This window comes from Paraburkholderia sp. J76 (assembly GCF_905220295.1).
Classification (GTDB): domain Bacteria; phylum Pseudomonadota; class Gammaproteobacteria; order Burkholderiales; family Burkholderiaceae; genus Paraburkholderia.
The window spans coordinates 114,427-171,328 of record NZ_CAJMZJ010000007.1 but is presented as its reverse complement, the minus strand read 5'-3'; the positions used below and the strand labels follow the sequence as shown (position 1 = coordinate 171,328).

Genomic DNA, 56,902 nt, shown 5'->3' with positions numbered 1-56,902 from the left:
TGCGCTCGTGCGCGTCGCCGCGCGCGAAGAGCGGCCGGACCTGCTGCTGATCGAGGCGAGCGGCGTGTCGGACCCGGCGAAGATCGCGCAGATCGGCTTGCTCAACGGCGCGTTCCGGCTCACGGCAGTGCTCGTGGTCGTGGACGCGCCGGAACTCGTGCGCACGCTCGTCGATCCGCTGGTTGGCGCGATGGCGCAACAGCAGATCGACAGCGCGAGCGCGGTGATCGTCGCGAAGCTCGACCTGATCGCGCCGGGGTCGCGCGAGCGCGCGATTTCGGACGTGCGCGCGCTGGCGGCGACCGATATCGTCGTGGCCGCGGATCACGGGCGCGTGCCGCTCGCGCTGCTGTTCGACGCGAGCGTGCCGCCCGCGCGCGCGCTTGCCGATGTGGAGCGGTGGAAACACCGGCCTATCGGAATGCACACGGGGACGAACGCGAATGCGGGTGAGAGCGTATTTCCCGCGTTCGAAAGCGTGGCGCTGGCCGCGCCCGGCGTGCTGGACAAGGCGCGTCTACGCGCCTGGCTCAAGGCGCTGCCGCGCACGATCCTGCGCGCGAAAGGCTTCGTGCGCGTCGTGGATGCCGAGGGCAACGTCAGCACGCGCCTCTGCCAGGTCGCGGCCCGGCGGCTGCGCATGACGCCGCCCGCGCACGGCGAGCATGCGGCGCAGGGCACGGAGGGCGTGATCGTCTTCATCGGTTTCATCGATACGCAGACCGAAGCCATGCTGCGCGACGGGCTGCGTGCGTGCTGCCGCGTCGCGCCTTAGCGCCGTTGTCCATGGCCTGAAAACCCCCGCGCTTCAGTGCGCCCCGCTCATCGCGAGACGCCGCGAATGCTGCCGGCGGCCCACCCACAGCGCCGAGAGCGCGCTCAGGAGACCCGCGAACATCGTGTAGAGGCAGATGAGCCACGGATCGCCGCCGTTGCGCTGCAACAGCCACGTGGCGATGATCGGGCTGATGCCGCTCGCGAAGATGCCCGAGAACTGATAGACGAACGAGATGCCGGAGTAGCGTACGTTGGCGTCGAACAGTTCCGCGAACAGCGACGCTTCGGGGCCGTAGATGGACGCGTAGACAATGCCGAGCGGAACGATCACGGCGATCCACACGAGCACCGGCGAGCCGCCGCTGTGCTTCATGAGCCAGAAGCCGAAGAACGACGACAATCCCGTGAAGAGCGATCCCCAGAAGTAGATGCGCGCGCGGCCGACACGGTCCGAAAGGCGGCCGAAGAACGGAATCGTGAAGATCATCGTGAAGGCGGCGGCCATGACGGCGAGCAGGGCGTCGGTGCGCGAAATCTTGAGCGTCTGCGTGAGGTAGGCGATCGTGAAGACGGCGAAGACGTTGAAGAACACGCCGTCGATGAAGCGCGCGCCCATGCCCGCGAGCACGTTGCCGGGATAGCGGCCGAGCACTTCGGCGATCGGAACGCGCACTTCGGCGCCTTGTTGCTTCACGCGCTCGAACTCGGGCGTTTCCAGCACGCGCAGGCGGATATACAGGCCGATCGCCACGAGCGCGAAGGAGAGGAAGAACGCCACGCGCCAGCCCCAGGCGAGAAACTGCGCATTGCTGAGCACCGACGACAGAAGCGCGACCACGCCCGACGCGAGGCACAGCCCGATTGCGAGACCGATCTGCGGAATGCTCGCATAGAGGCCGCGCTTGCCCTCGGGCGCGTATTCGAACGCCATCAGCACGGCGCCGCCCCATTCGCCGCCAAGGCCGAGCCCTTGCGCGACGCGCAGGACGAGCAGCAGCGCGGGCGCCCACAGGCCGATCTGCGCATAGGTCGGCACGGTGCCGATCAGCACGGTGGCCACGCCCATGATCGAAAGCGTCATGATCAGCATGCTCTTGCGGCCGAGCCGGTCGCCGAAGTGGCCGAACACGATGCCGCCGAGCGGACGGCTCAGGAAGCCCACGGCGAACGTGCCGTAAGCCAGCATCGTCGAAATGAGGGGATCGCCGCTCGGGAAATAGAGCTTGTTGAAGACGATGCCGGCGACGACGCCGTAGAGGAAGAAGTCGTACCACTCGATGGTCGCGCCGATCAGACTCGCGACGACCACGCGCCTGATCTGCCGGGCGTCGGTGCGGGGTGATGCGTTCATGGCTGTCTCCTTTAAGGGTGCGCCTGGCATGGCGCGGTCCCCTGGAAAGCGGATGTTTTCGTAAGGTATCCTTTGTTTACCGGGTGTTGCCCTGCGTTCATCGTGTGCTGCATTGACCCCCGCATCTGCCTGCGTCACAGATGGACTTCGGCGTACTGATGTTGTGGCGCGGCGAGCGCCGCGTGGTCTTCGAGAATCATGTCGGCGGCCTTTTCCGCGATCATGATCACGGGGGCGTTGGTGTTGCCGGAAACCAGTTCGGGCATGATCGACGCATCGACCACGCGCAGCCCGGCGAGGCCATGCACGCGCAGCCGTTCGTCGACAACCGCCATGGCGTCGCGGCCCATCTTGCAGGTTCCCGCCGGGTGATAAATGGACTGGCTGAACTGGCGGGCCGCGTCCAGCAATTCGGCGTCGCTCTGATACTGCTCGCCGGGCACGAACTCGGACACGATGTGGGGCGCCAGCGACGGCGCGGCGGCGATGCGCCGCGCCACGCGAATGCCGCCGATCACGACGGGATGGTCGCGCGGATCGGACAGATAGTTGGCGCGAATGGCGGGGTACGCGCGCGGGTCGGCGCCGCGTATTTCGACGCTGCCCCGGCTATGGGGCCGCAACTGGCAGACCGATGCCGTGAACGCCGAGAACGGATGCGCGCCCTGGCCGGGTTTGTCGGCGCTCAGCGGCTGCATGTGAAACTGGATGTCGGGGCGTTCGACCGCCGGGTTCGAGCGCGTGAAGATCGCCACCTGGCTCGCGGCCAGCGTGAGCGGCCCGGTGCGCCAGAACGCGTATTGCAGGCCGATCCACGCCTTGCGCAACGGATGGTTGACCTCGTCGTTGAGCGTGCGCTCGCGCGTGCGGAATACGAGCCGCACCTGGAGATGGTCCTGCAGGTTGCGGCCCACGCCGGGCAGGTCGTGCAGCACGGCAACGCCCGCGCTGCGCAACACTTGCGCGGGGCCAATTCCGGAGTGCTGAAGAATCTGCGGCGAGCCGATGGCGCCCGAAGCGAGTATGACCTCGACGCGCGCCCGCGCGCGCTTGCACACGCCGCCTTGCCAATATTCCACGCCCACCGCGCGCCGTCCTTCGAACAGGATGCGGCTCGTCTGCGCCCGCGTCTCCACGATGAGATTGCTGCGTTTGCGCGCGGGCTTGAGAAAGCCCTTTGCGGTGCTCCATCGAAAGCCTTTGTACGCCGTCTGCTGGAAGTAGCCGACGCCTTCCTGAACCGCACCGTTGTAGTCGTCGTTGCGCGGGATGCCGGTTTCCTGGGCCGCGGCGATGAAGTGGTCGGCGATGGGCCGGCGCAAGCGCAGATCGGACACCTTGAGCGGCCCGCCCACGCCGTGCCAGGCGTTGGCGCCGCGTTCCTGATCTTCGGACTTCCTGAAATAAGGGAGAATGTCGGCGTAGCTCCAGCCGCGATTGCCTAGCGCCGCCCATCGATCGTAGTCCTCACGTTGTCCGCGCACGTAGAGCAGGCCATTGAGCGAACTCGATCCGCCGAGCACCTTGCCGCGCGGCCAGTCGATCTGCCGGCCCGCCACGCCCTCGTCCGGCTCCGTGCGATAGCACCAGTCGAGCGCGGGATTGTGCATCGTCTTGAAGTAGCCGACCGGGACGTGGATCCACGGATTGTTGTCCTCACCGCCCGCTTCGAGCAGCAGCACCGTATTGCGCGCATCGGCGCTCAGCCGGTTGGCAAGCACGCACCCGGCCGATCCGGCGCCGACGATCAGATAATCGACCTCATGGTCCATGAATCCCGTCTCCTCGACATCCTGGAGCGGCAGGACATGCCGCGTTTTTCGGATCAATGTCGGGGATGGGAGGAGCGACCGCAAGCGCCGATCGTGCGCACAGGCCGAAAGTGAAACGGAAACTGCGCAAACGGAATCAGAAGTCCGCGATGCGGGCGCTTTACGGCAGCAGGGGCGGCCTTCGCCCGCTCAAGCGAGCGACAGCCCCTGAAGCAGTGGCGCGAGCCTGGCCGCCGTTTGCTTCATGCGGCCCACGGACTCGAGCAGTTCCTCGAGCGTGGCGCGCGCGGTGGGGGCATGCACGGCGAGCGCGGCGAGCACGTTTTTGCTGGCGGGGTCGCGAACCGGCACGGCAATCGCGACCATACCCCGCACGAATTCCTCGTTGTCGATGCCGATGCCGCGTACCGCAAGCTGTTCGAGTTCGGCCGCGAGCGACCTGGGAGCGGTGAGGGTGCGTGGCGTCATTTTTGTCAGCACGAGGCGTTCGAGCAGCGCGTTGCGTTCCAGCATCGTCATCTGCGAAAGAAAGAGCTTGCCGCTCGCGGTGCAGTGCAGCGGAACGTGCATGCCCGGACGCATCTCCATGCGCAGCGGCTCCGTGGTCTCGACACGCTCGATGTAGAGCACGCGGTCGCCATCGAGCGCGGTGAGATTGCAGGTCTCGCCGAGCGATTCGGCCAGCGTGCGCAGCAGCACGCGGCACGAACGCGTGAAGGTGTTGTTGGCGAGCGTGGCGAGCGCGAGTTGCGCCGCGCGCGGGCCCAGCGCGATGCCGCGGTCGTGCCCGCGCGAATCGGGCATGTGAATCACGTAGCCGCGCGTTTCCAGCGAATCGATGAGCCGTAGCAGCGTCGCCTTGGGAATGTGCAGGCGCGCGGACAACTGCGAAAGCGTGTACGGCTGGCCCGCGGACGCCAGTTGCTCCAGCACGATGAGCGCGCGCAACACGCGGGCGTCGTCGGCCGACGATTCTTCGCGCAGGGCCGGGGCACTGTCTTGCGCGCCTGTTCGCGCGGTGTCTGGCATCGGTGTGCTCCGGCAAGTTCGCCTGGGGAAATGAAACAGTTTGTTCGAGTTTCAGGTTTCAGTATGAGCGCAAAGCGCGCGCGCTTACGTAGCGGATTACCCCGATATGTCATGCAAATGCGCGGGAGCGTCGCGTTGTATTCGCGCTGTGCCGGTCCGCTGTACCAGTCCGCTGTACCAGTCGATACCAGGCCACTGGCTCTACCTGCGCCATGCGGGTCTGCTTAAAATTTTTCCCGATAGAGCGCCAAAGCGACTCGACAGGAGACAGGCATGACCAACAGGCAGTCGGCAGAAACCGCCTTCGTGGCGTTCCGCGCAAGCGTCTTCATGAAGCGCGCGGGGCATTGATCATGGGATACAGCACCGTCGATCCCGCCGCCGCCGACTTTGCCGCGAGCGGCGCCGGTTCCACAAGGTACGACCCCACCTACGATCCGCTCGTCTCGCCGGGCCCCGGCGTCGGCAAGGACTACGCGCCGACTTACTGGGTCGCGACGGCGGGCAGCCCGCCGCCCGACGACGGTCCCGTTACGAAAGACCTCGACGTGGATGTCGCGATCATCGGCGCGGGTTATACGGGGCTTGCCACGGCGTTGTGCCTCGCGCGCGAACATGGCATCAAGGCGGTGGTGCTGGAGGCGAACCGCACGAGTTGGGGCTGCAGCAGCCGCAACGGCGGACAGGGGCAGAATGCCTCGGGGCGCCTCTCGCGCTCGCAGTGGATCGAGCGCTGGGGCAAGGACGTCGCCCTGCAAATGCACGACGAGATCCAGCAGGGTTTCGACCACTTCAAGGCGCTCGTTGCCGAAATCGACTGCGAGCCGCAGCCGGGCGGCCACTTTCTGATTGCGCACCGGCCGCGCATCATGGCGAAGCTGGCCGCCGAGGCGAAGGTATGGAAGGACGTATTCGGCTATCCGTCGGAACTCCTGAGCGCGCAGACGTTCCGCCGCGAATTCATCGACGACCATGAGGCAGCCGGCGCGCTGCACGAGCCAGAAGGCATCGGCGTACATGCGTTGAAGCTTGCGTTCGGTTATCTGCGCCTCGCGCGCGCGGCAGGAGCCAAGGTTCATACGAGCAGCCCCGTGACGGGTTGGGAAACCATCAACGGCGTGCATCATCTGCGTACGCCGGGCGGCGTCGTGCGGGCGCGCGCGGTGGGCGTGGCGACTGGTGCGTACACGGCGCAGACGCTGCATCCCACGCTGCGCAGCAAGATCATGCCGATTCTGTCGAACTCGATGGTCACGCGCGTGCTCACCGAAGCCGAGATCGCCGCTTGCGGTTTTCGCACGACCCAGGTGCTTACGGATACGCGCACGCTGCGCTTTTACTATCGTTTCCTGCCCGATGGGCGATTGCAGATTGGTAGCCGCAGCGCGATTACCGGTGCGGATGCGCCTAATCCGCGACATCTCGATCTGCTCAAGGAGGGCATGGCGCGTAAGTTTCCTGCGTTGCGGGGCGTGCAGATCGATTATTCCTGGTGGGGGTGGGTCGACGTGAGCCACGACATGATGCCGCGCGTGTGTCAGCCCGATCCGCGGCAATCGGTGTTTTATGCGCTCGGGTATGGCGGGAATGGCGTGTCGTATTCGCAGCAGGCGGGGCGCAGGCTTGCCGAACGGATCGCCGGGAAGGGGGGACAGCTTACGCTGCCGATTTTTACTACGCCGTTGCCTGGGCATCTGTTTGCGCCGTTCAGGCGGATTGGGCAGAGGGTGCTTTATTTGCAGTATTTCAGGAGGGATGAGAGGGGGTGAGGGTTTGGGGGTTTGAGGGGCTTTTCTTGTTTTCGCGGTGGTATGCAAGCGTTGCCCCTGTGCGGGGCGGCACCTACTTTCTTTGCAGCGGCAAAGAAAGTAGGCAAAGAAAGCCGCTCAAACCGCCAGCGCCCGCCACCATTCACCTCGCGCCGTTACAGCCAGTGGCTCCGGAGCGTCTGTCACCTCGCACCATTCCAGTTAGTGACTAAGGGCTCATCCGTTCCCGCTGCTCGCTACGCGCGCAGCGGCCGGGTCTGCATGGGAAACCATGTCGGCGGGGCAATCTTCGCAGAAACTTTGGCCTACTGATGTTTCTCGGTTATGCCCTTCGGGGCGCGTAGCGCCGCCGGAAGGATGAGTGCTTTGTCACTCCGGTTGTGGGCGAGTGGCGACAGACGCTCCGGAGCCACTATCTGTCAATGCGCGAGGTGAATGGTGGCAGGCATTGGCGGTTTGAGCGGCTTTCTTTGCCTACTTTCTTTGCCGCCGCAAAGAAAGTAGGTGCCGCCCCGCACAGGGGCAACGCTTGCATACCACCGCGAAAACAAGCAAGCCCCCCAAAAACCCCCAAAAAAAACCAGCAACAAAAAGGCCCCCCAATGACCCCAGACTACCCGATAGAAAACCCGAACCGCACGGTACCAGTCCGCGAACACTTCGGCTTCGATTCGAACCTGATGGTGCCGGCCTTCAGCGAGCGCGACGCACATGTACCAGACGTGGACGAGGCATACCGCTTCAACCCCGAAGTAACACTCGCGATACTCGCGGGCTTCACGCGCAACCGGCGCGTCATGGTGCAAGGCCTGCACGGCACGGGCAAGTCCACGCATATCGAACAGGTCGCGGCGCGCCTGAACTGGCCCTGCGTGCGCGTGAATCTCGACGGCCATATCAGCCGGCTCGATCTCGTCGGCAAGGATGCCATCGTCGTGCGCGACGGCCGTCAGGTCACCGAGTTTCAGGAGGGCATCGTGCCCTGGGCGCTCCAGCGTCCCGTCGCGCTGATCTTCGACGAATACGATGCGGGCCGCCCCGACGTCATGTTCGTGATCCAGCGCATTCTCGAGCGCGACGGCAGTTTCACGCTGCTCGACCAGAACCGCGTGATCCGCCCGCATGCATACTTCCGTCTCTTCGCGACCACCAACACGATCGGCCTCGGCAACCTCAACGGCCTGTATCACGGCACGCAAATGCTCAACCACGCGCAGATGGATCGCTGGAACGTCGTCGCCACGCTCAACTACCTGCCGCGCGAGGAGGAGGCCGGAATCGTGCTCGCACGCGTGCCCGAGATGGCCGACCCCGCCGGACGGCAACTCGTCGATTCGATGATCAGCATGGCCGCGCTCACGCGCAAAGGGTTCGCGAGCGGCGATCTCTCCACGCTCATGTCGCCGCGCACGGTCATCGACTGGGCCGAGAACTGCCAGATTTTTCGCGATCCCGCGCTGGCGTTCCGCCTCACCTTCCTGAACAAGTGCGACGAGGCGGAACGGCCGGTCGTCGCCGAGTATTACCAGCGCTGCTTTGGCGTCGAACTGGGTGGGGAAAAGCGGGAGCCGCGCGCGTGACGGCCGCGCCCACCCCCGAGGCCGTGCGCAACGCGCTGCGTCGCGAGGCGCTCTGCGCGGCCGCCGTGCGCGCGCTCACCGGCGACGCCGCGCTGCATTATCGCGGCGGTCGGCTTTGCCGCGAGTCGAGGGCGGTGCCGCTTCATGCGCCGCACTTGCGCGGCAACGTGTACGAGGACGATTTCGCCTCGCTGCGCGGCGCCGCCGATGCCGCCGCGCAGCGCCTGCTCCATTCCGATGCCGCGTTGCACCGGCTGCTGTGTCCCGATGCGCCGATCGAGCGTCTTCTCTTCGAGCTGTTCGAGCAGGTGCGTTGCGAAGCGTGCTTGCCGCCCGGCATGCCGGGCCTCGCGCACAACCTGCGGCACCGGTTCGAAACGTGGTCGCGCGCGTATTGCCGCGCGGGCCTGAGCGAAGGCCACCTCGGCATCCTGCTCTATACGGTCGCGCAGATCGTATGGTCGCGCGTGACCGGCTGGCCCGTGCCCGACGACACTGGCGATCTGATCGAGGCGACGCGCGCCGGCATCGTGCCGGCGATCGGCGTGCAGCTTGCCGGGCTGCGCGCGCATCGCGCGGATCAGCGCGCCTACGCGGAGCACGCGCGCGAACTGGCGCGCCGCGTCGCAACGATGATCGAGAATGCCCGCGCGGCACACGCACGTGGCGACGAGGACGAAGCGCGCGCACCCGACGACGCGTTGACGTCGTTCTCGCTGTGGGCCGACTTCGACGAGACGAGCGCCGAGCTACCCGCGCTCGCCGCGACGGGCGATAGCCGCGTGCTGGCCGAGGCGGCGGACGGTTATCGCGCGTACACGACGCAGTACGACCGCGAGATCCGGCCCGCGGCGCGCGTGCGCGAGGCGCTGCTGCGCGAGTACCGGGAGCGGCTCGACGAACGCATCGCCGCGTGCGGCATCAACGTCGCGCGACTTGCGCGCATGCTGCGGACGGCGATTGCGCTGCCGCAGCGCGACGGCTGGCGCTTTGGCGAAGAGGACGGACGCATCGACGGCGCACGCCTCGCGCAAATCGTCAGCTCGCCCGCCGAGCGGCGCGTGTTCCGGCGCGAGCGGTTCGATCCGCGCAGCGATTGCGTGGTCGGCTTCCTGATCGATTGCTCGGGGTCGATGAAGGCGCATATCGAGCCCGTCGCAATGATAGTCGATCTGTTCGCGCGCGCGTCCGAGGACGCGGGAATCGCAACCGAGGTGCTCGGCTTCACGACGCTCGCGTGGAACGGCGGCCGCGCGCGCACGGACTGGCTCGCGGGCGGCCGGCCGCCGCATCCGGGGCGTCTGAACGAGACCTGCCACATGGTGTTCAAGTCGGCCGACGAGAGCTGGCGGCGCGCTCGCCCGGCCATCGCCGCGCTGCTCAAGGCGGACCTGTTTCGCGAGGGCGTGGACGGGGAGGCCGTCGAATGGGCCTGCGCGCGGCTCGCGGCGCGCGCCGAGGCGAGACGCATTCTCGTGACGATCTCGGACGGCAGCCCCATGGACACCGCAACGGCGCAGACGAACGACGCCTTTTATCTCGACAATCACCTGAAGGAGGTGGTGTCGAAGCACGAGGCGATGCTCGACGTCGATGTGATCGGGCTGGGCGTGGGGCTCGACCTCAGTCCGTACTACCGGCATTGCGTCGCAATCGACGCCGGCGAGCCGCTGGATATGGCGCGGTTATTGAATATCGCGCGGTGGATCGGGGCGCGCCGGTAGGGGGCGGCCCGCTCATAGCAGCTTCCTGCGTAGCCCGGCAGACGATATGTCGTCGATATGCCTGCCGTATTACGCGAGAGCCCGGCGCGCACGGCTGCGTCGCGTTGCTCCGCAAGTTGCCCGGCAGACCGGCCGCCCCTCACCGCACCAATCCCTCCACCGCACACAGCACCAGCGACGCGCCGATCACCACCAGCACGCCGAACGCGAGCCTGCGCATCGCCAGGGAAGAAAGCGGCGGCGGGTAGTGGCGCGCTGCGAGCGTCATCAGCATCACGACCGGCGCGGCCAGCGCGGCCTCGATGCAGATCGAAGCGGGCAGTTCGCCCTCCCATGCGCTGAACAGTACGCGTGTGAGCGACGTGACCGCGAAAAGAAGGATCAGCGCGCAGCGAATTTCGATCAGCTTGAGCGGCTGTCGATAGAACTGGAAAACGAGCGGCGGCCCCGACACGCCGAACATGCCGCTCAAAAGACCGCCGCACACGCCGCTCACGAAAAAGCTGCGGTCGCCCGAGCGTTGCGCGAGCGGCGCGGGCCGCAGTGCGGCGCTCAGGCCGCCGTACAGCACCACGGCGCCGAGCAGCAATTGCAGCATGCCGGACGCCGATGCACTCAGGTAGTCGAGCACCATGGCGCCCGCCACGACCGAAGGCAGCACGCCCAGCGTCGCCGCGCCCACCGCGCGCCAGTCGATATGGTGGAGCTTGCCGGGCAGCGCGGCCGCGCTGTTCGCCAGCGTGACGAGACTCAGCAATGTGGCAATGCTTGCAAGCGGCGCGAGGCCGAAGCCGCTCGTGGCGCCCATCACGATCATGCCGAGGCCGAAGCCCGTGATCGTCTGAAAATAACTGGCCGCGCCGATCACGGCGATCAGCACCAGGACCTTCTCGTGCGTCATGCCGCGTGGGGTTCCTTCGAGTGGGTGACGTCGCGTTGGCGGGCCGTCTGCGCCTGCACCGCCGTCGCGGCGATCACGTAGTAGATGTCTTCGGGGCAGCAGCCGCGCGAGAGATCGTTGGCGGGGCGGTTGAGCCCCTGCATCAACGGGCCGATGGCCTTCGCGCCGCCCAGGCGCTCCGCAAGCTTGTAGCCGATGTTGCCCGCGTCGAGATTCGGAAAGACCAGCACGTTCGCGTGTCCGCCGCACTGCGAATGCTCGATCTTGCGCTCGGCGATCTCCGCGACGAGCGCCGCGTCTAGTTGCACGTCGCCGTCCACGCAAAGGGTGGGGCGCTGCTCGTGCACGCGCCGCGTCGCCTCGATCACCTTGTCCACGCTCGCATGATGGGCGCTGCCGCTCGTCGAGAACGACAGCATCGCGACGCGCGGCTCCTCCATCAGCAGGCTGCGCGCGCTGTCGGCGGCGGCCATGGCGATTTCGGCAAGCTGCGCGGCGTCGGGGTCCACCACGAGCGCGCAGTCGGAGAAGATCAGCCCGCCTTTATAGCGATGAAACGGCTCGCACAGCATCATCAAAAAGAAACTGGATACGAGCTTGAACGACGGCTCGACGCCGATCAACTGGATGGCCGCGCGCACGACGTCGGCGCTCGTGTGAACGGCGCCCGCCACCGACCCGTCCGCATGCCCCAGACGCACCATGAGGTTGGCGAAGGTGAGCGGCTTCGCGGCCTCGTCCCACGCAAGCGCGGGCGTCATGCCCTTACTGCCGCGCAGCGCGACCAACTCGTCGGCGAAAGCGGCGCGCCAGGGGCTGGTTTGCGGGTCCATCAGCGCAATTTCGCCGAGTTCGACCGACTCGCGCGCGGCAGCGGCCCGGATGGCGCCCGGCTCGCCCACGAGCACGATGCGCGCGATGCCTTCCTGGGTCGCCCGCGCCGCGGCCGCGATCACGCGCGCGTCCTCGCCCTCGCAGAGCACGATGCGCATGGGCGCGAGGCGCGCGTTTTCGACGATACGATTCAGGGCTTTCATGGTCTCATGGGCTCGAAGATGGGACTCGCGCGCACAGCAACGCAACAGCGGGCCTGGACAGACGAAAACCGGCCACAGGCGGATGCCCCGCCTGCGGCCGGCGAATGCGCCAGCCCGCGCGCCTCAAAAGGGCGCGGGCCGCTGCTGGCGCTTCAGACGAAGTCCTTGTACTTGTCGAGCAGGCGCACGGGCTTCGAGAGCGCGTCGCGGCGGAACGGATCGCCGAGTTCGCGCGTGCACATGATCTCGACGATGGTCGTCTTGCCCTGGTTCATCTGCATGTCGATCGCGCGCTTGAGCGCCGGGCCCACGTCTTCCAGCTTGTCCACGACGATGCCTTCCGCGCCCATCGCCTTCGCGATGCCGGCGAAGCTCGGGCTTTCCAGTTCGCCCGCCACGAAGCGCCGATCGTAGAAGTCCACCTGGTTCTTCTTCTCCGCGCCCCACTGGCGGTTGTGGAACACGACGGCCGTCACCGGAATGTTGTGGCGCACGCAGGTGAGCGTTTCCATGAGGCTCATGCCCCAGGCGCCGTCGCCCGCATACGAGATCGCGGGGCGGTGAGGCGCCGCCACCTTCGCGCCGATGATAGTCGGGAACGCGTAGCCGCAATTGCCCCAGCTCATCGCGGCGAAGAGGCTGCGCGGCTTGTTAAAGCGCAGATAGCTGTTGGCGACCGAGTTGATGTTGCCGATGTCGGTCGACACCATGACGTCCTCGGGCATCGCCTTTTCCAGCTCGCGCAGCACCTGGCGCGGATGCAGATATTCGCCGCCGGTGGGCGTGCGTTCGTGCTTCTGCTCTTCGATCATGTCGAGGCTGTAGGCGTCGCGCTCGTGCGTCCATGAGTCGAGTTCCTTCTCCCACGCGGCCTTTTCGGTGGCGATCTGGTCGGCGCGTTCGGCGCGCGTGGCGTCGCTCGCGAGCGTGCGGTTCGCGAGGCGTTCGGTCAGCGCCTGTGCGGAAGCCTTCGCGTCGCCGCAAATGCCCACCGAGATTTTCTTCACGAGGCCGAGCATCTTGTGATCGGCGTCGATCTGGATGATCTTCGCGTCTTTTGGCCAGTAGTCCATACCATGTTGCGGCAGTGTGCCGAATGGCCCGAGGCGCGAGCCCAGCGCGATCACGACATCCGCGCGCGAGAGCAGCTTCATCGCGGCCTTCGATCCCTGATAGCCGAGCGGGCCGCACCAGAGCGGATGGTTCGCCGGGAACGAGTCGTTGTGCAAATAGCTGTTGACGACGGGCGCGCCCAGGCGTTCGGCGAGCGCCTTGCATTCCTCGATCGCGTCGCCCATCACGACGCCGCCGCCGGAGATGATGACGGGAAACTTCGCGGCGGCGATCAATTCGGCGGCTTCGTTCAGGCTTTCGTCGCCGCCGGGGCCGCGGTCGAGCCGGCGCGGCTGCGGAATCTCGGCCTTGATCTTGCCGTAGAAGTAGTCGCGCGGAATGTTGAGCTGGGTCGGGCCCATTTCGGACATCGCGCGCTCGAAGCAGCGCGCGGTGTACTCGGCCATGCGCGCGGGGTTTGTCACGTGGCCCTGGTACTTGGTGAACTCCTGGAACATCGGCAACTGGTTCGCTTCCTGGAAGCCGCCGAGGCCGATGCCCATCGTGCCCGCCTCGGGCGTGACGATCACGACCGGACTATGGGCCCAGTAAGCGGCCGCGATGGCGGTCACGCAGTTGCTGATGCCGGGACCGTTCTGGCCGATCACGACGCCGTGGCGGCCCGAGACGCGCGAGTAGCCGTCGGCCATGTGCGCCGCGCCCTGCTCGTGAACGACGGGGATGAGGCGAATGCCGGCGGGCGCGAAGATGTCCATCGCATCCATGAACGCGGAGCCCATGATGCCGAACATGTCGGTCACGCCATTGGCCGCGAGGGTTTCGACGAAGGCTTCCGACGGCGTCATGTCCTGCGGACCGCTGGCCGTGCGGGTGGGGGTGTTTTCGCTCATCAACTGTCTCCGGTTATCGTTTGACGGAATGCCGTGCCTTGAATGCTATTCGGCGCCCCATGCGGGTCAAGGGATTCCGTCCTTGATGGATGAATCTGAAATGGAATGGAACGTTTCGTTTCAAAACACCCGGCGCTGCAAAGCGTCAACGCGCGGGCGCCGATGCACTCGCGTCAGGCGGGCTGCTTCGGGCGTTCCTTGCGGAACGCGCGCTTCACGGCGATCAAGCCGTCGCGGAATTCGAAGAGGTCGCAGCCTTCGGCTTCGATGCGCCAGCCCTCTGCATGCGTGCCGCTGAACACCCATTCGGACACGCCACGATCGCCCGCGACGTAATGGCGTCCGTTGCCCCAGCGGGCGTCGGGGAAGGTGCGAAAGACCGCTTCGAAGGCCGCGCGTACCGCCTCGCGCCCGACGAAGCGCGTGCCGTAGACCTCGGGGCCGCCGGCCGCGTCGAACACGCAGTCTTCGGTCATGAACCCCATCAGCGCGTGGGCGTCGTGGCGGTTGAAGGCATCGGAAAAGGCGGCGAGCGTGTCGGCCGTAACGGCGGGATGGGCGCTGAGCGTGTCTGCCATACGTGTCTCCAGTGGAAAAGCGGGCGCCGCGCGGCTTGCGGGAAGCGGCGCGCGGCACGGTATGTCGACACGTTAGGGTTTGCCTTTCGAGCGCGGTAGCACCAGTGCGGAGCTTTCGCCTGGGCCAGCGTTCTGCGCAGTCGCGCAAGCGTCAGGCGGGCCGCTGCTTGCGCACGACTTGCGCGAGCGCGCGCACGCCGGGTTCGATTTTTTCGAGCTTGATGGCGGAGAAGCCCATGCGGAACCAGGGGCTGTGTTCGGCTTCGTCGGCGAAGAACACGCCGCCGGGCTCGATCAGGATGCCGGCCTCGCGCGCGTCGTCTGCGAGGCGCGCGGCGTCCAGCCACGGCGGCCCTTGAACCCAGCACGATGCGCCGCCGCCGATCGGCACGTAACGCACTTCGGGCAGATGCGTATCGAGCGCCGCCATCAACGCGCGCGCGCGTTCCTTGTACGCATGCGCGAGGCGGCGCAGGAGCGCGTCGTGATGCCCGAGCGCAAGGAACGTCGCGAACGCGCGCTGGATATACGCGACCGGATGCCGGACCATCAGGCGGCGCAGCGCGCGCAACTCGCGCACGAGCGCTTGCGGGCCGACCACGTAACCGAGACGCAGCCCCGGCGCGAACGTCTTCGAAAGGCTGCCGACGTAGACCACGCGGTCCGCGGTGTCGAGGCTTTTCAAGGCCGGATGCGGCGTGCCGGAGAAGGTGTTCTCGCTCTCGTAGTCGTCCTCGATGATGACGAAGTCATGCCGCTGGGCGAGTTCGAGCAGCGCCTGGCGGCGCGCGACGGGCATGGTAGCCGTGGTCGGGCACTGGTGGCTCGGCGTGACGAACACGTAGTCGCAGCGGGCCAGCGAGCCGGCGAGGCGCACGGGATCGATTCCTTCGTCATCGATCGGCAATTCGAGCAGCTGCGCGTTGCGATTCACGAAGATGTTGCGCGCATCGGGATAACCCGGATTTTCGAAGCCGACTGTCGTGTTTTTACCGCACAGCAGATCGGCGACGAGATAGAGCGCCTGCTGGCAGCCGTTCGTGATGATGATCTCCTCGGGCATCGCGAACACGCCGCGCCGCGGCAGCACGCGCGTGCGGATCTGCTGGATCAGCGATTCGTCGTCGCGTTCGATCAGGTCGGGCGCCCAGTTGCGGATCTCCATGATCGAGAGCGCTTTCAGGCAGCACTCGCGCCAGTCGTTGATGGGAAAGAGCGATTGATCGAATTGCCCGTAAATGAACGGATATGCGTAGTTCTGCCAATTGGCGGGTTTGACGATATTGCGTTGAGCGGAAGGCGGCCGCACGATGCGCGAATGCCACGCGGGCCGCCCGGCCCCCTCGGGCGACGGCGCGCCGTGGGGCTCGACGGGTTCGGGCTGCGGCCCGCGCGGCTGGACCCGCTGTTGAACTGTCACGCCGTGCAGTCCTTCCAGCATCGCGGGGTTCACGAAGTGGCCGCTGCGTTCGCGCGAGACCAGATAGCCTTCCTCGACGAGCATCTGGTAGGCGAGCACGACGGTGTTGCGGGCGACGCTGAGTTGCTCCGCGAGTTCCCGGCTCGAAGGCAGGGCCGAGTCGGGGGGCAATTGCCCGTCGAGGATGGAGGCCACCAGCATCGCGCGAATCTGGTGCTGCAGACTTGTCTTCGACTCCGGTGACCGTCGGAATTGCTGTGCCCAAAGGGCGGACGGGGTGCGGGTCGGCATGCTTGCTCCTGTGATGGGTGGCAACGACGAGTGGCCACGGTCAATTGACACACGATATTCAACACTGGCCGTCCGAGTCGATCAGGTGAATTTCGGAGCGACTGTTCGCGATGAGACAGTGCACACGGCGCGCCATGCGAATAATCAGAGGAAATCAACCGGATACTACCTTGGCATGCCGGCGAATGGCGGGGCAGCGCTCACGGGCACTGGCCCCATCGGAACTTCCCGCCTGGTACTACCCGCCGTTTTATTGATTGAGAATGCTTGACTAAACGGGCGAGTGCACGAGCGCGAAATAAAAGAAGCCGAAATTCGCCCGGTAGCCGCTGACTATACTTGACTTGAGATGGAACCGTAACCGGCCACGGAACGCCAGGCTATCGAAAGGTAGCGCGAAGAAAGGCGTTACCTGGTGTGCGCATTGTTTTTCAACTTGAGGAGACGGCGGTGAGAGCCTTACCCAGACTAAAGACGATGAAGCATCGCGCGGACGCTTCGGTCGAGCCAGTGATCAAGATACGCCGCGGCCACGGGAAACTGAATTCTTACTGGTTGACCACGGGCGTGCTCGTAATATGTGTCGTGCTCTGGCAGGCGGTTTCGATGGCGGGCATTTTCCCGTCGTTCGCGCTGCCTTCGCCGGTGGCGGTGTGGCAGGCCTTCGTCGAAATTGTTCATAACGGATACGGCGGCCAGTCGCTCATCGGCGACATTCTGATTAGCTGCTTTCGCATTGTCATTGGCTTTGTGGGCGCAATTGCGATTGGCGTTCCTATCGGACTGCTAATGTCCCGCAACAAGATCGTGTTCGACATTATCGATCCGTTGCTGCAGTTCGTGCGGCCGGTTCCGCCGCTTGCCTATATTCCGCTTCTGGTGGTGTGGTTCGGCATCGGCGAATTGCCCAAAGCCATTCTGATTCTGGTGGGCACCATTCCCGTCATCATCATCGGCACGATGTCGGGCGTGAAAAGCACGCCGCCGCTGCGCATCGAAGTGGCGCGCACGCTCGGCGCGACCAACGCGCAAATCTTCCGCAAGGTCGTGCTGCCTTCGGCTATGCCCGAGATTTTCACCGCGATGCGCGTGGGGATCGGCGTTGCCTGGACGTGTCTCGTTGCCGCGGAACTGATCGCGGCGAGTAGCGGCCTGGGCTGGCTCGTGCAGTTCGCGGGACAAGCGTTGCAGGTTGCCATCGTGATCGTCGGCATCGTGATCATCGGGTTGATCGGGTATGGCATGGAACTGGTGATACGCAAGATCGAGAATTGGGTCGTTCCCTGGCGCGGACATAACTGATCGGGTAATCGAGGAGACGAAAAATGAAAAAGATGCAATGGGTCTACGGCGTGAGCGCGGCCGTGCTTGCCAGCAGTTTCCTGGTTCCTGGCGCGGTTCATTCGCAAAGCAAGCCCGAAGTGATCATCGGTTACGAGGACAACGGCGCCGATCCGTATATGGTGTCGATGGCCGAGCATATGTTCGAAAAGCAGATGAACGCGGATGTCCAGTACAAGCTCTTCAGTTCGGGCCCCGCGGCGATGAGTGCTTTGGCGTCGAACAGTCTCACGTTCATGTGCGGCCTTGGCGTTCCGCCGCTCGTTACGGCCATCGCACAGGGCTTGCCGATGACCATCGTGTACAACCAGGAGCGCTATACCAATGCCGCCGGTATCGTGGTCAAGCCGGATAGCGGCATCCACGACGTTGCGGGACTGCAAGGCAAGAAGATCGCGATCGTTGCGGGCTCGCAGGCTTCTTTCGAACTCGCGACCTTCCTGGCGGCTGCGCACGTGCCGTACGCGTCGGTCACGCAGATCAACATGGCGCCTCCGCAGATGCGCACTTCCTGGGTCACGGGCGCGATCGACGCGGCAATCGTCTGGGACCCGGTGTTCAGCGCACTGCGCACGGCTGGCGGCAAGGCGATCAAGACCGACGGCGATCTGCCGCGAGAAGCGTCGAGCTACAACGTGTGCATCGCCAACGCCGATTGGGCGAAGGCGCATCCGGACCTCGTACGCGGTTTCGTCGCGGCGCTCGATCAGGGCTACCAGGTAACGATGAAGGATCGCGACAAGGCGCTCGCGGAAATGGCGAAGGCAACGGGCGTGACCGTGCCTGTCGCGACGAGCGAGCTGGCCGGTTATGAGTTGTTTTCCGGCGCCGACCAGACCACGCCGAAAGTCATGGGCCTCGATTCAGGCGTCAAGACTTCCGCGACTTACCTGACGTTGGTGAATACGGCCAAGGTGCTCAACTCGATAGGCCGCATCCCGAGTGTGCCGGCGAGTTTCGACAATAACGTCGCACCGCAATACTCGAAACATCTAGCGCATTGACCCGCGTTGATCCATCGACTGTCTGACCGTCAAGCAGGAGACGAACTTGAACATCGTCATCGATTCTCTGTACAAGACATTCGGCGCCACGTCGGCGCTGGAAAACATCAATCTGCAATTTCGGGGCGGCGAGTTCATCACGGTGCTCGGCGCCTCTGGCTGCGGAAAGACGACCTTGCTGCACCTGCTTGCCGGTTTGACGTCGCCCACGAAGGGCAACATTTATATCGATGGCGAAATCAAGGACCAGCCCGGGGCCGACCGTGTCGTAGTGTTCCAGCAGGCCGGATTGTTTCCCTGGCTGAGCGTGGAGGAAAACATCGAGTTCGGGCCTTCGCTGCATGCCGTGCCCAAGGCGCAGCGCCGCAAGGACTCGGCCGAAATTCTGCGGATCATCGGTCTCGAATCGTTCGCTCACCACAAGCCGTATGAGTTATCGGGCGGCATGCAGCAGCGCGTGGCGATTGCGCGAGCGCTCGTGATGAAGCCGAAGGTGCTGCTGATGGACGAGCCTTTCGGCGCGCTGGACGCGCAAACGCGTAGCTCCATGCAAACGTTTTTGACGGCGCTGTGGGAGCAACTCCACTGTACGGTCGTGTTCATCACCCACGATATCGACGAAGCGATCTTTCTCGGTACGCGCCTCGTTGTGCTTTCGGCGCGGCCAGGACGGGTCGCCCTCGACGTTCCCATCGAACTGGAAAGACCGCGTACGCCGCAGGTCGCATTCGAACCGCACTTCCTGGAACTGAAAAAAAGCGCGATGGGCATTCTCGCGCATTGATTTTTCTTGCTAAACGCATACGGGTTCAAGCAGCGGCTGCGCGATTCGTACGTAGTCCGATGAATCGAGGATGATCGATGTGTCGAGCCGTCCCGCGTTAAAGGCGATTTCGGGGAATCGCTCGATGAGGCCCGGGTCCACGACGAGCTTGATGCGAGGCGAAAACGTAAATGGCGGAATGGCGCCGATCACGCACCCCGTCTCGCGCTCCGCTTCTTCCGGGGTGGCGAGCGTCGCCTTTCTGAGGTTGCCCGCAGCGGCTACCTTCCTGAAGTCGAGCTTTCTGTCGCCGGGTAGAATGGCCAGCACCCATCCCTCGTTATCGGCCTTGTTTTTGCAGAGCATGGCTTTCGCGCCCTGGCCGGGGTGCGTCCCGCGAATGGCGGCAACCAGGTCGGAGCGTCCTTCGGCGGGGTGCCCGACGACGCGATATCTGGCCCGCTGGCTTTCCAGGAGGGTTATCAACTGCTCGTACACGGTGGACATCGTTCCATTTCTCCTGAAAGCGCGGTTCACGACTTTATGGCGATCTTGACGCGTCGCACAACAATCTATAACCCCGCGCGGTTTTAGACGCAACGTCGCTATACGAACTGCCGCATGCGATCTTCTCATATGACCCGAAAAAGCTGGGGGCTGAATCCCTATGCATGAATTGTGCAATGCACATAAACAATGCCTTTTCAGCAATCGACAAAGGGAATACCCTTAGGTCATTGCCGTATCGGAGGCTTGTGGTTGTGTCGACTCTTATCGAGCAGGACGGACTTGTAGCAACGTGGCGCCGGATTCACCCCAATTCCGGTGCGGGGTCATGGGAGTGCTGTGAACTGGATGGCCGCGGTAAAGCGGTGCCGCATCCTCAGCCCTCCGGAAGGCGGCAGATCGTTCTGACCGATGTGTATTGCCAGATTGCCGAACAGATTGGCCACGTGGCGGCAATGTCGGTTGCGGTGGCCACACCGTCATTCGGCATCCGCGTGCCAGACGTCGTGTGGATGCCGCCTGAAAAGTGGGAAGGGTTCGACCGCGAAGGTCCCATTCCGTTTGTACCTGATTTGTGCGTCGAAGTCCTCCTCGACCGCCAGTGTGCGCATGACATCGGCGCCCGGATCCGGGCGTATCTGGAAGGTGGCGCGCGGGAAGTCATCGTCGTCGGGCAGCGTGGAGAATTGCAATTTTGCGGCGCGAATGGGCAGCAGCAAAGTTCGCAGTTCGGAATCGCGCTCTCGCTCGAACGCATGTACTTCGACGAGCTAGCCCCGTCCTCTCACTAACACCTCTCATTCAGCCTGCGGAACCCCAGGAATGCACAACGATAGACCGTCGCCCACGCGCGCGACGTACGAGAAAGGAATGCGAATCGGCGGGACCGGATGGCTCGGCCGCTTGTCGGCCGTGGTCGTGAGCGCCATCGTGCTCGTGGTGGCCGCGATGTTGTCGGTGGTGCTGCTCGCCGTGCTGTTCGCCGTGGGCGTGGTCGTTGCGGGCTACCTCTGGTGGAAAATACGCGCGCTGCGCCGCCAGGCGCGCGAGTTCGGCGACGACGGCCGGACCATCGACGTCGAGGTCGTTCACAAGGATTCGCACGCCGACGAAATCGCCCGACGCTAATCCGGAAGGGTTCGCGACCAAAATCAGAAGCATAGGAATGCTACTGATATTTCCTCACCCGGTTCAACCAGTTCGTCCCGCGCCTCACTCAATAACGTCTTGACACGTTGCGCGCGGGACCGTAATCTAGCCCCCGCAGATCGAGATAAGAGACTATCTGTAAGATGGTCTCTTATGCGCGAAGCAATTGCATCGGCCCTCTTGCAGAAAAATACAGGAGACGGCTTGTGCAAACGCATGTACAAACGCACGTACACACTACTGCGCTCAAAATTCGTGGCGTCGACGACGTCATCGCCTTTATCGATTCGGGTTCGGGCATTGCCGGCCGCGCCGGCGTCATCTGGTGGCTCGCACTGGGTGGCCTGTTTCTCGACGCATTTTCCAATTCCGCTTTAAGCGCCGGCCTCGGGCCGATGACGCGCGATCTGCGCCTGAGCGCGGGCGACATCGCGCTCATGACATCGTTCGCCTCGTGGGTAGCCATCGCCTTCAATCCCATCGGCGGCTGGATGGCTGACCGCTGGGGCAGGGTTCGGCCGCTCGTGCTCGCCAAGGTATTCGCGCTGGCGGGCGCATTGCTGGTGATGTTCGCCCCGGGCTTCGAAGTCGTGCTTGCCGGACGCTTCTTTGTCGGCATGGCGTATGGAATCGACTTCGCCATCGCCATGGCCATGCTCGCCGAGTTCACGCCCGCGCACCTGAAAAGCCGGCTCAATGCGTGGCAGGGCATGTGGTACACCGCGGTCTGTCTCAATCTGCTGCTCGCGCTGCTGTTCCACGCATGGCAGGTGGGCGATTCGATATGGCGTTACTCCATTGCCGCCACGGCGGTATTCAGCGTGACCATTCTCGTGCTTCAGTTGTTGTTTCTCGTGGAGAGCCCCACGTGGCTCGCGCGCAAGGAACGCATCGTGGACGCGGCCGCTGCCATGACGCGCATTTACGGCCGCAACTTCGTGGCCGCGGCGCCCGAGGAGCGCGTGCCCGTGCTGAACCCGGCGAAGCGTGGCTTCGCGAACCTCACCTTGATTTTCCGTGGCGTTTATCTGCCGCGCACCATTCTTGCCGCGACCGTGCAGATCGGGCAGTCGCTCGAATACTTCGCCATCGGATGGTATTTGCCGCTCATCAGCGCGGCGTTGTTCGGCAAGGACTTCGTCTACGCAACGCTTGGCGCGCTGCTCTTCAACGTGTTCGGCATCGTCGGCGGCTTCATGTCGCCCATGGTCGGCCGCAAGATCGGCTTGCGACGCGCCTCGGCGTTCGGCTTTGCCGCCGTGTTCGCCATGCTGCTCGCGCTCGGCCTGTACGGCACGAAGCTGCCGATGTGGATGTCGGTCGTCGTGCCTTCTCTGTTCATTCTGTTTCACTCGGCAGGGCCGGGGGCCAATGGCAAGAGTTTGTCGTCGCTCTCGTTTCGCAGCGAATTGCGCGCGGGCGCCAACGGCGTGGTCGGCGCGCTCGGTTCGATTGGCGCCGCGCTCGGGCTGCTCGTCTTTCCGCTGTTTCGCGAGCGCTATGGCCTCGATCACACGTTTCTCATTCTCGCGGCCGTGCCGTGCGTGGCGAGCGTGATCTGCTTTTCGATCCGCTGGGACCCGACGCGCAGCGCCGTCACGCCCGACAACGAGCCCGACGCCCCGCATTTCGAAGACGAAAGCGAACGCGGCGCGTATCTGAATCCGGTCATGGAGGACCCCCGGCGATGAGCCAGCAGCAGCGAGTCATACTCGCTATCGACGAAGGCACGTCCGGCACGCGCGCCGCCGTGGTCGATGCGCAAGGGCATGTATCGTGCCTCGAATACCGTGCGTTGCGCGTGGAGAGTCCGCGGCCCGGCGTGGTGGAGCAGGACGCCAACGTCACGCTCGACAAGACGCTCGAGGCGTGCCGCGCGACGCTTGCGCGTGCTTCGCAGGAGAAGCGCGAGGTGGTTGCGCTCGCCATCGCCACGCAGCGCGCCACCGCCGTGCTCTGGGACACGCATACGGGCCGCGCGCTCGTGCCTGCGATGGTGTGGCAGGACACGCGCCATGCGGCTTCGCTCGCGCAGCTTGCGCCAACCTGGGATGCCGCGTTGATCGAGCGCGTAGGGCGTCCCGCGGGCGTGCGCTCGCCGTATCTCTGGGCGGCGCGGCATCTGCGCGAAACGCCTGCGGTTGCGCGGGCGTATGCCGAAGGCCGGCTCGCATTCGGCACCATCGACACGTGGCTGCTGTGGCATCTGTCGAGCGAGCGCGCATGCGTCACCACGCCGACCAACGCGACCTCGGCGAGCGCCTACGTGCTCGCTCAGCACCGCTATTACGACGAATGGCTCGACGCGCTCGGCTTTCCCGCCGAACTGTTGCCGGCGCTGCGCGAGGACGCCGATGCATTCGGCCGCACGCGCGCCGATCTGCTGGGCATCGACGTGCCGATTCTCGCCTGCGCCGGCGACCAGCTTGCGGGCGGCGTGGGGCTGGGCTGCCTCGATCGCGGCCAGTCGATGTGCGTGCACGGCACCGGCAGTTTCGTCGACCTGCTCACCGGTACGGCGCAGCCGCGCGCAACGGGCGGTCACGACGGCACGTTGACGATGACGGCGCGGCGGCACGGCGGCGTCTCGCACTTTTCGCTCGAAACCTTCGTGCCCACCACGGGTTCCGCGCTCAACTGGATTTGCGAAAAGCTGCACTGGTTCGACGATCCCAAGGCAATCGCCGCGCTGGCGAGCACGGTCGATTCCGCGCGCGGCGTCGCGTTCCTGCCGGCGCTTACGGGCGTGCGCGTGCCGCGCCTCGAACCGGCCGCGCGCGCGTCGCTGTGCGGCGTTTCCATCGCCACGACCCAGGCCGAAATCGCCTACGCGATTCTCGAAGGCATCGCGCAGTCGGTCGCGCTTTGCGTCGAAGCGAACGAGTCCGTTGCGGGCGTGGCCACGGGCGAACTCATCGTCGGCGGCGGCCTCTCGGGCAGCGACACGCTGCTGCAGATCCAGGCGGACCTCTGCGGCGTGCCGGTGCGGCGCATGGCCGAAAGCGATCGCGCGAGCCTGCGCGGCGCGGCGTTTCTCGCGGGCGCATCCGGCCTCATGTGGGATTCGCTCGACGAGGCACGCGCGACGCTCGCCAGCGACGCGGTGTTCGAACCCAACATCCCGGCGCACGTGCGCGAAAAGCGGCGCGCAGCATGGCGCGCCCGCATGAATGCCGAACTCGCCTACGTGGCGCAATTCGATCAAGATCGAGCAGGAGAACTAACGTAATGCTGTTGTTTACATCGAGAAGCGTCAACCGCGAACGCGAGAAGATGACTGCAACCGAGCCGCTGCGCCTCGTGCGCGCCGAGCAACTGGATCGTCTCGCGAGCGAAGCGTTCGATATCGTCATCGTGGGCGGCGGTGTGACGGGCGCCTACGCGGCGCTCGACGCGAGCCTGCGCGGCTATCGCGTGGCGCTGCTGGAAAAGAGCGATTTCGCCTCGGGCACGTCGTCGAAGTCGTCGAAGATGGTGCATGGCGGCCTGCGTTATATCGAGCAGGGCAATCTCGGGCTCGTGCGTCATTCGCTGCTGGAGCGCCAGCGGCTGCGCAGAAATGCGCGCCATCTGGTCCAGCGTTTGCCGTTTCTTTTCCCCGTGCTGGAAAAAGACGGCGTGTTCGACAAACGCCTCGCCAAGGCATTCGAAAGCCTCTTGTGGACTTACGACCTCGCGGGCGGCTGGCGCGAGGGCATTCTGCACCAGAAGCTCTCGAAGGCCGAGGTGCTGTCGCATTGCCCCACCTTCAACGAAGAAAACCTCAAGGGCGGCTTCCTGTATTTCGACGCCCGCGTGGACGACGCGCGGCTCACGCTGACGCTGGCGCGCACGGCCGTGTTTCATGGCGCCGCTGTCGCCAACCACGCGAAGGTGGCGGATGTCACGCGCAGCGAGCAGGGGAAGGTGGACGGCGTGATCGTGCAGGCCGACGGCCGCGAGATACGCGTGCGCGCGGGCGTGGTGGTCATGGCGACGGGCGTGTGGCTGCGCGACTGGAGCGGGCGGCGCAAGGGTGAAACCGCGCCGCTGCAGATTCGCCCCGCGAAGGGCGTGCACGTGGCGATTCCGTGGCTCAAGATTCGCAACGACTGCACGGTGACGATACCCGTGCCGGGCCGCAGCCGTCGCGCGACCATCACGCGCTGGGGCAACGTCTCGTACCTCGGCACCACCGACGAGGACTACACCGGCGATCTCGACGACGTCTGCTGCACGCGCCAGGAACTCGATTTCCTGCTGGAGGGCGCGCGCTCCGCGCTCAAAACGGACCTGTGCGCGCAGGACGTGGTGGGCAGCATCGCGGGCTGCCGCCCGCTCGTGGGGCCGCCCGGCGGCAAGACGCTGGAGATGAAGCGCAATCACGAGATTCATGTGGCGCCGGATGGCCTCGTCACGATCGTCGGCGGCAAGCTCACCACCTCGCGTCACATGGCGGAGCAAACCATCGACGCCGCGCAGAAGGTCATCGGCGAGCGCCGCCGTTGTTCGACGCGTTCGGCTTACCTGCTCGGCGCAGCGGGCTACGACGCGCAGGCCATCGTCGCCTCGGGCGGGCTAGGCGCGCATCTGGGCGAGCGTTACGGCAACGAGGCGCGCTTCGTGAGCGATCTGCTTCAGGCCGATGCGCGCCTCGTGAAACCCGTTGTCGAAGGCTTGCCCTATACCGAAGCCGAAGTGCTCTATGCCGTGCGCCACGAACTGGCGTGCAGCGTGGACGACGTGCTCTCGCGGCGCATGCGCGCGAGGCTCATGGCGCGCGACGCGTCGGCGCGCGCGGCTTGCCGCGTGGGAGAAATTTTGCAGTCCGAACTTGGCCTCGGGGCCGAGGCGGTTGCCAATCAGGTGCGCGACTATGTCGCTTCTGTCGAGCACGAAAAATCCGTTTTGATGGGAGATACAGAATGATCAGCAAGGAAGCAGTCAAGCGTGGCTATAACCGCGGCAACTACACCGTTGGCGCGCCGACGCCGCCCGCATGGTCCCTCGCCCGCGAGGCTGCGGGCTCCGAAGCGGGACTGCAACGCAATCCGGTTTCGTTGAGCGCGCAACAAATCGGGGCGCTGCGCGCGCTGGCCGACGAAGTTCTGGTCGCGACGCCCGAAGTAGTGGCGGCCACGCGCGACTGGTGGGCGGGCACGATGATCGCCGAAACGGGCGGCAAGCCGGCCACGCCGCACGCGGTGGTCGCGCGCGTTTCCACGGTGGAGCAGGTGCAGGCCGTAATGCGCTTTGCGAACGAAGCCGCGATTCCGCTCACGCCTTCGGCCGGGCGCAGCAACGTGACCGGCGCGGCGCTGCCCGTGCGCGGCGGCATCGTGCTCGACGTTTGCGGCCTGAACCGCTTGTTGAGCTTCGATCGCGAGAGCCAGATCGTCGAAGTCGAAGCGGGCATGTTCGGCGATATCTTCGAAGAGACAATCCAGCGCGACTACCGCATGACGATGGGGCACTGGCCTTCTTCGTACGCGATCAGCACCGTGGGCGGCTGGGTGGCGTGCCGCGGCGCGGGGCAGCTTTCCACACGCTACGGCAAGATCGAGGACATGGTTTCCGGCATGGACGTCGTGCTCGCGGACGGGCGGCTCGTCACGCTCGGCGGGTACTCGCGCGCGGCCGTCGGGCCGGACCTGCAACAGCTTTTCATCGGCTCCGAAGGCACGCTCGGCGTGATCGTGCGAGTGCGCCTCAAACTGCATCGTCTGCCCGATTACGGGCGCGCGATTGCCTACGGCTTCAGTTCGTTCGCCAAAGGCCTGGAGGCGTGCCGCGAGATCCTGCAACGCGGCGGCAACCCCGCTGCGCTGCGCCTTTACGACGAACTCGAAAGCGGGGTGCAGTTCGGCTTGCCCGAATCCAACGTGCTGCTCGTCGCGGACGAAGGGCCGCGCGAAATCGTCGAAGCGGTGCTCACGATCAGCGAGCGCGTGTGCAAGGAACTCGGCACGAAGCTCGACGAAGCCGCCATCTTCGAGAAATGGCTCGACACGCGCTACCTCACCGGAAAGAGCGCCGAAGGCTTCAAACGCAGTCCCGGCCTCGTAGCCGACACGCTCGAAATGATCGGCCCGTGGAAGGATCTCGCGGCCATTTACGACGACGTCGTGAAGGCCATCAACGCGGTGCCCGGCACGCTGGCGGGCTCGGCGCATCAGTCGCATGCCTACGTGGATGGCGCTTGCCTCTATTTCTCGCTGCGTGGCGACGTGGAAGTAGCCGATCGCGCGCAGTGGTATCGCGCGGCGTGGGATGCCGCGAATCGCGTGATCATCCAATACAATGCAACGCTCAGTCATCACCACGGCGTGGGCCTGCTGCGCGCGCCTTATATGAGCGAGTCGCTTGGCAGCGCATTCGCCGTGCTCGAAACGATCAAGCAGGCGCTCGATCCGCACAACATTCTCAACCCGGGCAAGCTCGGTCTCACCGACGCGCTCAGTCACGAGGCGAAGTAATCGAAACATGGATATGTCACTTGGGGCGCGTTTGCAGCGGCACCCGGTCATCGCGACGCTTTACGGCGTCGAGCAGTTTGACGACTTCCTGAAGAGCGCGGCCGAGGTCGCCATCGTCGCGAACGTCGATCTGCGCATGCTCCACAAGGTGGTCGCGGCGCTCACGAAGGCGGGCAAATACGTCATCGTCAATATCGACAGTTGCGACGGCCTTTCGCAGGACAAAGGCGGCGTGGAGTATCTGGCCGATATCGGCGTGACAAGCCTCGTCTCGACCCGGGTGGCGACCATCCAGCGCGGCAATCGCGCGGGCCTCATCACGATCCAGAAGGTGTTCGTGACGGACCGCTCGACCTGGCCGCGCAGCGTGAAGGCGCTCGAGCAGAGCGACCCGAACATCGTGCAGTTGATGCCGGCGCCGATGCTCGCGCGCATTTCCGCCCAGGACCGCAAGGCGCTGCCGCCCGTTGTCGCGTCGGGCTTCGTGTGCAACGAGGCCGATGCGCGCGATGCGCTCGAACGCGGTGCGCTAGCCGTTTCGACGAGCGACGCCGGATTGTGGAACATGAAAGTCGCAGGCTGACGGGGTGAGTTTTTCGCGTGAGGCTGCAGCGCCGGCTTTTACTGCACCGTAATAGTCGCCTTCATATACGGGTGGATGCCGCAAAACACTTTGTATGTTCCTGGCTTGTCGAACTTGAATTCATAGGTATCGTTTTGATCGAGCGCGGCGGAATGAAATACCCCCGCGTCGTTGACGACCGTATGCGGTTCGCCGTCCATATTTTTCCAGGTAACGGTCGTGCCTGCCTTAACGGTAAGCGACATGGGCGAAAACATGAAATTCCTGATGACAATCTCATTGGGCTCCTGCGCATGCGCGGCAGGCAAGCCAGCGGACGCCATCGCCATAAACATTCTGATGGCGCAGAAGAGGGCGAACGCGCGACGAGTGTGATTGGGGAGCATGGCTCGAATCCTTTGAATGAGCGAAACGCAATGTCAGGCGAGCGACGTGTCGGAGAGTGTCGCCGCCAGGGGATGGCGCGAGATCCGGATACGGGTTACGCCAAGCATCTTCGGAAGCTGATCGCTTGCTACCTTGAGCGGCCCGGGCCCGGGGCCGTCGCCAGCCGCCGGTTGTGGATACGCAGTCGAGCGCGCCGTGTGGAATGTGATATTGCCTTCCACTTTGGAAACGATCTGATGAATATGACCGTTGAGCACCGTCACCGAACCGAAGCGCTTTAGAGACTCCATGGCCTGGCCCGCGTCGCCGGTGCCCCAGCCCCACGGTTCGTAAATCGTCCACATTGGCATGTGAGTGAACACGACGATCGGCGTGCTGGACGTGCGGCCCTTCAAGTCGTTTTCCAGCCAGGCGAGCTGGTCCTCGCCCAGATTTCCCAATCCGTTCGGCTTGAAATGCATCACGTTGACGAGCCCGACGAAATGCACGCCGTTGTGGTCGAAACTGTAATAGCCGCGGTTGTCCGATGCCTTGCCGAAACGCTTGAAGTATTCGCCTTGCGGTCCGTCAGTTACGTCGTGTTCGCCGGGCGTGGTGTGCAACTCGGTGATGTCGAGACCGGAAAGCAATTGCGCCGCCAGATCGAATTCCTCGGCTTTGGAGAGGTGAGTGATATCGCCCGTGTGAATGGCCAGCGCGGGTTTCACCGGCATGGCGTTGACGTAATCGATGGTCTGTTTGAGCGTGCCCGCCACATCGGGATTCGCTTCCTTGTTAAAGCCAATATGCGAGTCGCTGATCTGCAGAAAGAGCGGAATGCCGGAAGCCGCCGTGTTGTCTTTGGCGCTGGCCGCCCGTGCCAGCTCGACGGGCGTGAGAATGCCGCCGCTCAGGACAAACACCGTGCCCACGCCGCCGAAGGCGAGGCATTTCAGGGCACTTCGGCGCGACGGTTGCGAAGGAAGATCTGACGACATGATGTCCTCTCGACTGGTTCGGGAAGTCGACCGCCGATGCAGGCGGGCTTCACGTGCAATACCGCGAGAGGGATTGTTTTATTCCCCGAATGCTTCGCTGCAAACTCAGACGCTATAGCCTGAGTCACGCATTAACTGGCGCGACACCTCGCCACCCAAGCCTTGCGAATCGAATTGCGCGCGCAGTTTCGCGTCGGCCCTGCGGGTTACGCCGCGATGCATGGCCACGACGATCGCGAAAAAGGCGATTAGAAAGATCGGTAAGGTGAGCATCATGTCGCTCCTGCGTGGACGATAAGGCGCAGGGTCCGGGCCGGGGCGTTCCGATTTATCATTGCCGTTATACGGAAGGCGGCGCCGCACGAACGCGCGCGGGCCGATCCGCCCCTCTTTGCCACGCCGCGCGCCTGGGAATCGAAAGCGATGGGTTATGCTTGAGAATAGAACGCCGAATCCCATTTAGCTTTCGTGAACCAGCGTATTCGTCCTCCCTTGCCGCCTGAATGGCCTTTTCCGCCGAATCGCGACGTCTCCGGTCGCGCTTTCGGCGATCTCGTCGCGCTTCAATATCGCGGCGCTGGCGTATGGCTCTGGCAGTGCCGATGCGGCGCGCACGTCACGGCGGCGCTCGATGCGGTGGAAAGCGGGCAGACGCGCGATTGCGGCTGCCGCGAGCAGCGTCGCGTATGGCGGTCCCGGCCGGGCTCGCCCGCGCTGAAGGGCGGCGAAGTTTTCGGCCAGCTAACGACCGACCGGTACGCAGGCGACGGGATGTGGGTGTGCCGCTGCGATTGCGGCAATGAAGTGACCGTGAGCGCCGGGCGCCTGCGATTGGGCCAGGCGCGTTCGTGCGGACGCTGTTTCGGCGCCTAGCCGGCCGGCCCGTTAGGCGCGACCGGAACCCCGTAGGTGTTGACGATGCGCGCGTCCTGTTCTGCGGCCGGGAACAGCTCCCATTCGAGACCGTTCACATCGACACTGCTCGAATAGCCCGTTACCGCGTCGTCTTCGAATCCAACGTGGCGCAGCATACCCGCTTGCGCCGGCTTTTCGTTGATCGAAAAGTTAAGGATCCCCGTACGCCACATCGCGTACTGGCCCGGCACGACGGCTGACGGCGGCTGCCCGAGCCGGTGGCTATAGTCCGCAATCGAGGCTTCGAGATTCGAAACGGCCAGGGCGATATGAAAACGCTTCATGATGGTCTCCGTGGGTCTTCGTGGGTTTTCGTCATGCGTCGGCTCCAGCTTCGGCTCATCCTAATGAAGGCGCAGCGGTACAACCAGTTCAGCGGCTATTCTGGTATGCGGGCTACCCGTCGTCGCTTCGTTTAACGAACCATCGTTTCGCGCTCGTTCTCCCGTGCTTTTCATGGCAATCGGCTCCGCAAACGTTTGGCATCTTTAGCGATATTCATGTTGCTTTCAGCAGCCTAAAGTTCGCGTAACCGTTGCCGAAATACCGGCCATGGCGCGCAAACACTCTGACTATCCCGACAAACCTCCCATCTGGGCAGAGGCGCGCGCGCTTGAAGCGAGCATTCGCGCCATACGCCGTGCACAGGGTAAAAAGAATCCTGAGGACTTCCCGGCGGGAAGCCCCGAATGCACGGCTGCCATGGATGAATTCGTGCGCGACGTCTGCCGCGCGCTCGAGATCGATATCAACACCCTCGGCAAGGACTCTCACGACTTCTAGGGTTCCCGTTGCACGCGCGGTTTACGCGGTTTAAACGGGAATGCAGATTGCGCCTCTGGACAACCGATGACGAGTTCCCGAGGTTACGCGTGAATACGACGTTTTCGTTCGCACTGTCGTCATGTCTGGGCGTGATGTGGCTGGCGATCCAGCCAGCATACGGCGCAGATCCCGTCCCCGCGGCTAGCCCCGACGCCGCGCCGCCTTGCGGCAGGCTCGTAGGAACGGCCGCCGCAGGGGGCTTTGCATTGCGCAGCGGCGAACCCGTGGATTTCGTTTCCGCGGGGCAGGCCACGCACGGCACGCTGCTCGTTTTCAGCGAAGGCCAGGTATTTCATGCCTATTGGCAACCGCAAGGCAGCGAAGAAAAATACGCGCTGGCCAACGCGGGCCCCGATAGCGTGCGCCTTGTTTCAACGCCGCCGCAAGGTACGCCCACACCCGGCGCTCAGCCCGGTGTAGCCATGCAGCCATTGCAAGTGCTTTCGTGTCCGAAGCTTTAATACTCATTCGGCTTTGATTTCGGCCTTGCGTCGGCCTATATCCCACCATGTGAACCGTCCTTTCGTATCGCGCGGGGAGCGACTAGTCTTTAACGATATCAAACCGACCGGCCCTTGACTGGCGCACCGCGCTGCACGCCGGCTTCGAAGGAGACAAATATGGAGCTTGAAGCCCGGACCATGGCGCGCGTGATGGCGAGGCTCGTGCCGTTCCTGATCCTCTGCTATTTCGTGGCGTACCTCGATCGCGTCAATGTCGGCTTTGCTGCACTGCAGATGAACAAGGCGCTCGATCTTTCCGCGAGCGCATTCGGCTTTGGCGCCGGCATTTTCTTCATTGCCTATTTCTTCTTCGAGGTGCCCTCGAACCTCCTGCTCGAACGCTTCGGCGCGAGGCGCTGGATCGCGCGCATCATGTTCACTTGGGGCATCATTGCGGGCGCAATGGCGTTCATACCGGACATCGCCCGCGTCACCGGCATGTCGAACGCGCATGTTTTCTTCGGACTGCGTATCTTGCTCGGCGTGGCCGAAGCGGGTTTCTTCCCAGGCATCATCTTTTTGCTCACGCTCTGGTTTCCCGCCAAATATCGCGCGCGGGTGGTGGGCTATTTCATGGCGGCCATTCCCTTATCGACGGTGATTGGCGGTCCGGTTTCCGGCTCGCTGCTTTCGCTGGACGGCACAGGCGGGCTCGCGGGATGGCAGTGGGTCTATCTGATCGAGGCGATTCCCGCGCTCGTGCTCTCGGTGGCCGTGCTGTTCTATCTGACCGACAAGCCCGCCGACGCCGCCTGGCTCGCCGACGACGAACGCCGCTGGCTCGTCGACCGCCAGGCGCAGGAGCGCCGCCATCGTGAGAAGGTGCGCTCGTTCCGCGTGCTGGAGGCGCTCGTCAACCCGCGCGTGCTGGCCGTGGCGTTGATCTATTTCGGTGCGAACGCAACCAATTACGGTTTGAGCTTCTTCCTGCCGCAGATCGTCAAGGCATTCGGTCTCACGAACTTGCAGACCGGCTTCGTCACGGCGTTGCCTTACGCGGTCGGCGTGGTGTCGATGGTGTTGTGGGGCCGCCATTCCGACCGCCGCCTCGAGCGCAAGCGTCATGTGGCCTTTGCGCTGGCCGTGGCGGCCGCCGGTATTGCGGCCGCGGCGGGGCTCGACAATCCGGTGCTCAAGATGATCGCGCTTTCCGTTGCGGGCTTCGGCATTTTCGGTTGCCTGCCGGTGATCTGGACGCTGCCGGCCGCATTCCTTTCGGGCGCGGCAGCGGCGGGCGGCATTGCCGCCGTCAATTCGCTCGGCAATCTCGCGGGCTTTTTCGGCCCCTATGCGATGGGCTGGATAAAAGACAGCACCGGTGGATTCGGCGCGGGGCTGCTATGTCTCGCGGGCGCGGGACTCGTGGGCGCGGGCGCGGCGCTCGTCCTCCATCACGACCCGGCGCTCGAAACGCTCGCTGATTCGGCACACGGCGAAACGCCTGGGGAAGGGGGCGTGGTGAGGCCGTAAAGAGCGGCACTCACTCATTTCAGGCGCGCCATGACAAGCGTCGCGACTTTTCGACAGACGCGCCTGACCTGCGCCCCTGAGAGCGCCAGTTCGATCAGCCGTCCGCGTGCATTGAGCACGACGATGCGCGATTCGTGACGGGTTTCGCGATCCGCCCAACGCACCTTGTAGTCGCCGTGCAGCGGCCGGAAATCGAAATCGCGGCCATGCGCATGCGCCCACTGCGCGATGTATTCGATCAGCAGATTGCCGACCGAAAACACGCTGAACGCTTCGTCGTAGGTGGTGATCAAATATTCGACGCTGCGCGCGCCGACCAGATTGACCGAAGCCGCCACCGGCTGCCCGTTGACCTGCACGTAAGCGACGAGTGGCAAGGTGGTGAGGTCGGTTCGCTTTGCGAGGTCGATGAAGAAGTCGCGTACGCGATCGTCCATCAAATACGGCGACTCGATTCCGCGCTTGAGCGCCCATTGGCGTTTGTTTGCGAATAGCCACCGCAATATGCGCTCGGTGTCCTCGGCGCTCTCGCCCCACGCAAAACTGACTTCCCCTTCGCGCCGCAAACGCTTCGCGCTCGAACGCAGCGCGGCACGCAGCGTCGAGTGCCGCGTGGCGAGGAAATCGTTCCATGAGGGCGCCGCACGTAGATTGATCGAATAGCCGGGCATCACGCGCCAGCGCGGCGGCAGCGCGCGCTGCACCCATGACTGCGGCGCGGCGTCGAGCGCATGTTGCAGCAGGCTGCCGTTTTCCAGCATCGGAATGTGCAGCACGTTGGCGTGAATCTGCATGACGGCCTGGACTGCTGCGTCGTAAAGCTCCGCGCGCCGCGTGTCGGCAATCAGCGGGCCGCCGTATTCCTCGCCGCATCCGCAGCCGAGTGCCCGGGCGGTTCGCCATGCGCCTGTGCGCGTGATTGCAACGGGCCATAGCGCGAGAAGGCCACGTGCGTCGTGTACCGTCGCGACTTCGACCTTCGCGCCGCGCTTCAGCGCTGCCTCGACGGCAGCCTCGCAATAGGCAAAGCTGACGAAAGGCGATCCGGCCTCGGCTCCAGATAAAAGCGCCTGCCATTGCGGCTCGAATGCGCGAAACGCATCGACCGTCTCGCACGTACGCAATGCGTACTGCAACGATGCGGCAGGCGACGACTCGTATATCGCCACGACGGAGGTCGGCACTTGCGTCTCCCGATTAAATTCGTGATGCTGATGATTCAGCCTTCCAGGGAAGTGCTGAGCCGGTCTTTCGTCGTAATGCGGCGGTTGCGGTCCGCGAATGTGTCAGGGCGCGCGCCGCGCACGCTCTGCCAGACGACGACGTTTTCGTGGTCCTCGGGTCCGAAGCCGACTTCGTCGCGATCATACGGAAATACGCCTGCGAACCAGCGTTGCAATTGCCCGGAACCGTCGAACACTTCGCTACACACGGGGTTGTCGTAGACGACGAAAAGATGCTGGATAGCGCCGCTCGCGAGGCCCGCTTCGAGTTTCTCCAGCAACGACGCCATTAACTCGGGACCGAAGGGATTGAACAGAAAGACGACGACGTTGCCCGAAGGCACCGTCAAATCGGCGACATTGGCGTGCAATGCGCGAATGGGCGGCCGTTGTGGAAAGCGGCGCGCCATGACGGCTGCGTTCTCGTTCGCCGTTTTTACGAGGTCCGCACTGATGTCATAGCCCAGCGCCACGGAAAATGGATACTCGGTGGCGACGATCATCGGCCGGCCTTTACCGCAGCCTATATCCATGAACGTATAGCCGGTGATATCGCCCAGGGTGTCGAGCGCGCGGCGGATGATGGTCGGCTGCGAGCCCATATACGGCCTTAACTGCGCGGCGAGGCGGGCGTCGCGCTGCAGCGCGTTGGAATCGACGAGGCCGCTCGTGTCCGTCCCGTACTGGAGATCGATGGGGTGGCGCCGCAGGCAGCCGGAATACACCGCGCGCAATACGGGCACGCGAATGCAGATGCGGCGTATGGGCGGCATGAACATCGCGCGCTGTACGCTGTCCGGCAAGCGGCCCACCGCGTTCAGCAGCGGTTGTTTCAGTGCGCGTCCGAGCGCGAATCGGGGGCCGCCTTGTGTCGTTGTTCGCATGGATCGATGCGCTGTGAACCTTCTGGAAAGGGCTTACCGATCCGTCATGATCGCGCGGGGCGGCATCCGGCCGCCGCCATTCATCGGTTGTATTTCGACAAAATGAAGAGCCAGATCGCGCCTCATGACGACTGCTCGCCAATATGAAACAAAACGCATATTTAATTGACCGACGCGGATGCGAAACGATATTGTCATAATTTAGACATTTCCGCGCTTATCTTGGCTCTTGCAGAATACGAAACCACCCATCCGTTGAATATCGAGCTGGATGGCGTGAACTACGCGGGCGCGTACCGCGTGATGGCCGGAAGCGTCATCGTCTATTTCGAAAACGAAATCAAGGTCGCGCAGTACGGAACGAATCGCCCGGAAATCATCGCCCGCTGGGTGTTGACCGATCTCTGCCGTAAAACCGATTCCCGCAGGCGCAAAGCAGGCAAGCGCTGACTCATGCGTGCGCGTGGTTCCACGTGTTATTGGCGCTTGAATTTCGCAACGAGTGGGCCCAACACGTCCCGTAATGGGGTCGCGCCGAAACGCCGTTCGCTTCGGCTCGCTTCCACGTCGATGCGGCCGGTATTGAAGATGTCGTAAAGATCGGTGATGAGCCGCGTGTGATTCTCGCTGAGCCCGGCCTTGAGAAGCATCGGCGTCCAAGATTCGCGCGCGAGCGCATGAGGCGTGATCGTGCGACCGCTCGCTTCGCTCAGAACCGCCGCAATGTCGTTTACGCTGACTCTCTGCGGTCCTTCGATGCTCACGATTCTCGTTTTGCGCGATTGATGCGATTCGAGCAGTAATTCGGCGCTCGCCGCGCCCACGTCCTGCGCGGCGACGGTGGCGAAGGGCCGGTCTAAGGGTAAATGAAGGCTAGCCAGCGTACCGGTTGCAAGCGCGCCGGGAATAAACGCGGCCCAGTTCTGCATGTGTTCCGCTGAGCGCAGCATGGTGAGTTGCGTTTCAACGCGCGCCAGGCGGTTTTCCAGGTAGTGAAACAACCGCGTAATACCCGTATTCAATGGCAGTTCCGCGCCATAGTCGGAAATGGCGAGCAGCCTGGCGGGCGGGTTTTCGCGCAGGGCATCGGTTGCGACGTCGATCATCGCGCGCATGGTTGTTTCGGGATCCGTATCACCCGAAGGAACAGGGCATAACAACTGAACGGCGTGAGCGCCCTTTATCGCGGTCGCGACCGCATGTGGGTCGGTGAGATCGGCGAGCGCGATTTCGCAGCCCAGTTTCGCGAGATTCTCACCCTGGCGCGTGTCGCGCACGACGGCGCGCACAGGCTCGCCAGCGCGGCGCAATGCGGCTGCGGTGACGCTGCCGGCCTTTCCCGATGCTCCAAAAATCACGAACATGATCGCGCTCTCCTGGTTGGCGTGGTTTGTGTCATCGTAAGCATACGAATGCGACATGGCGCGCAGGAAAGGATGACGTTGCGCAGAAACGGATGATTGAATACGTCCACTATGGCGCTGTGCGCGGGCACTGCCGTAATCCAGTAAACTGCCCGCAAACATCGCACGATTTGCCGTTTGGTCTAAGCGTCGAAAAGGAATGTCATGAGCGCAGTGACTGCAGATTCGAACCCGCAGACTGGAGGCAGCAACAGCCTGCGTTCCAGCGTTGGATTGGGCTGGCATGGCGGCGGTGCCGAACTGTTGCGTGTCAGCGCGGGTCAACATCGCTTTCCCGCGATGGCGTATCACCGCATCGGCATTCATATCGGCACGCCGGTACGTGCGCGATGTGCGTGCGACGGCCGCCGTCAATCGCGTCTCCAGGCGCACGGCGACGCGGATGTCGTGCCGGCGGCCGTCGAAGGCGAATGGACGGACGACGCCGACTGCACGATTTTGCGCGTGTGGTTCGACGACCGCTTCGTGCGTTCGATTGCGCAGCAAATGGAAAAGCCGCATGGGCCGCGCGAGATCCGGCCGCATCTTCAGTTGCGCGACCCGCGCGTCAATGCGCTGGCGGGAGCGCTTCTGGCCGAGATCGAAGCAGGAACGGCTTGCGATCCGCTATTCGCCGAGAGCATTTCCACCGCAATGGTCGTGCGATTGCTCGGCAGCGCGGATGCACCGCGAGGCCGCACCGCAGTGCTGGCCGCCCATAAGGCGGCGCGCGTGACCGATTACATCGAAAGCCATCTCGATCGGCGTCTCACGCTCGGCGAACTTGCGGCGCTAGTCGATTTGAGCTTGCCGCATTTCAAGGTCTTGTTTCGCGAAACGCTGGGCATGCCGGTGCATCAATATGTCGTGCGGCGGCGTGTGGAACGCGCGAGGGCGTTGCTCATCGAAGGCAAACTCAGTCTGAGCCAGGTGGCGCTCGAAGCGGGATTTGCGCATCAAAGCCATATGGCGCACTGGATGTCGCGGCTTCTCGGCGTCACGCCGCGCGAGTTCGTGAAGCGTGCGTGAACGGCCTGCGCCTACGGGAGTTCGCGCGCCTTGATCGTGTCGCTCGCGCGTACGAAATTGCCGGCGCCCAGATGGTGGATCGTGTGCAGGTCCGCGTTGCTGCTGTCGAGTTCCCAGTGGCCATTGCGGAAGGCGCGCGGATCGGCGGCCGCGGAAATCACTTCGGCGAAGCAGGTATCGTAGGCGTCTTCGGTATGGCGCTCGGGAATCAGGCGGCATTCCATCCAGGCGGAACAGCCTGCTTCGAGTAAAGGCAAGCCGAGCTTCGGGCCGGAAATGGCGGCGATATCGAAGCGCTGGAACTTGTCGGTCTCGCGGCCGCTCACGCTGCCCACCGCATAGGTCAGATCGATGGCGGCGGCGCCTGGAATGATCACGCCGAACGTGCCGCTAGCGTTGATGAGGTCGCGCGTGAACGTGTGCTTGTCGATGACGATGCCGATGCGCGGCGGCGTGAATTCCACCGGCATCGACCACGCGGCCGCCATGACGTTGCGGCGCTTGCCGTCGCTGCTCGTGACGAGCACCGTGGGGCCGTGATTGATGAGGCGGCTCGCGTGTTCGAGCGCAACCGGCGTGAAAGTGGAGTGGTTTTGCATCGGCGTGAATTGGCTGTGAGTCGTAACCGCAGCGACTTTACCTCAGAAAGCCTCATGGCGTGGCAGGCGGCAAGTTTGCCTGCAGATAGATCGACATCGGTGTTTGCAGTGGCAGGCTCGCAGGCGCGCCGCGCTTGTAGTGGGCGAGGATGACTTCCACGGCGCGCACGGCTTCGACGAACGGGCTCTGGTCGAGCACGGCGTCCATCACGCCTTCGGCGAGCAGCGCACGGCTGATCGCAGTGAGTTCGTGGCCAATCAGGGTCGTGGCGTGTTCGCGCTTGAGCGCCTTGAGCGCGCGCGCAACGCCTTCGTCGCCAACCGAAATATTGTAGATGCCGCGTAATGCCGGATATTTCCTGAAGGCATCGCGCGTGAGGCGCTCGGTCGAGGCGGCGTCCTCGCGGCTTTCAACCGTGGCCACGACTTCGCAGGCCGGAAAGCGGCTACGCAGCACCGAGCGAAACGCGCCGTCGCGCTCCTCGTGGCCGAGATACGTGCGCAGGCCCGCGATCACCATGACCTGGCCGCCTGCATCGCCAAGAAAGCGGCCCATCAATTCGCCCGCCGTGCGCCCCGCGCAACGGTTGTCGATGCCCACGTATGCGAGGCGGCCCGTGTCGGGCAAATCGCTCGCAATGGTGACGAGCGGCATCTTGCCCGCCACGCGCGAGAGCGCGTCCACCACTACGGGATGCTCATAAGCTACGACGATCATGGCGTCCGCCTTCTGCGCGGCGCGCTCGATCACGCGTGCGACGGACCTGGGTTCGAGGTCGTCGAAGAACGTGAGCTGGCACATCACGCGGTAGGTTTCGAACGACTTTTGCGCCAGTTCGAAGCCCTGACGCAAAGCGAGGTAATAGAGTGAATCGGGCTTTTGCGTGACGATGGCGATGCGCAGCCAGCGCACGGACACTTCGTCCAGCGCGCGATCCATCTTGAGCTTGCGCGCCCATTCGAGCACGCGCGCTTCCTTGTCGCGCGCCACGCCGCCTCGACCGTTCAACACGCGCTCGACCGTGGAATAACTCACGCCCGAAGCCTTCGCGACGTCTTCCATCGTAGGTTTGCGTTTCGTGTTCATGTGCGTTTTCCGTGTCTTTCACTGGATGGCCGGTTTGAAGACATCCCCGTGAAAAGGACGGGTTTTTGCGTCGGCCCGTGGGCAAGCGCGGCGACGCCGTGGCGTAGCGAACGACTTTCGGTCAGGAGGCCTGAGCGTTGCCCCCATTGGCGCCGCGGCGGCCGAAAGCCTGGCGGACCCAGCTTTGCGCATTCACCACCAGCAGGCCGAGCAGCACGAGCGCCGAGCCAACGAGGAACGCGGGCTCCACGCGCTCGCGCAGCAGCACGACGCCGAACGCCACGCCGAACAGCGGCGTCATGAACGAGAGGATGCCGAGGCGCGCGGCCAGATAGCGGCGCAGCAGCCAGAACCACACGAGATAGCTCACGAACGAGACGAGCAGCGTCTGGAACGCGAGCGAAGCCAGGGCGAGCGGCGTACCGTGAAAATGCGTCTGGCCCGTGAGAAACGCGAACGGCACCAGCACGACGAACGCGCCCGCCAGTTGATAGAAGAGCGTTTGCGTGGCGGGCGCCTCGCTCAGGCGGCTCGTGCGCACGACAACCGTGGTGAGCCCCCACGCCGCGCCGGCGCACAGGCCCATGAAGTCGCCGAGCAGCCACAGGGGCGAGCCGGGTATGCCGCCGCCCAGCAGCGCCGGGCCGAGGAACGTGACGGCGATGCCCGCGAAGGCGATCGCAATGCCGGCCCATTGCAGGCGCGCGAGGCGTTCGTCGGGCAGGCGCACATGCAGGCCGATGGCCGCGAACATCGGCGCGGTATAGAGAAACACGGCCATGTGCGAGGCATTGGTCCAGCGCAGGCCCATGGCCACGAATACGAATTCGAGCGCGAACAAGCCGCCCGTGACGAGCCCCGCGCCGCGCGCCACGCCTTGCAGCCAGCGCTCGCGCGAAACGAGCCGGTTGAAGAGCCAGACCAGCGCCGCCGCCACGCCGGAGCGCAGCCCGATCTGAAGCATGGGCGGAATGTCCGCCGCCACCGCCTTGATCGCGGCCTGTTGCAGACCCCATGCGAGGCAGAGCGCCACCATGATGGCCACGGCCGTTGCGTCGACTTGCTTTCTCATTGCGGACTCGCTGACCTGAAATTTACGGGTGAAGTTTAGTGGCGGTGGGCGTAGTATTGATGCGTCGGGATGCGCGCATATAGCGCAAAACTGACAATCGATAGCCCCAGACCGCCATGCCCCAAGTGTCCAAAGCGCCCAAAACTCCCAAAGCGGCCGATCGCGCTCGCCCCGCGCGCCATCTGCGCCTGCCGCCCTTCACCGACGCGCTGCCCACGCCCGTATTCTTTCGCATGGAGCACATGCCTTCGTACGCCACCTATCCGCAGATGTGCCATCCGTGGGGCGAGTTCGTCTACGCATTCAGCGGCACGACCGAGGTGAAGGCGGGGGACGAGCACTACATCACGCCGCCTCATCTCGGGCTCTGGATCGCGCCGGGCACCGAGCACGTGGGCTTCAACGAGCAGGAGACCGTGCATTGCTCGGTGTATATCAGCCGCGAGCTGTGCACGCGCATGCCGGCAACGAGTTGCGCGGTGATGGTTTCGCCGCTCGTGCGCGCGATCCTCGAACATCTGCGTGTGACGCCCGTGGAGGAAGAGGGCGACGCGCAGCGCACGCGTCTGTTGCGCGTGCTCGTGGATCAGCTTTCGACTTGCGCGACCACGGGCAGCTTCGTGCCGCATACCGACGACGCCGATCTCAACGCGATCCTCCAGATGCTGCGCCAGAATCCCGCCGACAATCGCTCGCTCGCCGAACTGGCCGATGCGTTTCACATGAGCGAGCGCACGCTCATGCGCCGCGCGCAAAACGAGTTGGGCATGTCGTTGACGGAATGGCGCCAGCGCATCCGGCTCGTGAACGCGCTGCCCATGCTGCATGCGGGGCGCAGCGTCGAGGCCGTGGCGCTGGACTTGGGGTACGCCACGTCGTCGGCTTTCATCGCAATGTTCCGACGATTGACGGGCACGAGCCCCGGGCAGTTCGTGGCGCGTACGCGTTGAGCATCAGGGCGCGCGCACCCGTTATAAAACCGGGCGAAACCCCACAAAATCCTAAAGATTCCCCGCACGCGCGCCGTTAGAGCAGGCATGAAAACCCTCCTCACCCAAACCGACGCGCGCTTCATCCTGTCGATTGCCCTCGAACTGGCCGAAAGCCAGGCCGCCGCGGCCGGGGTTCAGCTCGAATCGGCGGCGGGATCGGCGATTACCGACGACGTGATCGTCGCCACGCTCTCGCAGTTCGCGCCGACCGTGACGATCGATGAGTTCTATGGCCTGCTGGACCGGCCCGAGGTGCTTCACTGAACTGCCGGCGCGGCGTCGTTGCGCGCGCAACGAAAGGAAAGCGCGTTGCGAACGCGCGTTAGCGCTTGAGCGTTGCGCCTGGCGGCATCGCGGGCGTGCTCACGGCGACGGTCTTGCGGACCTTCGCGACATCTTCGGCGCTCACGGGCGCGCCGGCATTCCCCCAGCTCGCACGCACGAAGGTGGAGACGTCGGCCACTTCCTGATCGGACAGACGCCAGCCGAACGGCGGCATCGTAAACGACGAGGGCGCGGATTTCGTGCCTTCGAGCGCGCTGCCTGAGAGCAGCACGTGAATGAGCGAAGCGGGGTCCTTATCCTGCACGACAGGGTTGCCGCCGAGCGCAGGGAATACGCGCGTGTAGCCGCGTCCGTCGCTGCGGTGGCAGGCCATGCAGTTGTCGCGATAGACCGCTGCGCCGCGCGCGCTCGCGTCGCCGCCTTGCAGCCTGTTCGCGGCGGCGGGATCGTAGGCGTACGGCGTTTCCTTCGGGTCGCTTGTGGGCAGCGTCTTCAGGTAGCGTGCGATGGCGAGCAGATCCGCGTCGTTCATGTGCTGCGTGCTGTGCTGAACTACGTCGGTCATGCCGCCAAAGGCGGCCGTATGCAGGTTACGGCCCGACTTGAGGAATTGCACGATGTCGTCCTCGCTCCACGCGCCGATACCGGTGCGCGGGTTGCCGCGCAGGTTCGAGGGCACCCAGCCGTCGATCGGGCCGCCGCCCGCGAGGAAGTCGTCGCCTTCGAGGTCGGTGAGCGCGACTTCCTGCATCGTGCGTGCGCGCGGCGTGTGGCACGCGCCGCAGTGGCCGAGGCCCTGCACGAGATACGCGCCCCGCGCGACGATCGCATCGTTGTAATGCGATCCGTCGAACGCCCGCACCTTCGGCGCGAACAGCACGCGCCAGGCGCCGAGCGGCCAGCGCATCGAGAGCGGCCACGGAATGTCCACGGCGCGGTTCTGCGCCTGCACGGGCGCGACGCCTTGCATGAAGTACGCATAAAGCGCCTTCATGTCGTCATCGGTCAGGCGTGCGTACGATGGGTAGGGCATTGCGGGGTAGAGCGTTTCCCCATTCGGCCGCACACCCTGGCGCACCGCTTTGGCGAAATCGTCGTAGCGCCATTTGCCGATGCCGGTGTTCGCGTCGGGCGTGATGTTGGTCGAATAGATCGCGCCGATGGGGGTATCGAACTTCAGGCCGCCCGCGAACGGCTTGCCCCCCTGCGCGGTGTGACACGCAATGCAGTCGCCGGCGCGCGCGAGGTATTCGCCATGCGCAACGAGCGCGGCATCCGCTGGTTCGGCCGCGTGCGCCGAAAACGCCACGAAGGCGGCGCACGCAAAGGTTGCGCGTGCAACGTTCGCGCGCATCGAAAAAATGTTCTTCTTCATGCGGCTCTTCACACGCTCACCAGCGGACCGGGGTTCTTCAGATACTGGTTGCGAATGGCTTTCGCGCTCCAGTAGGCGAGGGCGGCGACGAGGCCGGTCGGGTTGTAGCCGATCCCCTGTGGGAACGCGGAGGCGCCCATCACGAACACGTTGGGCACGTCCCAGCTTTGCAGATAGCGGTTGATCACGCTCGTTTGCGGATCGGCGCCCATCACCGCGCCGCCCACGAGGTGGGTGGTCTGATAGCGGCGCGAGTCGAAGTGCGCGCCGAACTCTCGCGTATATACGTTGATGGCCTTCGGGCCCATCGCCTCGGCGATCTTTTGCATCTGGCCCGTCACGTACCGCGCCATCCTGATGTCGTTGTCCTTCCAGTCGAAGGTCATGCGCAGGAGCGGCTGGCCGTACGAGTCGCGATAGGTCGGATCGAGGTCGAGATACACGTCGCGGTACGACATGTTCGAGCCGTGCGCATCCATCGAAATGGTGTGCGCGTAGTGGTCCTTCACGGCCTTCTTCCACGCGCTGCCCCAGTTCGGCGTGCCCGCGGGCGTGGCAATGCCGCTGATCGGCTTCACGCCCGCCTGGTTCACCCACAGCGGCGAGCCGCCCACGAAGCCGAGCGGGCCGTGGTCGAAGTTGTCGGCGTTGAAGTCGTCCACGGCCACGCCGTTGCCGCCCGCGCCGATGAAGGGATTCGTGTACGTGTCGTGGTCGAAGAACGCCGTGATGGTCGAGAGGTTCTGGTACGCGAAGTTGCGGCCCACCACGCCCTCGCCCGAAACCGGATCATAGGGCTTGCCGATGCCCGAAAGCAGCAGTAGATGCACGTTGTGATACTGGAACGCCGCGACGATCACGAGGTCGGCGCTCTGGAAAACTTCCTGGCCCGCCGGATCGATATAGGTCACGCCGATGGCGCGCTTTTTCGTGTCGTCGAGTTCGACGCGCAGCACGTGACATTTCGAGCGCAATTCGAAATGCTTTTCCTGCTTGAGCGCGGGCAGGATGTTGAGGTTCGGCGAAGCCTTCGAGTACATGTAGCACGCGTAACCGCTGCAAAAGCCGCAGAAGTTGCACGGACCCATCTGCACGCCGTACGGATTTGTGTAGGGTCCCGAAGTATTGGCCGAAGGCAGGCGGTACGGATGCAGGCCGATCGATTTCGCCGCGTCGAAAAAGCGCTGCGCCGAATAGGTGTTCAGTTGCGCGGGCAACGGAAAGTTGTCGCTGCGCGCGGCTTCGAACACATTGCCGTCGCCGACCACGTTGCCCTTCACCTTGTACGCCTGGCCCGAGGTGCCGAACACCTTCTCCGCGAAGTCGAAGTGCGGCTCCAGTTCGTCGTAGGTGACGCCGTAGTCCTGGATCGTCATGCCTTCGGGAATGAACTGCTTGCCGTAGCGTTCCTCGTAGTGGCTCTTCAGCCGCAGCTCTTCGGGCGTGATGCGGAAATGCACGCCCGACCAGTGCAGGCCCGCGCCGCCCACGCCTTCGCCGGGCAGGAACGCGGCGAGCTGGCGGTAGGGCAGGGCCGTGTCGTTCACGCCGTGGCGGATCGAGACCGTGGTCTTCGACAGATCGAGGAAGAGCTTCTTGCGGATGTTGTACGTGAGTTCGTCGATGGTGTTGGGATACGCGCCGTCCGGGTAGGTGTCGCGATACTCGCCGCGCTCGAGCGCCACCACTTTGAGGCCCGCTTCGGTCAGTTCCTTCGAGAGGATCGCGCCGGTCCAGCCGAAGCCGACCACCACGGCATCGACATGAGGTTTTTTGATCGTCATTTACGTACGCTCTCCGTTGATCGAGACCGGGCCGTACGGATAAGGCTTGCCGTTCTGGTTGACGAAATCCATGAAGTCGGCGCGCGCGCCGGGAAAGCCGATCATCTTCCACGCGGCCATGTCGCGGTTGCCGCCGTGGATCGGGTCGCAGAAGTAGCCTTCGCGCGCGTTCTGCAGAAGCTGGCCAAAAAATACGGAGGCAGGCACGCTGTCCAGTTCGACCTTGCCCGCTTCGAGCGCGGAGAGCACGCTGTCGCGCGTGCTGGCGTCGAGCGCGTCGAAGTCCTTGCCATAGGCCTTCGTGCAATACGCGTTGACGGCCTGGATGCCGAGCCGGTAGATGTCGCGCGGCACCAGCTTCAACTGGTAGCCGAGTTCGGCCGCGCCTTGCTGGAACGGCCCCTGCATGTACCAGAGCGCGCCGTGCGCGTAGGGCGTGTCCATCTGCCGGTCGATGAATTCGGGCACGCCGGCTTCGAGCGCGCCGGGGCCTTCGGAGTCGGCGGGAATCAGGCGGTCGGCGGCGGCCTCGACAAAGGCCCATTCGCGCGCGTCGAAGAAGCGCGGCTTGTAGGCGGCGGCCCGCTCGGCTGCGGGCGCGGCGCCCGGCGCGGAGGCGGCGCTGCCTGCCGCGCCGGTATTGCTCGACGGCGGCTTGCCGCCCTCGCAGCCTGCCAGTGCGCTGGCGGGCACGAGCACCGCTGCCGTGCGCAGGAAACCGCGGCGTGTCGTGAGAGGAGATTCAGACATTGTGGGATTCTGTATGAGTTCGGCGCGGCGTGATTCGACCGTGTCCATCAACCATCCTTACCGCTGCGTAGGACGCCGGTACGGAATGGAACCGGTTCCAAGGATGCGAGGGGATTCTACAATATTCCCTTGCGGCGGCTTCATCGACCGCGCAGGGCGGGCGGCGCGCGTCTGGCGCGCGCTCTCCGAATAAACCCTAACAAGTGCAACAAGTTGTTTGACAACTGCGGCGAGCCAATGCTACTGTTTTGGTATTGACAACCCTCCATCCCCGCACGAGGCCTCATGAACGTGTCCCCGATCGTCGAGAGCGAATTCGCCTCGACCGTGATGGCGGTGCCGCCGCTCGCACGCCGCCCCGACTTCTCCCTCGACGTTGAACAGAACGGCAAGCTGATCCGCCATATGGAAGCGGGCGGCATCCGCACGCTGCTGTACGGCGGCAATGCGAACCTGTACCACGTCGCCGTGAGCGAATTCCGCGAGTTGCTTGACATGCTCGCCGACCTCACCGCGCCCGAAACGCGCGTGATCCCGGCCATAGGTCCCGACTACGGCAAGATGCTCGACCAGGCGCGCATCCTCGCGCAAACGCAATACAAGACGGCCATGGTGCTGCCGCTCGCCGGCTTCACCACGCCCGCTGGTGTGGAAGCGGGCCTCACGCGCATCGTCGATACCGCCGGCATTCCGCTCACGCTCTATATCAAGAGCGAAGACTATGTCGACGTGGACACGCTCGTGCGCCTGATCGACCGCGGTACGCTCATTGCGGTCAAGTACGCCATCGTGCGGGACGATCCGGCGAACGACCCGTATCTGCGCCGCCTGCTGCAAAGTGTGCCGGCCTCGAAGGTCGTCTCGGGCATGGGCGAGCGTCCGGCGCTCGTTCACGTGCGCGACTTCGGCCTGGCCGCCTGGACCACGGGCTCGGGCTGCATCGCCTCGAACGCCATCATGGCGCTCCTGAAGGCCGCCAAGGAAGGCCGTGCGGAAGAAGCGCAACGCCTCTACGATGCATTCATGCCGCTCGAAACGCTGCGCGACAACATCTCGCTCATCCGCGTGCTGCACGACGCCGTGACGCTCTCGGGCATCGCCGACATGGGCCCGATCCTGCCGCTGCTTTCGCAGTCGCCCGCTGAGGCGCTGCCGGCTATCGGCGACGCGGCCAGGGCGCTGCTCGCATTCGAGCAGAAGCGGGTCGCTTCGGCCCAGACCGCCCACGCTTAAGCGGCGACACATGCAATTGAACGGAGCGAACATGCAGATTACCGGTGCCATGCTGCTGGGCGCGCAAGCGGTGCGCGGCGAGGCGGGCGAAATGCGCGCCTTCGCGCCCGCGCTCGGCCAGGAGATCGAGCCGTCGTTCGGCCTCGGCGGCAAGGCCGAAGTCGCGCGCGCCTGCGAACTCGCAGCGCAGGCGTTTGACGCCTTCCGCGCCGCCCCGCACGAAACGCGGGCGCGCCTGCTCGAAGCGATCGCCGAACGCATTCTCGGCATCGGCGAGGCGCTGATCGAACGCGCGCATCTCGAATCGGCGCTGCCCAAGGCGCGCCTCGAAGGCGAGCGCGGCCGCACGGTCGGCCAGTTGCGTCTTTTCGCGTCGCTCGTGCGCGACGGCCGCTGGTGCGGCGCCGTGCTCGACTCGGCGCTGCCCGAGCGCAAGCCGCTGCCGCGTTCGGACCTGCGCGCGCATCGCATTCCGGTCGGCCCCGTGGCCGTGTTCGGCGCGAGCAACTTTCCGCTGGCGTTTTCGGTGGCGGGCGGCGATACGGCTTCGGCGCTGGCCGCCGGCTGCCCCGTCGTCGTGAAGGCGCACCTGGCGCATCCCGGCACCTCGGAACTCGTGGGCCGCGCGATCCAGCAAGCCGTGGCCGACGTCGGCCTGCCCGAAGGCGTGTTCTCGCTCGTCTTCGGCGGCGGCAACGAAGCGGGCGAAACGCTCGTGGCGCATCCGGCCATCAAGGCCGTGGGCTTCACGGGTTCGCGCCGCGGCGGTCTCGCGCTCTCGCACATTGCGGCCGCGCGTCCCGAGCCGATTCCCGTCTACGCCGAAATGAGCAGCATCAACCCGATGTTCGTGCTGCCCGCAGCCTTGGCCGCACGCGGCGAAGCGCTCGCACAGGGCTTCGTCGATTCGCTCACGATGGGCGTGGGCCAGTTCTGCACGAACCCGGGCCTCGTGCTCGCGATCGACTCGCCGGAACTCGACCGCTTCGTGAAGGCGGCAAGCGCCGCGCTCACGCAGAAGCCCTCGCAAAGCATGCTCACGGCGGGCATCGCCTCGACGTATGGCGAAGCCGTAGCCGCGCGCAAGCAATTGCCCGGCATCGAGAACCTGGCCGAAGGCACGAAGACGGACGCGCATTGCGACGCGCTGCCGGTGTTGTTCAAAGCGAGCGCCGAGCAGTTCCTCGCGCAGCACGCGTTGTCGGACGAGATTTTCGGGCCGACCTCGGTGGTCGTGGCGTGCCGCGACGAAGCCGAACTCGCGCGCGTGGCGGAGCGTCTCGAAGGCCAGCTCACGGCGACGCTGCACATCGATCGCGACGACTACGCGATGGCCGCGCGCCTCATGCCGATTCTCGAGCGCAAGGCGGGCCGCATTCTCGCGAACGGCTTCCCGACGGGCGTCGAAGTGTCGTATGCGATGGTTCACGGCGGCCCGTTCCCGGCCACCTCGGACGCGCGCACGACGTCGGTGGGCGCGATGGCGATCGAGCGCTTCCTGCGTCCGGTCTGCTACCAGGACCTGCCGGCGGAACTTCTGCCCGTCACGCTGCAGAACGACAATCCGCTCGCGCTGTGGCGTTTGCGCGACGGGGAACTGGTGAAGAAGTAATCCCGCCAAACGGATCGAAAAAGCGCCTGCAGAAGCCTTGCAGGCGCTTTCTCCAACGGGATTCCGACAAGAGGCTCACAGCAGTCCAACAAAGAGCCTGACGTTGCTTGACAACTTGGTGCGTGGTTCGGCATCCTGTGTCCGCCTGGTAATGCCTGGCAATATGAGAATGGTCGCGCTAGAACAAATTCCATAAACAGAGTGAGGAGATGCGATGTTCGATGGACGCCTGAAGGCCAGCGTGCTGGCCGTGTGTGTGGCGGCCGCCACGGCGCTCGGCATGAGCGCGGCGAAGGCCGACCCCGTTTCCCTGAACATAGTCGACGTGGCCGGTAATCTGCAGCTCACGCAGAAGGCCTTCGAAGCGTTCAAGGCGAAGAACCCGAATCTCGTCTCCAACATCACGTACACCAACGCGCCCGCGCCGCAGTTGCCTGGCAAGATCAAGGCGATGCAGGCCGCGGGCCGCGCCGACATCGATCTCGTGCTCACGGGCACGGACGCGCTCGCCGCCGGCATCGAACAGAATCTATGGATGAAGCTGCTGCCGGATCAGCAGGCGGCGCTGCCGGGCGTGCTCGACAAGTACGCGCCGGGCCCGCGCAAGATGCAGGACCTCGCGCAAGGCTACGGCCTCGAAGTGTCGTACATGCCGGCCGGTCCGCTGATCGAGTACAACCCGACCAAGGTTCCGAAGCCGCCGCAAACGCCGCAGGAACTGCTGGCGTGGTGCAAGGCGAATCCCGGCAAGCTGATCTATGCGCGTCCGGCCAATTCGGGTCCGGGCCGCACGTTCCTGATGGGCCTGCCGTACCTGCTCGGCGACAAGAATCCGCAAGACCCCATCAACGGCTGGGACAAGACCTGGGCGTTCCTGAAGGAACTCAACACGTGCGTGCCGTATTACCCGGGCGGCACGTCGGCGGTGATGAAGGAACTGGGCGAAGGCACGCGCGACATGACCGTGACCGTGACGGGGTGGGACATCAACCCGCGCGCGCTCGGCATCGTGCCGGCCGACTTCAAGGTGCAGGCATTCAACAACATGACGTGGGTGAACGACGCCCACTACATGGTCGTGCCGAAGGGCGTGTCGAAAGAGAAGCTCGCGGTGCTGCTCAAGCTCATGAACTTCATGCTCGAGCCGCAGCAACAGGCCATGACGTATGACGACGGCTATTTCTATCCTGGCCCCGCAGTGAAGGACGTCACGCTGCAAATGGCGCCGAAGGAGAGCCAGGACGTGATCGCGAAATACGGCCGCCCCGAATACGCGAAGTGGCTCACGGCCTACCCGCACGTCCAGCCGCTTTCGGCGCAGGCAATGGTCGCGGCGTTCCAGAAATGGGACCGCGAAGTCGGTTCGCAGAAGTCGCAGTAACGAGAGGAGGAGAGACGTGCCATGAAGCATTCTTTCGATCGTCTGCGCCTCGACTCGGTGTGCCGTAGCTTCACCAGCGCGGAGGGCGCGCAGCTCGCCGCGCTGCGCGGTCTCGACCTCGACATTCGCCGCGGGGAATTCATCGCGCTGCTCGGGCCGTCGGGCTGCGGGAAGTCGACGGCGCTCAATTGCATTGCCGGTCTGCAACCGCTCACGAGCGGCAGCATCTGGCTCGACGACCTGCGCATCGACGTGCTGCCGCCCGAGAAGCGCGGCTTCGGCATGGTGTTTCAGAACTACGCGTTGTTCCCGCACATGACGGTGCTGGAAAACGTTGGCTTCGGCCTGAAGATGCAGGGCGTGCCGCGCGAAGAGGCGAGGCGTCGCGCGCGCGAGGCGTTGCAGCTCGTGCAACTGGTCGGGCACGAAAGCAAGCTGCCGGGCCAGCTTTCGGGCGGCCAGCAGCAGCGCGTGGCGATTGCCCGCGCCATCGTCATCGAGCCGCCGCTCGTGCTGATGGACGAGCCGCTCTCGAACCTCGACACCAAACTGCGCATTGAAATGCGCGCGGAAATCCGCCGCATTCACGGTCGGCTCGAACGCGCCACGATCTACGTGACCCACGATCAGGACGAAGCGCTTTCGATGGCGGACCGTATCGTCGTGATGAAAGAGGGCGTCGTGCAGCAGGTGGCGACGCCGAAGGAAGTCTATAGCCGCCCGTCGAATCTGCACGTTGCGCGCTTCATGGGCTTTCGCAACGTGCTGCCGTTCGCCATTACGGGCGAGCAGGGCGCGCACATTGCGATGTCGTCGTCGGGCATCACGCTGACCGGCGTGCCGATGGGAGACATTGCAGACCACAGCGGCGGCAACGAAATTTCGGTGGCCATGCGCCCCGAAGACTTCGAGCGCGCCAACGCGGGCGACGCCAACTCGTTCGACGTCGAAGTGGAAATGGTCGAATACGGCGGCCGCGATTCGCTGCTGCTCGCCAACGCGCCGTTCGGCAAGCTGTGGGCGCGCGTGGAAGGCGAATTCGAAGCGGGCGAGCGCGCCACGCTGCGCGTCGCGCCTTCGCACGTGCTGGCGTATGCGGAGCGCGCGTCGTGAGCACGCTTATTCCTTCGCTGACCAAAGCGCCGCGCGATTCGCGCGGCTGGCTCATCACGCCCGCGCTCGGCTTCATCATCGCGATGTTTATTTATCCGTTCGCCTACGGTCTCGTGCTGTCGTTCAAGCCGATGAACGGCGGCGGCATGTTCGCGAATTATCTGCAGTTCATTCACGACCTGTCGCTGTGGCCCACGGTGTTCGTCACGTTGAAGCTCGCGGTGCCCGCGACCGTCATCAACGTCGGGCTCTCGCTGCCGGTGGCCTTCGCGCTGCGCCGCAAGTCGCCGTACCAGAAACTCGTGACCACGTTGCTCGTGATTCCCGTCACGCTCGGTACGGTGCTGATCGCCGACGGCATGCTCAGCTACTTCGGCCCGAACGGCTGGTTCCCGCAGGCGCTGCACGCGCTGCATCTGTACACGACCGAAGAGATTCGCCTCACGCATAACTACTGGGGCGTGCTGATTTCGCTGATCGTTTCGGGTTTTCCGTTTGCATTCCTGCTCACGCTCTCGTATGTCACCGGCATCGACCCGACGCTTGCGCGCGCGGCGGCGACGCTCGGCGCGGGCCCGTGGCAGCAGTTCCGGCAGATCTATCTGCCGTTGCTCGCGCCCGGTCTCACGATGGCCGCGTGTCTTTCGTTCGTGCAGGCGTATTCGGTATTTCCTTCGGCGGTGCTGCTCGGCGCGCCTGCCGGGCCCACCCGCGTGATCTCCATCGCGGCTTCGGAGGCGGCGTTCGAAAGCTATGACTACTCGCTCGCCTCGACGATTGCGATCGTGATGGGCTTCGTGCAGTTGATCGTCGTGGCCGCGATGTTGAGCGCGAAGCGCTTCTTCTACTCGGGCCCGGTGAGCGGAGGGAAAGGCTGATGACCGCCCATCAACGTGACGCGGCCGGCCTGAGCACGGGTGCTCAGGCGAGCGAAGAGCGTTCCGCGTCCGCCGCCAACGCCGCGCAGGCAAAGCTCGCTTCGCGCCTGCCCGAGGTGCTCTGGAAAGTGTTCGTTTGGGGCGGCGTGGTGTTCTTCCTGCTCAACGTGCTGCTGCTGATCGCGACCGTGGGCGTGAATTCCATCGCCACCCGCTGGTTCGGCACGCCGCTGCCGCAAGGCTTCACGCTGCACTGGTATGCGCAGGCGTGGCGCGATTTCCAGCTTTCGAGCGTGCTGTGGGTGACGTTCGAAGTGGTGGGCTCGGTCGTGCTGCTCTCCATTGCGCTCGGCGTGCCCGCGGCCTACGCGCTGGCGCGCGCGCAGTTTCCCGGCAAGCGCATGGCCATGCTCGTGTTCCTGCTGCCGCTCATGGTGCCGCCCGTCACGTACGGCATTCCGATGGCGACCGCCATGTACCGGTTCGGGCTCGCGGGCACGTTGCCCGGCGTGATCCTCGCGAACCTGGTGCCCGCGCTGCCGTTCGTGATCCTCGTGATGACGCCCTTCATCGAGCAGATCGATCCGAATCTCGAATCGGCCGCGCGCATTTTCGGCGCGAATACGCTGCGCTATTTCCGTTATGTATTGCTGCCGCTTCTCGTGCCCGGGATGCTGGCGGCGGGGCTGCTCGTGCTCGTGCGCACGATCGGCATGTTCGAACTCACTTTCTTTACCGCCGGACCCGATACGCAAACGCTGGTGGTTGCGCTGTACTACGCCGTCTTCTCGACGGGCGTGCGTGCGCCGCAATCCATCGACGCCATGGCGATGATCTACATGGCCATCACGCTTGCGTGGGTGCTGGTCGCCCTGCAGTTCGTGAGCCCGACACAGCTCGTGTCGCGCGTGAAGGAACAACGCTAGGCCAACGCCGGCGGTTTTACTGGAAACACCTGGAGCAACGCAAGATGAGCAAGAAGCGAAAGACCCCCGAAGAACTGCGCAGCCACCGCTGGTATGGCGTGAACGACCTGCGGTCGTTCGGCCATCGTTCGCGCACCGCGCAGATGGGCTACAGCCGCGAAGAGTACGCGGGCAAACCGGTGATCGCCATCCTCAATACGTGGAGCGAGATCAACCCTTGCCATACGCACTTCAAGCAGCGCGTGGAAGAGGTCAAGCGCGGCATCTGGCAGGCGGGCGGCTTCCCGATCGAACTGCCGGTGCAAACGCTCTCCGAGCCGTTCCAGAAGCCCACCACGATGCTCTACCGCAACTTCCTCGCCATGGAAGCGGAAGAGACGATCCGCTCGTACCCGGCCGACGGCGTCGTGCTGATGGGCGGTTGCGACAAGACCACGCCCGCGCTGCTGATGGGCGCGATCTCGATGGACCTGCCCACGATCTTCCTGCCCGCGGGCCCCATGCTCAACGGCAACTGGAACGGCGTGACGCTCGGCTCGGGCTCGGACACCTGGAAGTACTGGGCCGACCTGCGCGCGGGCAAGATCACCGAGGAAGACTGGAAGGGCGTGGAAGGCGGCATCGCGCGCTCGCCGGGCCACTGCATGACGATGGGCACCGCATCGACGATGACGAGCGCCGCCGAAGCGCTCGGCTTCACGCTCCCGGGCTTCGCGTCGATCCCCGCGCCGGACTCGCGCCACGCGCAGATGTCGGCGAAAACCGGCATGCGCATTGTCGAGATGGTGTGGGAAGACCTGAAGCCTTCGGACATCATCACGCGCAAGTCGGTCGATAACGCCGTGACGACGTGTCTCGCGCTGTCGGGCTCGACCAACGCGATCGTGCACATGATCGCGCTCGCGCGCCGCGCCGGCGTCGATCTCACGCTTGCTCAGTACGACGAAATTGCGCGCCGCACGCCGGTGCTGGCGAACGTCCGCCCGACCGGCAAGTACCTCATGGAGGACTTTTATTACGCGGGCGGCCTGCGCGCGATGCTCAAGGAACTGGGCGACCTGATCGACGGCACGCAGATGACCGTGAACGGCAAGACGCTCGGCGAGAACATTGCCGACGCGGAAATCTACAGCGAAGAGGTGATCTATCGCCGCGCGAAGCCGCTGATGCCGGACACGGGTCTCGCCGTGCTGCGCGGCAACCTCGCGCCGGACGGCGCCGTGATCAAGCCGGGCGCGGCGGAAAAGCATCTGCATGTGCATACGGGCAAGGCTGTCGTGTTCAAGGACTACAACGACATGGCCGCGCGCATCGACAGCGAAGATCTCGACTGCGACGAGAACAGCGTGATCGTGCTTCAGCACGCGGGGCCTGTCGGCGCGCCGGGCATGCCCGAGTGGGGCCAGTTGCCGATTCCGCAAAAGATTCTGCAAAAGGGCGTGCGCGACATGCTGCGTATTTCCGACGCGCGCATGAGCGGAACGAGCTATGGCGCGTGCGTGCTGCACGTGGCGCCGGAATCGTTCATCGGCGGTCCGCTCGCCCTGGTCAAGGACGGCGACCTGATTGAGTTGAACGTGCCTGAGCGCCGCCTGAACGTGCTGATCTCCGACGAGGAAATGGCGCGCCGCAAGGCCGCCTGGGTCGCGCCGGAACCGCGCTTCAAGCGCGGCTATGGCGCGATGTACCAGATGCACGTGATGCAGGCCAACAACGGCTGCGAGTTCGACTTCATGCAGCGTGACGGCGTGGGCGGCGCGTGCGCCAGCGCGGGCGGCGAACCGGAAATCCACTGAGGAGACACATTCGGCGGGGAGCGCTTCAGGGGTGATGCGCTCCCCGCCGGAACAGGAGGCAACGCAGTAACCAGGGTTTTAACGAGTATCAAACCACAACGACTAAAGATAGGACTACAGATGAAAAAGACTATCCTCGCATCCGCGCTTGGACTCGCCGCGCTGGGCGCACATGCGCAAAGCAGCGTCACGCTGTACGGTATTGTCGATACCGGTATTGGTTATCAAAGCAGTTCGGCTGCGCTTGGCAGCAACGCCGGCGGCCGCTCGGTCGTCAAGATGGTGCAGGGCGTCTGGGCCGGTTCGCGTATTGGCTTCAAGGGCAGCGAAGATCTGGGCGGCGGCACGCGCGCGATCTTCCAGCTTGAACAAGGCTTCAACTCGGCAACGGGCGCCCAATCGACCTCGGGCCTGATGTTCAGCCGCGCCGCGTGGGTGGGCGTTGCGAACCAGAACTACGGCACGTTGACGGCCGGCCGCCAGTACGCGCCGTACTATACGCTGCTCTCGCCGTACAGCCCGACCACGTGGCTCACCGGCGCATACGGCGCGCACCCGGGCGACATCGACTCGATGGACACGATCTATCGCATCAACAACGCGCTGGTGTACACGTCGCCGAACATCGCGGGCCTGACCGTGAGCGGCATGTACGCATTGGGCGGCGTGCCGGGCAGCGTCGGCGCCGGTCAGTCGTGGAGCGTTGCCGCGCAGTATCTGCACGGTCCCGCGGGCATTGCGGTGGGCTTCGAGCGTCTGAGCAATTCGACGAACGGCGGCGGCGCCTGGGGCTCGAACTCGACGGCTTACAGCAACGGCGAGCCGGGCGTGTCGGGTCTCACCAACGGTTTCCAGACGGCACAAACCCAGCAGCGTCTGGCTGTGACGGCGGGCTATCAGTTCAGTTCGCAGTGGGACATTTCGGCGGCTTACTCGAACGTCCAGTACATCGCGGGCACGGGTTCGAAGTTCTTCGACTCGCAGATCTGGAATACGGGCGGCGTCGTGCTGCACTACAAGCCGCTCACCGTGCTCGACCTCGCGGCCGGGTTCTCCTACACGCGCGCCACGAAGTCCAACGGCATCCAGAACGCGGCTTCGTACGCGCAGTACAACCTTTCGCAGTACTACACGCTTTCGAAGCGTACTGGCATCTACTTCGTCGAAGCGTACCAGCGCGCCGGCGGCCAGACGCTGGGCACGGGCGGCGCGGGCAGCATCATCAACGCGACTGCAGATATCGGCGATGGCCAGAACGGTGCGCCGTCCTCCTCGCGCAGCCAGATTGCGGGCGCGATCGGTATCGTTCACCGCTTCTAAGCATGCTTCTAAGCACGCTTCCAGGCATGCCTCCGGGCATGCTTTAACGTTTTCACACTCCGAAAGCAGCAGGTTTGGCGGTGCCGGTTTTGACCGGCACCGCCGTTTTTTACGACTGCTTCCCGCGCTTGTCCACCGGCGTGAAATCGAAGCTCGCAAAACTGCCGCCCTGGTAGCGTTGAGCCACCGCATCGAGCGGATTCTCCTTCGCCAGAATTTCCGCTGCCCAGTCTTCCGAGTTCTGCTTCGGCTCGTAGCCCAGACGCTTCGCGTCGTCGTTTGCGCCTTCCTGAATCCAGTAGCTGCGCGTGTTGTTCGACACGCCCCACACGACAGCGAAGCCGATCTCATCCACGTTGATCACGCGATCGACAAGATGGAACAGGTCGTCGTGGCCGAACCACGTGCTCAACTGGCGGAACTCCGTGGGCCTGGGCAGGCAGCTCCCAATGCGCACGTTCACGGTTTCGATGCCGTGCTTGTCCCAGTACAGGCGCGCGAGCGATTCGCCCCATGCCTTGGAAAGACCGTAGAAGCCGTCGGGGCGAAACGCGCAGTCGAGCGTGAGCTTTTCTTCGACCGGATACATGCCGATCGCGTGATTCGAACTGGCGAACAGAATGCGCTTCGTGCCGTGACGCCGCATGCCTTCATAGACTTCGACGAGCCCGCGCAGGTTGTTTTCGATGATCTCGGGCAGGGGCCGCTCGACGCTCGTGCCGGCCATATGGATCAGCACGTCCACGCCGTCGAGCAGGCGGTCGACCACGGCGGGGTCGCGCAGGTCGCCGTGCATCACGTCTTCGCCCGCGACGAGCGGTTCGAGCGGCTTCGAGCCGGCCGCGGAGCGCAGGTTCACGCCGCGTTCGAGCAGACCCTTGCGCAACACGGTGCCGAGCTGGCCGGCCGCGCCGGTCAATGCAACTTTCTTCACTGTGATTGTCCTCACGTAGAAATGCCGAAAGCCGGCACCCTCGCGGGCGCCGGCCGGTAACGATGCCGATCAGGCCTTCACTTTATGCGAGGGCTGGAGCGCGGGGGCGATCGGGTTGTCCTTCTGTTCGTTCGAGATCAGTCGCCATGCCACG

At 64.5% G+C, this 56,902-nt stretch carries 53 protein-coding genes (2 of these 53 running past the window's edge); 29 read left to right on the top strand and 24 right to left on the bottom strand.

Annotation, left to right across the window (positions count from 1 at the left end; all coding sequences use genetic code 11):
* A protein-coding gene (locus U5768_RS15755) for a CobW family GTP-binding protein (RefSeq protein WP_322031335.1) crosses the window boundary here: on the top strand, nt 1-775 show its 3' portion. The gene continues 251 nt to the left of window position 1, outside the view; 775 of the gene's 1,026 nt are visible here — the last part of the coding sequence; its start codon lies beyond the left edge, outside the window; the stop codon is at nt 773-775.
* Between the two features lie 33 nt (nt 776-808).
* Here U5768_RS15755 and U5768_RS15750 read toward each other — a convergent pair whose 3' ends face one another.
* The 3 genes from U5768_RS15750 to U5768_RS15740 form a co-directional block, all read right to left on the bottom strand.
* Nucleotides 809-2,128 carry an MFS transporter gene (locus U5768_RS15750; protein ID WP_322031334.1) on the bottom strand — a complete coding sequence of 440 codons (1,320 nt, stop codon included), beginning with the start codon at nt 2,126-2,128 and terminating at the stop codon, nt 809-811.
* A 134-nt stretch (nt 2,129-2,262) separates the two neighbouring features.
* Nucleotides 2,263-3,900 (bottom strand): choline dehydrogenase, encoded by a 1,638-nt coding sequence (locus U5768_RS15745; RefSeq protein ID WP_322031333.1) that lies wholly within the window; start codon nt 3,898-3,900, stop codon nt 2,263-2,265.
* Nucleotides 3,901-4,089: 189 nt separating this feature from the next.
* Nucleotides 4,090-4,929 (bottom strand): IclR family transcriptional regulator, encoded by an 840-nt coding sequence (locus tag U5768_RS15740; RefSeq protein ID WP_322031332.1) that lies wholly within the window; start codon nt 4,927-4,929, stop codon nt 4,090-4,092.
* A gap of 353 nt (nt 4,930-5,282) precedes the next feature.
* Between U5768_RS15740 and U5768_RS15735 the strand changes: the two genes are divergently transcribed.
* The 3 genes from U5768_RS15735 to U5768_RS15725 all read left to right on the top strand — a co-directional run bounded on the left by U5768_RS15735 (nt 5,283) and on the right by U5768_RS15725 (nt 10,002).
* Entirely contained in the window at nt 5,283-6,698 is a 1,416-nt protein-coding gene (locus U5768_RS15735; protein ID WP_322031331.1) for an FAD-binding oxidoreductase, read from the top strand.
* A gap of 602 nt (nt 6,699-7,300) precedes the next feature.
* Nucleotides 7,301-8,278, top strand: coding sequence for an AAA family ATPase (locus tag U5768_RS15730; protein WP_322031330.1), 978 nt, complete (start codon nt 7,301-7,303; stop codon nt 8,276-8,278).
* The gene (locus U5768_RS15725; protein ID WP_322031329.1) at nt 8,275-10,002 is read left to right on the top strand and encodes a cobaltochelatase CobT-related protein; all 1,728 of its coding nucleotides are present in this window, start codon (nt 8,275-8,277) and stop codon (nt 10,000-10,002) included. The genes U5768_RS15730 and U5768_RS15725 overlap by 4 nt, the downstream gene beginning before the upstream one ends.
* Before the next feature lie 139 nt (nt 10,003-10,141).
* Here the strand turns inward: U5768_RS15725 and U5768_RS15720 are convergent, their stop codons facing one another.
* The 5 genes from U5768_RS15720 to U5768_RS15700 form a co-directional block, all read right to left on the bottom strand.
* Nucleotides 10,142-10,903, bottom strand: a complete 762-nt coding sequence (locus tag U5768_RS15720) for a sulfite exporter TauE/SafE family protein (RefSeq protein WP_322031328.1) — start codon at nt 10,901-10,903, stop codon at nt 10,142-10,144.
* Nucleotides 10,900-11,940: a phosphate acetyltransferase gene (gene pta / locus U5768_RS15715; protein ID WP_322031327.1), complete on the bottom strand. Its 1,041-nt coding sequence runs from the start codon at nt 11,938-11,940 to the stop codon at nt 10,900-10,902. Before pta ends, U5768_RS15720 begins: the two co-directional genes overlap by 4 nt.
* Nucleotides 11,941-12,092: 152 nt before the next feature.
* Nucleotides 12,093-13,904, bottom strand: coding sequence for a sulfoacetaldehyde acetyltransferase (xsc, locus tag U5768_RS15710; protein WP_322031326.1), 1,812 nt, complete (start codon nt 13,902-13,904; stop codon nt 12,093-12,095).
* Between the two features lie 173 nt (nt 13,905-14,077).
* Nucleotides 14,078-14,482: a nuclear transport factor 2 family protein gene (locus U5768_RS15705; RefSeq protein WP_322031325.1), complete on the bottom strand. Its 405-nt coding sequence runs from the start codon at nt 14,480-14,482 to the stop codon at nt 14,078-14,080.
* Between the two features lie 151 nt (nt 14,483-14,633).
* Nucleotides 14,634-16,193: a PLP-dependent aminotransferase family protein gene (locus tag U5768_RS15700; protein ID WP_322031324.1), complete on the bottom strand. Its 1,560-nt coding sequence runs from the start codon at nt 16,191-16,193 to the stop codon at nt 14,634-14,636.
* 450 nt (nt 16,194-16,643) lie between these two features.
* Here U5768_RS15700 and U5768_RS15695 point away from each other — a divergent pair, with 450 nt between their 5' ends.
* The 3 genes from U5768_RS15695 to U5768_RS15685 are packed head-to-tail and all read left to right on the top strand — an operon-like array spanning nt 16,644 to nt 19,322.
* On the top strand, nt 16,644-17,495 hold the full coding sequence (locus U5768_RS15695; RefSeq protein WP_322031323.1) for an ABC transporter permease: 852 nt from the start codon (nt 16,644-16,646) through the stop codon (nt 17,493-17,495).
* Between the two features lie 23 nt (nt 17,496-17,518).
* Complete coding sequence (locus U5768_RS15690; RefSeq protein WP_322031322.1) at nt 17,519-18,538, top strand: ABC transporter substrate-binding protein; 1,020 nt, start codon at nt 17,519-17,521, stop codon at nt 18,536-18,538.
* Between the two features lie 46 nt (nt 18,539-18,584).
* Nucleotides 18,585-19,322, top strand: coding sequence for an ABC transporter ATP-binding protein (locus tag U5768_RS15685; RefSeq protein ID WP_322031321.1), 738 nt, complete (start codon nt 18,585-18,587; stop codon nt 19,320-19,322).
* A gap of 9 nt (nt 19,323-19,331) precedes the next feature.
* Here U5768_RS15685 and U5768_RS15680 read toward each other — a convergent pair whose 3' ends face one another.
* Nucleotides 19,332-19,808: a YbaK/prolyl-tRNA synthetase associated domain-containing protein gene (locus U5768_RS15680; protein ID WP_322031320.1), complete on the bottom strand. Its 477-nt coding sequence runs from the start codon at nt 19,806-19,808 to the stop codon at nt 19,332-19,334.
* Between the two features lie 176 nt (nt 19,809-19,984).
* Between U5768_RS15680 and U5768_RS15675 the strand changes: the two genes are divergently transcribed.
* The 7 genes from U5768_RS15675 (at nt 19,985) to U5768_RS15645 (ending at nt 27,995) form a co-directional block, all read left to right on the top strand.
* Entirely contained in the window at nt 19,985-20,599 is a 615-nt protein-coding gene (locus U5768_RS15675; protein WP_322031319.1) for a Uma2 family endonuclease, read from the top strand.
* Nucleotides 20,600-20,678: 79 nt separating this feature from the next.
* Nucleotides 20,679-20,936, top strand: coding sequence for a hypothetical protein (locus U5768_RS15670; RefSeq protein ID WP_322031318.1), 258 nt, complete (start codon nt 20,679-20,681; stop codon nt 20,934-20,936).
* 227 nt (nt 20,937-21,163) lie between these two features.
* The gene (locus U5768_RS15665; RefSeq protein WP_322031317.1) at nt 21,164-22,648 is read left to right on the top strand and encodes an MFS transporter; all 1,485 of its coding nucleotides are present in this window, start codon (nt 21,164-21,166) and stop codon (nt 22,646-22,648) included.
* Nucleotides 22,645-24,186 (top strand): FGGY family carbohydrate kinase, encoded by a 1,542-nt coding sequence (locus U5768_RS15660; RefSeq protein ID WP_322031316.1) that lies wholly within the window; start codon nt 22,645-22,647, stop codon nt 24,184-24,186. Before U5768_RS15665 ends, U5768_RS15660 begins: the two co-directional genes overlap by 4 nt.
* Entirely contained in the window at nt 24,186-25,865 is a 1,680-nt protein-coding gene (locus U5768_RS15655) for a glycerol-3-phosphate dehydrogenase/oxidase (protein WP_322031315.1), read from the top strand. The genes U5768_RS15660 and U5768_RS15655 overlap by 1 nt, the downstream gene beginning before the upstream one ends.
* Nucleotides 25,862-27,412, top strand: a complete 1,551-nt coding sequence (locus U5768_RS15650; RefSeq protein ID WP_322031314.1) for an FAD-binding oxidoreductase — start codon at nt 25,862-25,864, stop codon at nt 27,410-27,412. Before U5768_RS15655 ends, U5768_RS15650 begins: the two co-directional genes overlap by 4 nt.
* A gap of 7 nt (nt 27,413-27,419) precedes the next feature.
* Nucleotides 27,420-27,995 (top strand): glycerol-3-phosphate responsive antiterminator, encoded by a 576-nt coding sequence (locus tag U5768_RS15645; RefSeq protein ID WP_322031313.1) that lies wholly within the window; start codon nt 27,420-27,422, stop codon nt 27,993-27,995.
* Between the two features lie 38 nt (nt 27,996-28,033).
* On the opposite strand, the gene U5768_RS15640 is transcribed toward U5768_RS15645, so the two are convergent.
* The 4 genes from U5768_RS15640 to U5768_RS15625 all read right to left on the bottom strand — a co-directional run bounded on the left by U5768_RS15640 (nt 28,034) and on the right by U5768_RS15625 (nt 30,558).
* Complete coding sequence (locus U5768_RS15640; RefSeq protein WP_322031490.1) at nt 28,034-28,330, bottom strand: cupredoxin family copper-binding protein; 297 nt, start codon at nt 28,328-28,330, stop codon at nt 28,034-28,036.
* An 84-nt stretch (nt 28,331-28,414) separates the two neighbouring features.
* Entirely contained in the window at nt 28,415-29,359 is a 945-nt protein-coding gene (locus U5768_RS15635; protein WP_322031312.1) for a metallophosphoesterase, read from the bottom strand.
* Between the two features lie 105 nt (nt 29,360-29,464).
* Nucleotides 29,465-29,818: a hypothetical protein gene (locus U5768_RS15630; RefSeq protein WP_322031311.1), complete on the bottom strand. Its 354-nt coding sequence runs from the start codon at nt 29,816-29,818 to the stop codon at nt 29,465-29,467.
* A gap of 410 nt (nt 29,819-30,228) precedes the next feature.
* Nucleotides 30,229-30,558 (bottom strand): hypothetical protein, encoded by a 330-nt coding sequence (locus U5768_RS15625; protein ID WP_322031310.1) that lies wholly within the window; start codon nt 30,556-30,558, stop codon nt 30,229-30,231.
* A gap of 268 nt (nt 30,559-30,826) precedes the next feature.
* Between U5768_RS15625 and U5768_RS15620 the strand changes: the two genes are divergently transcribed.
* From U5768_RS15620 to U5768_RS15610, 3 genes are all read left to right on the top strand, one after another.
* Complete coding sequence (locus U5768_RS15620; RefSeq protein WP_322031309.1) at nt 30,827-31,057, top strand: hypothetical protein; 231 nt, start codon at nt 30,827-30,829, stop codon at nt 31,055-31,057.
* A gap of 89 nt (nt 31,058-31,146) precedes the next feature.
* Nucleotides 31,147-31,560 (top strand): hypothetical protein, encoded by a 414-nt coding sequence (locus U5768_RS15615; RefSeq protein WP_322031308.1) that lies wholly within the window; start codon nt 31,147-31,149, stop codon nt 31,558-31,560.
* Nucleotides 31,561-31,719: 159 nt separating this feature from the next.
* A complete protein-coding gene (locus U5768_RS15610) occupies nt 31,720-33,072 on the top strand; it encodes an MFS transporter (RefSeq protein ID WP_322031307.1) in 1,353 nt (450 codons plus the stop codon).
* 14 nt (nt 33,073-33,086) lie between these two features.
* On the opposite strand, the gene U5768_RS15605 is transcribed toward U5768_RS15610, so the two are convergent.
* On the bottom strand, nt 33,087-34,256 hold the full coding sequence (locus tag U5768_RS15605; RefSeq protein ID WP_322031306.1) for a GNAT family N-acetyltransferase: 1,170 nt from the start codon (nt 34,254-34,256) through the stop codon (nt 33,087-33,089).
* A 35-nt stretch (nt 34,257-34,291) separates the two neighbouring features.
* The gene (locus U5768_RS15600; RefSeq protein WP_322031305.1) at nt 34,292-35,179 is read right to left on the bottom strand and encodes a class I SAM-dependent methyltransferase; all 888 of its coding nucleotides are present in this window, start codon (nt 35,177-35,179) and stop codon (nt 34,292-34,294) included.
* 165 nt (nt 35,180-35,344) lie between these two features.
* On the opposite strand from U5768_RS15600, the gene U5768_RS15595 reads away from it, so the two are divergent.
* Nucleotides 35,345-35,629, top strand: coding sequence for a hypothetical protein (locus U5768_RS15595; RefSeq protein WP_322031304.1), 285 nt, complete (start codon nt 35,345-35,347; stop codon nt 35,627-35,629).
* A 26-nt stretch (nt 35,630-35,655) separates the two neighbouring features.
* Here the strand turns inward: U5768_RS15595 and U5768_RS15590 are convergent, their stop codons facing one another.
* The gene (locus tag U5768_RS15590; protein WP_322031303.1) at nt 35,656-36,543 is read right to left on the bottom strand and encodes an NmrA family NAD(P)-binding protein; all 888 of its coding nucleotides are present in this window, start codon (nt 36,541-36,543) and stop codon (nt 35,656-35,658) included.
* Nucleotides 36,544-36,747: 204 nt separating this feature from the next.
* On the opposite strand from U5768_RS15590, the gene U5768_RS15585 reads away from it, so the two are divergent.
* The gene (locus U5768_RS15585) at nt 36,748-37,611 is read left to right on the top strand and encodes an AraC family transcriptional regulator (RefSeq protein ID WP_322031302.1); all 864 of its coding nucleotides are present in this window, start codon (nt 36,748-36,750) and stop codon (nt 37,609-37,611) included.
* A gap of 11 nt (nt 37,612-37,622) precedes the next feature.
* Here U5768_RS15585 and U5768_RS15580 read toward each other — a convergent pair whose 3' ends face one another.
* The 3 genes from U5768_RS15580 to U5768_RS15570 form a co-directional block, all read right to left on the bottom strand.
* Nucleotides 37,623-38,210 (bottom strand): flavin reductase family protein, encoded by a 588-nt coding sequence (locus U5768_RS15580; RefSeq protein ID WP_322031301.1) that lies wholly within the window; start codon nt 38,208-38,210, stop codon nt 37,623-37,625.
* 52 nt (nt 38,211-38,262) lie between these two features.
* Nucleotides 38,263-39,297 carry a LacI family DNA-binding transcriptional regulator gene (locus U5768_RS15575; RefSeq protein ID WP_322031300.1) on the bottom strand — a complete coding sequence of 345 codons (1,035 nt, stop codon included), beginning with the start codon at nt 39,295-39,297 and terminating at the stop codon, nt 38,263-38,265.
* Nucleotides 39,298-39,418: 121 nt separating this feature from the next.
* Complete coding sequence (locus U5768_RS15570) at nt 39,419-40,369, bottom strand: DMT family transporter (protein WP_322031299.1); 951 nt, start codon at nt 40,367-40,369, stop codon at nt 39,419-39,421.
* 116 nt (nt 40,370-40,485) lie between these two features.
* Between U5768_RS15570 and U5768_RS15565 the strand changes: the two genes are divergently transcribed.
* Nucleotides 40,486-41,319: a helix-turn-helix transcriptional regulator gene (locus U5768_RS15565; RefSeq protein ID WP_322031298.1), complete on the top strand. Its 834-nt coding sequence runs from the start codon at nt 40,486-40,488 to the stop codon at nt 41,317-41,319.
* Between the two features lie 87 nt (nt 41,320-41,406).
* Nucleotides 41,407-41,625 carry a hypothetical protein gene (locus tag U5768_RS15560; protein ID WP_233885126.1) on the top strand — a complete coding sequence of 73 codons (219 nt, stop codon included), beginning with the start codon at nt 41,407-41,409 and terminating at the stop codon, nt 41,623-41,625.
* 58 nt (nt 41,626-41,683) lie between these two features.
* On the opposite strand, the gene U5768_RS15555 is transcribed toward U5768_RS15560, so the two are convergent.
* From U5768_RS15555 to U5768_RS15545, 3 genes are read right to left on the bottom strand one after another with little or no spacing between them, the layout of a single operon-like run.
* Nucleotides 41,684-43,021, bottom strand: a complete 1,338-nt coding sequence (locus tag U5768_RS15555) for a cytochrome c (RefSeq protein ID WP_415913913.1) — start codon at nt 43,019-43,021, stop codon at nt 41,684-41,686.
* Between the two features lie 8 nt (nt 43,022-43,029).
* Complete coding sequence (locus U5768_RS15550; RefSeq protein ID WP_322031297.1) at nt 43,030-44,805, bottom strand: GMC family oxidoreductase; 1,776 nt, start codon at nt 44,803-44,805, stop codon at nt 43,030-43,032.
* Nucleotides 44,806-45,555, bottom strand: coding sequence for a gluconate 2-dehydrogenase subunit 3 family protein (locus U5768_RS15545; protein ID WP_322031296.1), 750 nt, complete (start codon nt 45,553-45,555; stop codon nt 44,806-44,808).
* 285 nt (nt 45,556-45,840) lie between these two features.
* On the opposite strand from U5768_RS15545, the gene U5768_RS15540 reads away from it, so the two are divergent.
* The 8 genes from U5768_RS15540 (at nt 45,841) to U5768_RS15505 (ending at nt 55,814) form a co-directional block, all read left to right on the top strand.
* Nucleotides 45,841-46,788, top strand: coding sequence for a dihydrodipicolinate synthase family protein (locus tag U5768_RS15540; protein WP_322031295.1), 948 nt, complete (start codon nt 45,841-45,843; stop codon nt 46,786-46,788).
* 31 nt (nt 46,789-46,819) lie between these two features.
* Nucleotides 46,820-48,400, top strand: a complete 1,581-nt coding sequence (locus U5768_RS15535) for an aldehyde dehydrogenase (NADP(+)) (RefSeq protein WP_322031294.1) — start codon at nt 46,820-46,822, stop codon at nt 48,398-48,400.
* 280 nt (nt 48,401-48,680) lie between these two features.
* The gene (locus tag U5768_RS15530) at nt 48,681-49,781 is read left to right on the top strand and encodes an ABC transporter substrate-binding protein (RefSeq protein ID WP_322031488.1); all 1,101 of its coding nucleotides are present in this window, start codon (nt 48,681-48,683) and stop codon (nt 49,779-49,781) included.
* Between the two features lie 21 nt (nt 49,782-49,802).
* Nucleotides 49,803-50,894, top strand: coding sequence for an ABC transporter ATP-binding protein (locus U5768_RS15525; RefSeq protein WP_322031293.1), 1,092 nt, complete (start codon nt 49,803-49,805; stop codon nt 50,892-50,894).
* Entirely contained in the window at nt 50,891-51,772 is an 882-nt protein-coding gene (locus U5768_RS15520) for a sugar ABC transporter permease (protein WP_322031292.1), read from the top strand. The genes U5768_RS15525 and U5768_RS15520 overlap by 4 nt, the downstream gene beginning before the upstream one ends.
* Nucleotides 51,772-52,698: an ABC transporter permease gene (locus tag U5768_RS15515; protein WP_322031291.1), complete on the top strand. Its 927-nt coding sequence runs from the start codon at nt 51,772-51,774 to the stop codon at nt 52,696-52,698. The genes U5768_RS15520 and U5768_RS15515 overlap by 1 nt, the downstream gene beginning before the upstream one ends.
* Nucleotides 52,699-52,742: 44 nt before the next feature.
* Entirely contained in the window at nt 52,743-54,494 is a 1,752-nt protein-coding gene (gene araD, locus U5768_RS15510) for an L-arabinonate dehydratase (protein ID WP_322031290.1), read from the top strand.
* A gap of 120 nt (nt 54,495-54,614) precedes the next feature.
* Entirely contained in the window at nt 54,615-55,814 is a 1,200-nt protein-coding gene (locus U5768_RS15505; protein ID WP_322031289.1) for a porin, read from the top strand.
* 109 nt (nt 55,815-55,923) lie between these two features.
* On the opposite strand, the gene U5768_RS15500 is transcribed toward U5768_RS15505, so the two are convergent.
* Both U5768_RS15500 and U5768_RS15495 read right to left on the bottom strand, forming a co-directional pair.
* Nucleotides 55,924-56,748, bottom strand: coding sequence for an NAD(P)-dependent oxidoreductase (locus U5768_RS15500; RefSeq protein ID WP_322031288.1), 825 nt, complete (start codon nt 56,746-56,748; stop codon nt 55,924-55,926).
* Nucleotides 56,749-56,817: 69 nt separating this feature from the next.
* Nucleotides 56,818-56,902, bottom strand: partial view of an MFS transporter gene (locus U5768_RS15495; protein WP_415913912.1) — the end only. It continues 1,223 nt past the right edge of the window; only the last 85 of its 1,308 coding nucleotides appear in the window; the start codon falls outside the window, past its right edge; its stop codon occupies nt 56,818-56,820.

Bases quoted from the DNA above. Each gene is read 5' to 3' on its own strand.
- U5768_RS15750 (WP_322031334.1), bottom strand. From the start codon at position 2,128: ATGAACGCATCACCCCGCACCGACGCCCGGCAGATCAGGCGCGTGGTC.
- U5768_RS15745 (WP_322031333.1), bottom strand. From the start codon at position 3,900: ATGGACCATGAGGTCGATTATCTGATCGTCGGCGCCGGATCGGCCGGG.
- U5768_RS15740 (WP_322031332.1), bottom strand. From the start codon at position 4,929: ATGCCAGACACCGCGCGAACAGGCGCGCAAGACAGTGCCCCGGCCCTG.
- U5768_RS15735 (WP_322031331.1), top strand. From the start codon at position 5,283: ATGGGATACAGCACCGTCGATCCCGCCGCCGCCGACTTTGCCGCGAGC.
- U5768_RS15730 (WP_322031330.1), top strand. From the start codon at position 7,301: ATGACCCCAGACTACCCGATAGAAAACCCGAACCGCACGGTACCAGTC.
- U5768_RS15720 (WP_322031328.1), bottom strand. From the start codon at position 10,903: ATGACGCACGAGAAGGTCCTGGTGCTGATCGCCGTGATCGGCGCGGCC.
- pta (WP_322031327.1), bottom strand. From the start codon at position 11,940: ATGAAAGCCCTGAATCGTATCGTCGAAAACGCGCGCCTCGCGCCCATG.
- xsc (WP_322031326.1), bottom strand. From the start codon at position 13,904: ATGAGCGAAAACACCCCCACCCGCACGGCCAGCGGTCCGCAGGACATG.
- U5768_RS15705 (WP_322031325.1), bottom strand. From the start codon at position 14,482: ATGGCAGACACGCTCAGCGCCCATCCCGCCGTTACGGCCGACACGCTC.
- U5768_RS15700 (WP_322031324.1), bottom strand. From the start codon at position 16,193: ATGCCGACCCGCACCCCGTCCGCCCTTTGGGCACAGCAATTCCGACGG.
- U5768_RS15690 (WP_322031322.1), top strand. From the start codon at position 17,519: ATGAAAAAGATGCAATGGGTCTACGGCGTGAGCGCGGCCGTGCTTGCC.
- U5768_RS15680 (WP_322031320.1), bottom strand. From the start codon at position 19,808: ATGTCCACCGTGTACGAGCAGTTGATAACCCTCCTGGAAAGCCAGCGG.
- U5768_RS15675 (WP_322031319.1), top strand. From the start codon at position 19,985: ATGCACATAAACAATGCCTTTTCAGCAATCGACAAAGGGAATACCCTT.
- U5768_RS15670 (WP_322031318.1), top strand. From the start codon at position 20,679: ATGCGAATCGGCGGGACCGGATGGCTCGGCCGCTTGTCGGCCGTGGTC.
- U5768_RS15660 (WP_322031316.1), top strand. From the start codon at position 22,645: ATGAGCCAGCAGCAGCGAGTCATACTCGCTATCGACGAAGGCACGTCC.
- U5768_RS15655 (WP_322031315.1), top strand. From the start codon at position 24,186: ATGCTGTTGTTTACATCGAGAAGCGTCAACCGCGAACGCGAGAAGATG.
- U5768_RS15650 (WP_322031314.1), top strand. From the start codon at position 25,862: ATGATCAGCAAGGAAGCAGTCAAGCGTGGCTATAACCGCGGCAACTAC.
- U5768_RS15645 (WP_322031313.1), top strand. From the start codon at position 27,420: ATGGATATGTCACTTGGGGCGCGTTTGCAGCGGCACCCGGTCATCGCG.
- U5768_RS15640 (WP_322031490.1), bottom strand. From the start codon at position 28,330: ATGTTTATGGCGATGGCGTCCGCTGGCTTGCCTGCCGCGCATGCGCAG.
- U5768_RS15635 (WP_322031312.1), bottom strand. From the start codon at position 29,359: ATGTCGTCAGATCTTCCTTCGCAACCGTCGCGCCGAAGTGCCCTGAAA.
- U5768_RS15630 (WP_322031311.1), bottom strand. From the start codon at position 29,818: ATGGGATTCGGCGTTCTATTCTCAAGCATAACCCATCGCTTTCGATTC.
- U5768_RS15625 (WP_322031310.1), bottom strand. From the start codon at position 30,558: ATGAAGCGTTTTCATATCGCCCTGGCCGTTTCGAATCTCGAAGCCTCG.
- U5768_RS15620 (WP_322031309.1), top strand. From the start codon at position 30,827: ATGGCGCGCAAACACTCTGACTATCCCGACAAACCTCCCATCTGGGCA.
- U5768_RS15610 (WP_322031307.1), top strand. From the start codon at position 31,720: ATGGAGCTTGAAGCCCGGACCATGGCGCGCGTGATGGCGAGGCTCGTG.
- U5768_RS15600 (WP_322031305.1), bottom strand. From the start codon at position 35,179: ATGCGAACAACGACACAAGGCGGCCCCCGATTCGCGCTCGGACGCGCA.
- U5768_RS15590 (WP_322031303.1), bottom strand. From the start codon at position 36,543: ATGTTCGTGATTTTTGGAGCATCGGGAAAGGCCGGCAGCGTCACCGCA.
- U5768_RS15585 (WP_322031302.1), top strand. From the start codon at position 36,748: ATGAGCGCAGTGACTGCAGATTCGAACCCGCAGACTGGAGGCAGCAAC.
- U5768_RS15580 (WP_322031301.1), bottom strand. From the start codon at position 38,210: ATGCAAAACCACTCCACTTTCACGCCGGTTGCGCTCGAACACGCGAGC.
- U5768_RS15575 (WP_322031300.1), bottom strand. From the start codon at position 39,297: ATGAACACGAAACGCAAACCTACGATGGAAGACGTCGCGAAGGCTTCG.
- U5768_RS15570 (WP_322031299.1), bottom strand. From the start codon at position 40,369: ATGAGAAAGCAAGTCGACGCAACGGCCGTGGCCATCATGGTGGCGCTC.
- U5768_RS15565 (WP_322031298.1), top strand. From the start codon at position 40,486: ATGCCCCAAGTGTCCAAAGCGCCCAAAACTCCCAAAGCGGCCGATCGC.
- U5768_RS15560 (WP_233885126.1), top strand. From the start codon at position 41,407: ATGAAAACCCTCCTCACCCAAACCGACGCGCGCTTCATCCTGTCGATT.
- U5768_RS15555 (WP_415913913.1), bottom strand. From the start codon at position 43,021: ATGAAGAAGAACATTTTTTCGATGCGCGCGAACGTTGCACGCGCAACC.
- U5768_RS15550 (WP_322031297.1), bottom strand. From the start codon at position 44,805: ATGACGATCAAAAAACCTCATGTCGATGCCGTGGTGGTCGGCTTCGGC.
- U5768_RS15545 (WP_322031296.1), bottom strand. From the start codon at position 45,555: ATGTCTGAATCTCCTCTCACGACACGCCGCGGTTTCCTGCGCACGGCA.
- U5768_RS15540 (WP_322031295.1), top strand. From the start codon at position 45,841: ATGAACGTGTCCCCGATCGTCGAGAGCGAATTCGCCTCGACCGTGATG.
- U5768_RS15535 (WP_322031294.1), top strand. From the start codon at position 46,820: ATGCAGATTACCGGTGCCATGCTGCTGGGCGCGCAAGCGGTGCGCGGC.
- U5768_RS15530 (WP_322031488.1), top strand. From the start codon at position 48,681: ATGAGCGCGGCGAAGGCCGACCCCGTTTCCCTGAACATAGTCGACGTG.
- U5768_RS15525 (WP_322031293.1), top strand. From the start codon at position 49,803: ATGAAGCATTCTTTCGATCGTCTGCGCCTCGACTCGGTGTGCCGTAGC.
- U5768_RS15515 (WP_322031291.1), top strand. From the start codon at position 51,772: ATGACCGCCCATCAACGTGACGCGGCCGGCCTGAGCACGGGTGCTCAG.
- araD (WP_322031290.1), top strand. From the start codon at position 52,743: ATGAGCAAGAAGCGAAAGACCCCCGAAGAACTGCGCAGCCACCGCTGG.
- U5768_RS15505 (WP_322031289.1), top strand. From the start codon at position 54,615: ATGAAAAAGACTATCCTCGCATCCGCGCTTGGACTCGCCGCGCTGGGC.